Raw genomic sequence first — 54,656 nt, forward strand, 5'->3', positions numbered from 1 at the left:
GGCGGACGCGACCACGCCGCCACCGGCGCCCCCGCAATCTTCCGCCAAACCTCAGGAGTAGAACCGCATGATCCAGCCTTCCTCCATGATTGCCGCCGCCCTCGCGGCGCTGGCCCTGTACGGCGCGCCGGCCCTGGCGGCCGACCAGATCGTCGGCGCCAGCCTCAAGCCGCTGCCGCTCTATGCGCAGCCGGGCGGCGGGACGCCGGCCGCCAAATCCGATGGCCAGGGCATGCCGTGGCCCGTACTGGAAAGCCGCGAAGAGTTCTACCGGGTGAAAGTGGACGGCACCGACTACTGGGTGGACAGCATGCAGGTGCGCGTGTCGCGCAATTCGTCGGCGCAGTGCGGCCCGGTGGTCAAGCGCGTGCCCGGTCCCACCGGCTCCACCGCCGGCGCCGGCGAAAATGCCTGCCGCTGACATGGCGATGCCCTTCCATCACGCGCCCCGCCTCGCGGCCCTGACCCTGGCAATGGCCCTGGCCGGCTGCGCCAACATGCCCGGCGCCGGCCTGTCGTTCAAGACCGGGGAATTGCCACCCGCCCCCACCGACCGCAAGTGGCCCGACGCCGACCGCGACGCCCGCAATCAGCGCGCGCAGCACATGGGCCTGGTTGCCATGCCCGAGATGCAGGGCTACCTGAACGGCCTGCTCGGCCGTATCAAGGATGCCGCCGGCGTACCCGGCTGGCCTGGCGCCGTGTATGTCACCGCTTCCCCGGCGCTGGAGGCCTACAGCACCGGCGCGGGCAACATCTACCTGTCGATCGGCTGGCTGTCGTCCGCGGAGTCCGAGGACGAGATCGTCGCCATCCTGTCGCACGAATTCGGCCATATCTACCTGGACTATCACCAGCTGGAAGCGGCCAACACGACCAGCGACCAGGTCGCCACGCTGGCGGCGCTGGGCGTGGCCCTGGCGCAAAAGGCCGGCAGCGCGACGGGCTGGAGCCCGGTGGACAGCGTGATCGCTTCCTATGCCTTCGGCAAGGACGTGCTGGTTCCCGCCTGGAACCGGCAGCAGGAGGAAAACGCCGATCGCTTCGGCGCCACCGTCAGCCTGCGGCTGGGCTATTCCTACACGCAAGGGTTCAAGGCCTTCCTGGAGCGTCAGGCCACCTGGGAAACGGACAACGCCAGGATCCAGGAAGAAGACCGCAAGCGCATGGTCGAGCAGATCAAGCAGGCCGCCGCGCAGGATGCGCGCAAGCAGGCCGCGGCCTCGGGCAACAAGGTCGCGCCGCTGACCGAGATGCAGGCGTCGCTGAGTTCCGGCCTCGCTGGCGCCGGCGAAGACCTGCGCAATGGCCTGGACGACATCTGGAAGAAGCTGACCGTCAGCCATCCCGGCACCGAAGCGCGGCTGACCTCGCTGACCGGGCAGGTCACGCCGCTGATGGCCGGCAAGCCGCGCCCCGCGGCCACCATCGCGCCGTGGGACAAGGCGCGCGCGCAACGTCGCAGCGCCGCCGTGCTGAAGAACTACCAGAGCGCCAACGCCGCGCAACAGGCGCTGCAGGCGCAGGACTATGCCCAGGCGCGCAAGCTCGCGGCCCAGGCCGCCTCCGGCCCGACCGCGCAGCAGGCGTTGCCGCTGCTGGCGCTGAGCATGGCGCAAGGCGAACCCGGCAAGCCGTCCGCGCGCGCCGCCGCCCTGCTGGACCGCAACCTGCAATCCGAAGGCGACCGCGCCTGGCGCATCTATGTCCTGCGCGCCAACACCCTGCTGGGCTCGGGCCAACGCGCCCCCGCCACCGCGGTCATGAACCAGGGCTTCGAGTATTTCAAGGATGCCGGGCTGGCCTGGCCGGAAGCCATTGCCTTCTACGGGCAGACCGACAGCTGGGACAAGGCGCGCAAGCTGGCGCAGGAATGCGCGTCGCGCTTTCCGAGCTATGCCGGCGCCTGCAACAAGGCCGCGCAGACCCCCGCCGAGCAGGCCGAGGCCAAGCGCCGCGGCGAGCAGAAGGCGCAGTCGCTGGTCGACAGGCTGTTCAAGAAGTGAAGCACGCCACGCGGCGGGCCTTGCGGCCCGCCCGCGTCAATGATGGTGTTCGTCCAGCACCAGATGGGCCAGGCCCTTCTCGGTGGCGATGCCGACCTTCTGGCCGATCGGCAGCGTCGCCTTGGTGGCCACGTGGCCGTACGGCAGGCCGGTCACCACCGGCACCTTGACCGTCTTGCGCAGCCAGGCCACCACTTCGTGCAGGTCGTAGCCCTTGTCGTGCGGCGCCAGCTTGTAGTCGGAGAAGCGGCCCAGCACGATGGCCTTCTGCTTGCCCAGGATGCCCGCCTGCCACAGCTGGATCAGCATGCGTTCGATGCGGTAGGGATGCTCGGCCACGTCTTCCAGGAACAGGATGCCGCCGCGCACTTTCGGCATGTAGGGGGTGCCGATCAGCGAGGCCAGCATGGCCAGGTTGCCGCCCCACAGGATGCCGCGGCAATCGACCGGGTCGGCGTCCCGGGTCTCGAAGCTGAGGATTTCCAGCTCGCCACGCATCACTTCGCCGAACAGCGCCTCGGTCAGGTCGTCGACCTTCTTGCCGCCGAAGTCGTAGATGGCGGTGGCGCCGGTGTAGCTGACCCCGCCGGTCTGCGCCAGCAGCGCCAGGTTGAAAGCGGTGAAGTCACTCATGCCGACGAAGCGCTTGCCGCTGTCGGCCATGGCCTTCCAGTCGATCGCGTGCAAGAGGCGGCCCATGCCGTAGCCACCGCGCGTCACCATGACGATGGGCAGTTTCTGCTTGGCCGCGCGCGTCAGGCTGGCCAGGCGCTGGGCGTCGGTGCCGGCGAAGCGCTGGTGCTCGGCCAGCGCGGTGCGGTCCAGCGCGGTCTTGAAGCCCTGCGCGGCCAGGCGCTCGCGCGCCAGCTCGACGGTCTGCGGGTCGCGCACCGCCGACGACGGCGAGATCAGGTAGATGCCGCGCGCGTCCGGAAAGCTGTGGACGTGGCCCGCTTCATGGTCGTGGCTGTGGTCGTGGCCGCAGGCCTCGCCGCATTCGTGGTCGTGATCGTGCGGATGGCTGGCGTGTTCATGGGCCGGGGCGGCGGCCGCTTTGGCGCCGCGCGCCTTGGCGCCTCGGGTGTTGCTCATGCGATGGATTCCTTGGCGCGGCGTTCGCGGAAGAACCGGCGCAGCAGGTCGCCGCAGGGTTCCGCCAGCACACCGCCGGTGACTGAAGTGTGATGATTGAGTTTGGGCACCGAGCCCACGTCCAGCACGCTGCCGCAGGCGCCGGTCTTGGGGTCGTAGGCGCCGAACACCACCCGCGCCAGCCGCGCATGCAGCATGGCGCCGATGCACATGACGCAGGGTTCCAGCGTGACGTACACGGTGATGCCCGGCAGGCGGTAGTTTTCCAGCGCGCGGGCGGCGCCGCGCAGCGCGACGATCTCGGCGTGCGCGGTGGGGTCGTGGTCGATGATGGTGCGGTTGTAGCCGCGCCCCAGGATGTCGCCCCGGGACGAGACCACCAGCGCGCCCACCGGCACCTCGCCGATGTCATAGGCCGCCCGCGCCTCTTCCAGGGCCAGCGTCATGAACTCGGCATCCTGCGCGGTCCAGGGCGGCACGGCCGCCATGGCGAGCGGCTCAACCACGGTACACCCGCGACTTGAGCGCGATGCGGCCAGCCAGGCTGGTCACGGCCTCTTCGAGCCATTGGTAGAGTTCGGCGTCCTCGTCGTAGCGGGCCTGGTTCAGGTTCGACACCCGGCCTTCCTCGATGAAGCCCCAGGCGCGGCTGCGCTTGTCGCGGTGCTTCGGGTCCCACACGCCGAAGGCGTAGCCGCCGGCGCGCCGGATCAGCGAGAAGCACGGGATGTCGGTGTAGCCGTCGCCAACGAACACCATCTGGTCGAACGGCACCCGCAAGCGGTCCTCGGGCACCTTGCGGTTGACCTCGAACGGCTTGTTGCGGAAATCGCGGCCGATGATGCCCTTCTGGATGTGGAACAGGTAGCGCGTCTTGTCCGTGAAGCTGACGATGCGGCGCGGAAACTCGATGCCGCCGTCGGCCCCGTAGGTGAATTCGGAGGCCCAGATCTCGGTGAACTCGTGGGCAATGGGCGTGGAACGGACCACGTCGCCGATGCCGCTGGAGATCAGGTAGAACTCCAGTTGCACCTGCGGTTGCGCCGCCCGCACCGCGGCGCGCAGGCGCTGGAACAGCGTGACCACGCCATCGTGCAGTTCGAGGCGCGCGCCCCAGTCGCGCAGCCGTTGCTGCGTGACGAGGCCATGCCTGCCCTCGCGCGAGAGCTGGATCATCTGGTAGAGATAGGCCGGGACCGGGTCCCAGTCCTGGTGGGACAGCAGCGGGTCGACCTGGTCTTTCCAGAAGGACGCCGTGTCCACCCCGATGCTGTCCAGGAAACCGGACGTGCTGTCCGAGGCCAGCGTGTCGTCGAAGTCGAAAATCAGGGCGATGACGTCGGACATGGATATGCGTGAGTGAGGGCGACAGCCGCCATTTTGCCTGATTGTGGCGGCGGCCGCGCCCCGGCACACGGGGAAAGGGCACGCGACGCCCTCCCCTGGCCCGTCGAGCGCCGTTACTGGCGCATCGGCGCGGGCGGCGGCGGCGCCATGCCCGGGGCGGGCGCCATGCCGGGCGCGGCGCCCGGCGGCGGAGGCGGCGGCACCGTGCCGGCGGTGCCGGCCGGCACCTGGATCACGGTTTCACGCAGCACGCCGCCGCCCTGCACGCTGCCGCGCACCTGGGAGGGCGACGTCATCTGCGTCATGCAGTCCTGGCGCGAATCGGCCGGCAGGCGGTTGCAGCGGTCCAGCATGTTCTGCTGGTGCTGCTCGGTGGTGCCGTCGCTCAGGCGCTGGCGGTTGGCTTCCTGGCGGGCGGCGCCCGCCTCGCGCATGCAGGCGGTGCGCTCCTGGCCGGTGCTGCCGTTCTTGCAAGCCGCCACATCTTGTTCGTATTGCGCCTGGATGCCGGCGCGGCCGATCGGGTCGGCCGCCTGGGCCGCTCCCGCGGCCAGCATCAGGCCAGCCGCGCAAAGGGATGCCGCGAGGCGTTTGGTGTGCATGGGACGTACATTCATGGCCAGCTCCTTGGAGAAAGAGGATTGAACCCGAACGGCGCGGGCCTGGCTGGGCCGGCACCGTCTGCTTGATACAACTATCCCACGATGACACGACGGGGACATGTCGAGCAACGTGCAATCGTAAGCTGAAGTTTCCAATGCTGCGACGCAATCGTCATTGCGCCAGCGCAACCCGTCCCTGGAATGCCCGCTGTTCCGTCCCCTGCCCGCCGCCGCGCTTGCCTAGCGCGCGTCCAGGTCGGCGTCGGCCTTGGTCAAACGGTTACGGTAAACCGCCGCGCGCATCAGCAGCATCGCCGTCACCGGCGACGACACGATCAGCTGCAACGTGATGATCACTTCATGGAACACGGGCCGCGACGACAGCGCCGAGAACACCAGGATCGAGGCCGCCAGCACGCAGCCGCAGCCCATCGTGTTGCCCAGCGTGGGCGCGTGGATGCGGGCGTAGAAGGTGCGAAAGCGCAGCAGGCCGGCCGAGCCGGTCAGCGCCAGCAGGCCGCCCAGCACCAGCAGGACGCTGGCCGGGATGCTCGCCCACAGGGGAAGGGTCTCGATCATGGCTCGATCACCTCGCCGCGCAGCAGGAAGCGGGCCATCGCGGTCGAGCCCACGAAACCGAACAGCGCGATCAGCAACGCGATGTCGAAGTACACCGACGTGCCCGAGCGGATGCCGAACACCAGCATGATAAGCATGCCGTTGATGTAGAGCGTGTCCAGCGCCAGCACGCGGTCCTGCGCGGTGGGGCCGCGCAGCAGGCGGACGGCGGCGAACACCATGCCCAGCGCGAAACACACCAGGGCAAAGGACGCCGCCCAGTAAAGTATGGCGTTCATTCGAAGATCTCCATCAAGGGGCGCTCGTAGCGGTCTTGCACCAGGCGCACCCAGTCTTCCTCGTTCTGCAGGTCGAGCACGTGCAGCTTGAGGCGGTGGTCGTCGCCCAGTTCGACCCAGACGGTGCCGGGCGTGTAGGTGACGATGCAGGCCAGCATCGCCAGGCCATGCGGATCGCGCATGGTCAGCGGGATCTTGATGAACCCGGGCGAGAAATCATTGCGCCGCGGGTTCAGGATCAGCTTGCCCACGGCGATGTTGGACTTGATGATGTCCACGGTCACGTGCAGGAACAGCGGAATCGCCTTCCATAGCCGCCGCGGCCGCGCCTTCAACGGACGCAGGCGCGAGGCGGCCCAGGTGAACCACAGGGCCAGCGCCACGCCCAGCGCGATCTGGCCGGCCGACAGGCTTTCGTTCAGCACCAGCCACAGGACGAACAGGAATACCGGCAGGAAGAGGAAATACAGGCGGCGCATCAGCTTCCTCCTTGCACGCCGCGCACCGTCTGCGCGGACATCACGGCGTCGATGTAGCTCTTGGGCTGATCCAGCGAACGCGCGGCGTCATCCAGGTAGGCCGACACCGGGCCCGCGCCCGCCGCCAGCCCCACGCACAGCAGCAGCAGGACCGCCACCGGACCCGCCTCGATCACCCGCAGGCGCGGCGTGCTGCGATCGTCGCTGGCCCAGAACACGCGGATGCCGGTGCGGCCCAGGCCGATCAGCCCGGCCAGGCCGGACACCAGCACGGCCGCCACCAGGACCCAGGCGTCCATCGGCGGCGCCGATTCGTTGGCCGCCGAGACCGCCGCCGACAGCAGCGAGAACTTGGCGACGAAGCCAGACAGCGGCGGCAGCCCGGTCACCAGCAACGCGCAACAGATGAACGCCAGGCCGAGGAAGGCCATGGCCGCCGGAATCGCCACCCCGACCACGTCGTCCGAGCGGTTCACCGAGGCCGGATCGTCCAGGTCGAACGCGTCCAGCGTCACCGCCAGCACGTTGGCGCCGAAGCTGCGGGTGCGTTCGATGAGTTCGGCCAGCATGAAGAACGCGCCCGTGGTCAGCACCGAACTGATCAGGTAGAACAGCGCCGGGCCGGTCAGCGTCACGCCGGGCATGCCCAGCGCCGTCAACAGCGTGCCGGCCGAGACGATCACGCAATAACCCACCATCTTCTCGAGCTGCTGCGTGGCCAACAGGCCCAGGCCGCCGAACAGCAGCGTGGCCAGGCCGGCCGCGAACATCCAGTCCAGGCTGAACGCCGCCGGCGCGCCGGTCGGCAGCAGCAGCGAGCCGATGCGCAGCAGCGCGTAGATGCCGACCTTGGTCATGATCGAGAACATGGCCGCGACCGGCGCGCCGGCCGAGCCGTAGCCCTTGACCAGCCAGAAGTTCAGCGGCCAGGCGCCCGCCTTCACCAGGAAGGCCACGCCGAGAATGGCGGCGCCGGCCTCGAACAGCATGCGGTCGGAGCCGGTCAGGTTGCCGGCGCGCAGCGCCAGGTCGGCCATGTTGAGCGTGCCGCTCACGCCGTAGATCAGCGCGATGCTGATCAGCAGCAGGAACGAGGCCACCAGGTTGACCGCGATGTACTGCAGGCCGGCGCTGACGCGCGCCACGCCCGAGCCGTGCAGCAACAGGCCGTAGGAAGCGGCCAGCAGCACCTCGAAGAACACGAACAGGTTGAACAGGTCGCCCGTCAGGAAGGCGCCGTTCAGGCCCATCAGCAGGAACTGGAACAGGGAATGGAAATGCACCCCGGCCCGGTCCCAGCGCGCCAGCGCGTAGGTCAGCGAGGCCAGGCCCAGCACCGCGGTCAGGGTCAGCATGACCGCCGCCAGGCGGTCCACCACCAGCACGATGCCGAACGGCGCGGGCCAGTCGCCCACCAGGTAGACGCCGACGCCATGCGGCCAGACGTCCGGCACGGCGCCGCCGGCGACCGCCAGCAAGGCGATGGCCGCGGCCAGCTGGGCCAGCGTCGACAGCATGGCGATGGCGCCGCGGGTGTAGCGGCGGGTGTCGCCCAGCAGCAGCATCGCGGCGCCGGCCAGCAGCGGCGTGACGATGGGCAGGACGGGAAGATGTTGAAGCCAGAAACTCAAGATTGGGACTCCCGTCCATCGACGTGGTCGGTGCCCGTCAAGCCGCGCGAAGCCAGCAGCACCACCAGGAACAGCGCGGTGGTGGCGAAACCGATCACGATGGCCGTCAGCACCAGCGCCTGGGGCAACGGATCGGCGTACCAGGAAGGATCATGGGCCATGGCCGGGTCCACCACCGGCGGGCGGCCCGACGTCAGGCGGCCCATGCCGAAGATGAACAGGTTGACCGCATATGAGACCAGCGACAGGCCCATGATGAACTGGAACGTCCGCGGCCGCAGCAGCAGCCAGACGCCCGAGCCCGCCAGGACGCCGATCGCGACGGCGTAAATCAATTCCATCAGGCTTCCCCCGTTTGTGCGGCGGCCGCCTGGCTTTCGGCGGCAGCCTTGCGTTGTGCGCGCAGCGATTGGTGGGCCAGCGCCACCAGCACCAGCACGGTGGACCCGACCACCAGCATGTAGACGCCGAGGTCGAACAGCAGCACGCTGGACAGGTGCACGTGTCCCACCAGCGGCAAGGCGATGTCCCAGGCCAGCGCGGCCAGGAACGGCTTGTAGGCCAGCCAGGCCGTCACCGCCGCCGTGCCGGCGAACAGCAGGCCGATGCCGATCCAGTTCTGCGGGTTCAGGCGGCTGCGCGATTCGACCCAGTAGACCCCGCCCACCATGTACTGCAGGATCACGGCGGTGGCGAAGATCAGCCCGCCCACGAAACCGCCACCGGGCTGGTTGTGGCCGCGCAGCAGGAAATACACCGAGATCAGCGCCGCCGTCGGCAGCAACAGGCGCACCAGCACCGTCGGCACCATCATCGGGCCGGTCGGCACGACCGCCTTGATGTCCGGCGTGGGCGGCACCGGGCCGTCCTGGTCGATCTGCTGGCGCGGCAGGTCGGCGCTTTCGGCGGCCGGCCGGAAGCGGCGCAGCAGCGCGTACACCGTCAGCGCCACGATGCCCAGCACCGTGATTTCGCCGAAGGTATCGAAGCCGCGGAAGTCCACCAGGATCACGTTGACCACGTTAGTGCCGCCGCCATCGGGCAGCGCGCGGTCGACGAAGTATGAGGAAATCGTGTCGGTCCGCGGCCGCACCAGCACCGCGTAGGCCAGCGCCGCCATGCCGGTGCCGGCGGCGGTGGCCATCAGCAGGTCGCGCAGGCGGCGGCCGCGGGCGCGCAGGGTCGCCCCCAGGCCCTCGTCCTCGTCCTGGGCGATGCGGCGCGGCAGCCAGCGCAGGCCGAGCAGCAGCAGCACCAGCGTCACCACCTCCACCGACAGCTGCGTCAGCGCCAGGTCGGGCGCCGAAAACCAGACGAACGTGAGACAGGTCACCAGGCCCGCGCCGCCGGCCAGCGCCAGCGACGCCAGGCGGTGGTACTTGGCCTGGTAGGCCGCGGCCACCGCGCAGACGCAACCCACCAGCCACAGCAGGGCGAAGGCCGGATCGACCGCGGCCGGACGGCCGGCGCCTTCCAGCCAGCCGCCTGCCCGCAACGGCAGCCAGGCCACGAACAAGGTGCCCAGCACGATCAGCAGCATCTGCACCTGCAGGCGCGACGACGCCAGCCAGCGCAACAGCCAGGCGGCGGCGACGCTGGAACCGTCGAGCAGCGTCTCGAACGAGCGGCGGCCGTCCAGGCGGTAGATGAACGGCACCCGGCCGGGGTTGGCGCGCTGGTGCGCGCGCAGCGCCAGGTACAGGATCACGCCCGAGGTCATGGCCACGAAGCTCATCACCAGCGGCAGGTTGACGCCGTGCCACACGGCCAGACTGTATTCGGGCATGTTGGCGCCCAGGATGCTCTGCGCGGCGGTGGCCAGGAACGGGCCGAGCGTCAGGCCCGGCAGGATGCCCACCACCAGGCACATCAGCACCAGCAGGCCGCTGGGCAGCAGCATCCAGCCGGGCGGCTCGTGCGGCGCGCGCGGCAGGTCGGTGGCCGGCGGGCCGAAGAACACCTGCAGGATGAAGCGCAGCGAATAGGCCACGCTGAAGGCCCCTGCCACCGTGGCCGCCAGCGGCAGGCCCACCTTGGTGACCCAGTCGCCGCTGACGAAAGTGGTCTCGGCGAAGAACATTTCCTTGGAGATGAAGCCGTTGAGCAGCGGCACCCCGGCCATCGAGGCCGCCGCCACCATGGCCAGCGTGGCCGTGATCGGCATGGCCTTGTACAACCCTGACAGGCGGCTCAGGTCGCGCGTGCCGGTCTCGTGGTCGACGATGCCCGCGGCCATGAACAGCGAGGCCTTGAAGGTGGCGTGGTTGACCATGTGGAACACCGCCGCCACCAGCGCCAGCGAGCTGTTCAGCCCCAGCAGCAATGTGATCAGGCCCAAGTGGCTGATGGTCGAATACGCCAGCACCCCTTTCATGTCCTGCTGGAAGATGGCGGCGTAGCCGCCCAGCACCAGCGTGATCAGCCCGGCGCCGCCGATGATCCAGAACCATTCGTCGGTGCCGGCCAGCACCGGCCAGAAGCGCGCCAGCAGGAACACGCCAGCCTTCACCATGGTGGCCGAGTGCAGGTAGGCCGACACCGGCGTGGGCGCGGCCATGGCGTTGGGCAGCCAGAAATGGAACGGGAACTGCGCGCTCTTGGTCAGCGCGCCCAGCGCCACCAGCACCAGCACGGCCGGGTACCAGGGGTCGGCGCGCACCAGGTCGCCGGCGGCCAGCACGCGGTCCATGTCGTAGCTGCCGACGATGTGGCCCAGGATCAGCACCCCGGCCAGCAGGCACAGCCCGCCGGCGCCGGTCACGGTCAGCGCCATGCGCGCGCCGCGGCGGGCGTCCAGGCGGTGGTGCCAGTAGGCGATCAGCATGAACGAGGCCAGGCTGGTCATTTCCCAGAACATGACCAGCTGGATCAGGTTGCCCGACAGCACCACGCCGAGCATGGCGGCCATGAAGGCCTGGAAGAACGAGAAGAAGCGCGGCACCGGATCTTCCGGCGACATGTAGTAGCGCGCATACAGCACCACCAGCGCGCCCATGCCGGACACGATCAGGGCGAACAGCCAGGCGTAGCCGTCCATGCGCAGGGTGAACTGCAGGCCCAGGGCGGGCGCCCAGGGAATGTCGACGCGGACCACGCCGCCGCCGGCGACCTGCGGATAGAGACTGGCGACCAGAACCGCGCAGGCCAGGGCGATGATGCCCGCCAACCAGGCCTCGGCATTGCGGGCGTTGGAAGGCAGCAGCGCGGCGCACAGGCTGCCGGCGAACGGCAGAGCGAGGATCAGTATCAGCGACATGGCGTTCCGAGAATGTCCGGGCCCCCTCCCGCCAGCGCAGCAGCGAGAGACGAAACAGACCGGGGATTGAAAAACGGACGGAACCCTGGCCCGGTGCGTCGCTGCACTACACGTTGCCCCGCGGGGACATCAACCTACGCCATTGAACGGCGTGGACAGAAACAAACGCAATAGTTTTCTTGCAAGACCGGCCAAGAATCTCATCCGAAAAATATCAGATTCTTGTAAGTTATGCAGAGATTTATGCGCGTACCTGGGGGATGACGACATGATCGCTGCGCAATGATTACGCACCGATGACCGACCCCAATTTCGTTCAAGTTCTTGTCAGCATACGTTTTTTTTCCCGCATCGTCGCCCTTCAGGCGCGCTTCTTCCGGGGTAGAAATACCCACACGGGATGCAGGGGGAATACGGATTGACCGGTTCCATATAACTGTGTGGAATGGCGCCCACGAAGCGACGGCCAGGCCAGCATCCGAGCCCGGCGCGCTTCACCGACGCCGGCCAACGAAGCCGGCCGGCTCGGATTTCAATAATATGGAGAAGACTCTTGACCGTGCTGTCTCAAGCCAAGGCCGTCCTGGCCACCGCCCTCGCCGGCCTCTGCCTCGGCGGCGCCGCGCAGGCCGCTGATGCCTACCCCAACAAGCCCATCCGCCTGATCGTGCCGTTCGCGGCCGGCGGCACCACCGACATCGTCGCCCGCGTGGTGGCCGAAGGCCTGGGCCGTGAACTCGGCCAGGCCGTGGTGGTGGAAAACCGCGGCGGCGGCGGCGGCGCGATCGGCGCCGACGCGCTGGTCCGTTCCGCCCCGGACGGCTACACCCTGGGCGTGGCCACCGTCAGCACCATGGCCACCAACCCCGCCACCAACCCCAAGAACCCGTACAACCCGCTCAAGGACTTCGCGCCCATCACCAATATGGTGAACGTGCCCAACGTGCTGACGGTGAACCCGGCCGTTCCCGCCAAGACGACGGCCGAATTCATCGCCTTGCTCAAGGCCAACCCGGGCAAGTACAGCTACGCCTCGTCCGGCGCCGGCGGCATCGGCCACCTGGACGGCGAACTGTTCAAGTCGCTGACCAAGACCGACATGGTGCACGTGCCCTACCGCGGCTCGGGCCCGGCGCTCAACGACGTGATCGCCGGCCAGGTCAACGCCCAGTTCGACAACCTGCCCTCGTCCATGCCCCACATCCAGGCCGGCAAGCTGCGCGCCCTGGCCGTGGCCGCGCCCAAGCGCCTGCCCACCCTGCCCGACGTGCCCACGTTCGCCGAAGGCGGCCTGCCGGAAATGGACAACATGGCCTGGTACGGCCTGGTCGCCCCCGCCGGCACGCCGCAGGCGGTGATCGACCGCATCCACGACGCCACCGTCAAGACGCTGAAGGATCCGAAGATCGTCCAGCGCCTGGCCGACGGCGGCTCGCTGGTCGACGGCAACACCCCGGCCGAATACGCCGCGCAGATCAAGCGTGAACTGGAACTGCGCCAGCGCATCGCCAAGGAACGCAACATCCAGTCGACCAACTGAGGTTTGCCCGGCCCTTTGGGGCCGATGGCCGCCCCATGGCGGCCAGCATGCGAATCAGGGCCGCCTTCGGGTGGCCCTGATTCATTGCAGCCCCGCCCCTCGGCATCAGAAATCCATGTTCGCGGACACCAGGACCGTGCGCGGCGCCGCGGGCGACACGTAGCTGGACATGTAGACACCCTCCCAGTAGCGCCGGTCAGCCAGATTGTGAACGCTGGCGCGCAGCATCAAGGCCCTGCCCGCAACCCGCGTGGCGTAGCGCGCCCCCAGATCGAACCGGGTCCATGACGGCATGCGCAGGACATTGGCGTTGTCGACGTACTGCGCGCCGGTGTGGATGACACGGCCGGTCAGGGTCAGGCCCGCCACGCCGGGCACGTCCCATTCCAGGCCCAGGTTGGCGGCGAGTGGCGCCGTGCCGGGCGCGTCGTTGCCGTTGTCGGCGCCATCCTGGGTTCGGATCAGCCTGCCCCGGGGGTAGCTGATGCCGCCCAGAACCCGCACGCGCCGGGCCAGCGCGCCGAAGAACGCCCACTCGACGCCACGATTGCGCTGCTCGCCATCCAGGCGCAACGTGGGCAACGGCGAAGTACCGCGATCGGACACGGTGCTCGGCCGGGTGAGCTGGAACAGGCTCAGGGTGTTGGCGAAGCTGCCGCGATCCAGCTTGGCGCCGATCTCGAACTGCCTTGTCTTGTAGGGCGGCAAGACCTCGCCGGCGTTCTGGTAATTGCGACCCACCGTCGTGCCCGCTTCCAGGCCCTGGATGTGATTGGCGTACAGCGACAGAGGCGCGAGCGGCTTGATCACCAGGCCGATCATCGGCGTCCAGGCACGCTGATCGTAGGTCGAGGTCACGGGCGTGAAGCCCTGCAACGTGGCGCCGAAGTTGTCCACCTTGACGCGCTGGCGCCGCGCGCCCAGCGTCAGCAGGACCCGCTCATCGTCCAGCGACAGCGTATCCGCCAGCGCCACGCTGTCGAACCTCGACCGCGACGTCTTCGACGGATCCCCGGCGGCCGCGGCCGCGGGCCGTGCCGCTGGCGGGTGACGAATGTGGGTGACGCCGATGGGCGCATAGGCAAATCCCTGGCGGGTCTCGTCCTGCTGCCGCGTGCCGCTCAGCGCGAACGCATGCCTGATGGCGCCCGTGCGGAACGCGCCGCGCGCGCCCAGCTCCGCCGATCGCGCATGGTTGTCGGCCCGGGTGCCGAACGGAAACAGATAGGCGCTGCCATCGGCCTTGACGTTGGTCACCAGCTGCCCGCGCCCCGCAAAGTCATTGTGGCGCGCGCCAAACCGGGCAAAGGCGGTCCAGTCGCGGGTGACGTCAAACTCGCCGCCGACCAGCGCCGTCGTATTGTGGGCGTCATAGTCGTCGTCCGAGACCGTGATCGCGCCGTCGGGCGCCGCGGGCATCGTGACCAGAGACGCGTCCATGCCGGGAATGATGGGCGTGCCGCCGCGATTCCTGACGGTCGAGCGCCACACGTCCAGGGCCGCGCGCAAGCGCTCGCCACGATAGTCCAGCGCGAGCGCGCCGACGTCGTCCTTTCTCGACACGCCGGCCAGCGGCGTGCCGCCATCGCGCCGGCTGGCGTTGACGCGCAGCCCCCATTCGCCGCCAGCGCCGAAGCGCCGCCCCAGGTCCGCGTGTGCCTTCGCCAACGACGCCGACTCCCTGCCCACGGTGACACGGGCCAGCGGCTCGTCGACCGCACGCTTGGGAACGACATTGATGCTGCCGCCCACCGCGGCCATGCCGTTGAGCAGCGCGCTCGGCCCCAGCAGGACCTCGACGCGCTCCGCGATTTCCAGCGGCGGGGTACCGCCGTAGGTCGACACCAGGCCATACAGGCCATTGATGGCCGTCTGCGAATCCGACAGCGCGAAACCACGGATCTTGAACTGCTCGCCGATATTGTTGGGGGGCACCGAGCGCCGCACCGAAGGCATGTTGTCCAGCACGTCGCCCAACGTGGTGGCCTGCTGATCCTCGATCAGCGCCGAGGTATAGCTGGTCTGGCTGAAGGGCGCGTTGCGGAGGTCGACATTGCCCAGCAGCCCGAGGCCGCCGCCCGCGGCAACCTGCCCGCCCGCATGGACGGGCGCGAGTTCATTGACGCGGCGGCCTTCGACCACCACGGGTTCGAGCTGGCCGGCCTGCACCGCGCCGGACAGTCCACTCACGAGGAACAGCAATGGCAAGACCCGGTGAGCGTGGCCGGAGCCGGGAATGGCACGCGTACGAGGCAACGGCCGGCGTGCGATAAAAACACGGTGATTCACGAGATCGATCCCAGGAAAGTCGGAGGCAACAGGACGGGTGATCGATCGGGAAGGAAAGGCGCTCGTATGGCATGGCCTGGAAACGCGGAATACGGCGGGTCTTGATTGAAGCAATGATCGGCGATCCGTTGGATGGGCAATTTGCCTGCATTGCGCCAGGGAGCGCGGTGCCGGACAGATACCGGACCACTCCTACCCTCGGCCATGCGACTCACCAACAAGGAGGCGGCGCGGACGCCGCGCGCGAGTCCGCCCGCTCTGCTACCATTTCGCCCGTGCGAACCGATTTTTCCCGCCTCTCCGACGCCGCCTGCGTCCTTTGCGCCCTGCGCTCGACCCTGTTGAGCTCGCAGGAAGTCGCCGCGCGCCGCGCCTACGCGCGTTCCAAGCCCGGCTAAGCGCCCCGCGCGCCCTCCCCCCGTTTTGTTCCGACCGGCCCGCCGCCGGCCACCAGCACGTCCGTACGTCCCGATGGCGTACGCACGATCTGGCGCCAGGCCGGCCGGCATGACCGCCTCGCCTTGGGGCCAGGCGGTCTTCGCCCCATGTTTCGTCCGCCCGCCGGCCCTGTCCGGCGGGCGGCGCCACGCCTTGATTGCCACCGAACGCCATGCAACTCACCAAGAAATTCGTCAAAGCCAAGAACCCCTGCGCGGGAGGCTACAAATGGTTCCTGCGCGACCACAACGGACAGGGGGACTACCAGGCCGTCCTCGATGCCCTGGTGGCCGACGGGCGCGTGGGTGACGCCTGCTGGCTTCTGGACCAGTTCGGCCCGACCGACGCCGTGCTGAAGCTGGACACGCTCGACGCCCACGCCATCGTCTTCGCCGGCACGCTGGAAGTGCGCATGGGCATCAACGTCGACAGCGTGGTGCGCGCCGGACGCAGCATCGTCACCGGCGGCGGCATCCGCGCCGGCGAATCCATCGTGGCCGGCGAGAACATCACCGCCGGCGCCAACATCGCCAGCGCCGGCGACCTGCGCGCGGGCGGCGACGTGTCCGCCGAATGGGGCATCGAGGTCGCCGCCGCCTTCGACTGCCGCGGCAACCTGCGCGCCAAGTGGGACATCTGCGCCGGCCAGGACCTGGCCGTGACCGGCCACCTGCGGGCCGGCCAGGACGTGCAGGTGCAAGGCACCCTCAAATGCGGCCAGGGCATCAAGGCCGGCGGCGGCGTCCAGGCCGCCAAGGACATCGATGCCGCCTGCGGCATCCAGGCGGGCGCGGCCATCGCCTGCGGCGGCCACCTGGCCGCGGGCTGGGGCCTGATCGCCGGCGAGGACATCCGCGCCGACGGTTCGATCCGCGCCGGCGAAGGCGTGCAGGCCGACGGCCGGATCGAGGCCGGCGATGGCCACGGCGTCTATGCCGGCCTGAACGTGCGCCTGGACGCCTGGGCGGTCTGCGCCCGGGTCCAGGCGTGCGAACGGCCGGCGCAACTGGTCAGCGGCCATTGGGCCGGCCAGGAAGAAGCCGCGCACGCGTAGCGCGCAATCCCCGTCAGCCGCCCGAACGCGCCGCCGCCGGCGTGCGCAGCACCAGCATCAGGCCCAGCAGGATCCCCGCCATGCCGCCCAGGCTCAGCAGCGACAACCGGTTGCCCAGCACCAGGTAATCCAGCGCCGCGGTGCCGGCCGGCACCAGGTAGAACAGGCTGGTGACGTTGACCAGGTTGCCGGACTGGATCATGCGGTAGAACAGCAGCGTCGCGCCGACCGAGATCACCAGGCCCATCCACAGCAGCGGCAAGATGAAGCCCACGCTCCAATCCGCGTGCAGCGGCTGGAACGGCGCGAACAGCAGGCACAACGCCAGGCTCACCACGTACTGCAGCGGCATCACGTCCATCGGCGCCTGGCGCACCCGCTTTTGCAGGATGGCGCCGGCCGTCATGCTGAGCAGCGCCGCAAACGCGAAGGCCATGCCGGCCAGCGAGAAACGCGCCATGCCGATGCTCTGGAACATCACCATCGCCAACCCGCACAGGGCCAGCAGCAGGCCCGCCAGCCGCTGCGGCGGAAAGCGGCGCTCCAGCAGCGCCAGGGTCAGGATGGGTTGCGCCCCCAGCAGCGTGGCCAGCACGCCCGGCGTAATGCCGTGGTCCAGCGCCAGCAGGTAGCAGATGGAATAGCTGCCGATCAGCAGCAGCCCGGTCAGCGCCACGATGCCGCGCGTGCCCGGCGCCGGCAGCCAGCGCCGCCGCCCCGCGCAGATCAGCAGCAGCACGGCCAGGGCCAGGATGAAGCGCAGCAGCAGGAAGCCGAAGGCCGAGGCGTGCGCCAGGCCCCATTTGGCGAAGATCGCGCCGCCGCTCCACAGCAGCACGAACAAAGTGGTGGAGCCATGGGCGGCCCACGCATTGCGATTGAAAGACATGAGAGTTTCTACCTGTCGGGTATGGAACAGGCTCCCGCGGCGCCGCGCGGCTTGCGACGCGCGGACGGATCAGGCATGGACACGCGGCGGGCGGACGCGAACGTGTTGACGCGTCAGCGCATCAGCGCGGCGGATCCAGGCGATAAAGCGGGAGCGGGAAGTGAGCGGCGGTCAGCCGACGACGGCAGCCACGGGCGGATAGGCGCCCGCGACACCGACGACGACCTCGCACGGCGGCGGCGGCGCGGCCGGCGGCGATACGACCGTCGAGACGACAGGAGAAACCACGGGAGGCGACACGCCATGCCGCAGGCTCGCGCGCAGGCCGGCGCCGGCTGCGCGGGCAGCAAAGGCGGATTCGGCGGATGGCGTGAAGTCGGGCATGTGAGACGCGTCGGGTTCGGTGATGAACCCGTGTAGGCTACCGGCGCGGCGCAGTGGCGTCAAGTTGGCCGGCGCCTGCGCGCAGCCGGCGACGCGCTTGCCCGCACCGGTGCGCGCCTGCCGGCGCGGGTTGGGCTTGCCGACAAGGCATCAAGCGCCGATGCGGCGCTGCTCGACGCCCAGGTCGCGCCAGGCCTCGCCATGGCAGGTGAACATCAGGATCTGGTGGCGCGTGGCGGCATCGAACAGCGCGCGCTTCATCAGGTCGCGGCGGCCGTCGTCGGTGTGCACCAGGGCATCATCGAGCAGCAGCAACGTCGGCCGGCCGGCCTCGCGCAGCAGGTCGGCGTAGGCAAAGCGCGCCAGGATGCCCAGCTGTTCGCGCGTGCCGAAGCTGAGCGCGTCCAGTGGATCCTCGCCACCCGTGCGTTGCAGGGCCGCGGGCAGCAGCGCCTCGTCCAGGCGCAGCGCGGAATCGGGGAACAGCAGCGCCAGGTAGTGGCTCAGGCGGCGCGCCAGCGGCGCCTGCAGGCGCTGCGTGGCGGCGTCGCGCTTGCCGGCCAGCAAGGTGGACAGCAGTTCCAGCGCCTGGGCGCGGCGCTGGAATTCGTCTCGGCGGCGTTGCAGGCGTTCGCAGGCGGCCTCGGCTTCGGACAGGCGTTCGCCCAGGCCCTGCGCGCCGGCTTGTTCCAGCTTGCCCAGCAACTGCTGGATCTCGCTGTGGCGCTTGTGCTGGGCGTCGCGCTCGATGGCGGCGGATTTCTCGTAGCGCTGCGCGTCCTGTTCCAGCAGTTCCGGACGCAGCGCCTCCAGCGCGGCCTGCGCCTGATGCAGGCGCTGCTCGAGCAGGTCGTGGCCACTGCGGGCTTCGGCCAGCCGGCCGGCGCGCGCCTGGCGCTGCGCCGCGCGTTCGGGCGATTGCAGATCGGCGCCGCGCGTGGCGGCCTGGGTGTCGAGCAATTGGGCACGGGCGTTGTCGGTATCCAGCGCGCGCTGGGCCGCCGCCAGGGCCTGTTCGGCTTGCGCCGCGCTGGCTTCGGCAACGCGCAGCGCCTGGCGCGCGGCGGGCGCATCGACGTCGCCCGCCTCGGCCGCTGGCGGCAGCAATGCCAACCGTTCGGCCAGTTGCGCGCGCCGCGCCTGGGCTTCGTTGCGTTGCCCGCGCAACGCGTCCACGCCCTTGGGCGCGTGGATCGCCAGCGTCTTGCGCATGGCTTCCAGTTCGCGCTGCAAGTCGATGCCGCGCGCGTGGCGTTCCTCGGCCTCGGCCACGTGGGCCACGCCCAGGCGCGACAGCAAGGCGGCGCTGGCCGCCTGCATCTCGGCCAGTTCGCGCTTGAGCGCCGGCAGGTCCTGGCCGCCCGGCTCGATGCGCAGGCGGCCCAGGCCGGGCAATTCCAGTTCAGCCGCGGCGGTCAGCAGCAACTCGCCGCTGCCGGCCAGCGTCGCGCCGTCCAGCCGGGCCTCGCGGCCCGCGTCCAGCGCGTACGACAGGCGCGTCGCAATGGCCTGCTGACGCAGTTGCAGGTCACCCAGCGCGCGTTCGCTCTTGCGCAAGGCCTGGATGTCGGCATCGGCGATCTCGATGCGCACCGCCTCGGCCTTCAAGGTCGAGCCCTGCTCGATCAGGCGGGTGGCTTCTTCGAGCGCGCCGTCCAGGCGTTCGATGTCGCGCGCCAGCTGGTCGAGCTGGTGTTCGAGGTCGCGGCGGTCGGCCACCGCCTGCATCGCCGCGACCCGCTGGCGCGCCTGCTCGGCGGCGGCAACATGCGTGTCGCGCTGATTGCGGGCGCGGGCCAGCGGCGCCTGCGCCTCCTGGACCGCGGCGCGGGCGGCCTGCGCCTGCGCCACCAGGGCCTGCAATTCGGCTTCGTCCTGCTGGTCGCGGCGCACCTGTTCCTGCAGCACCGCGAGGGTCTGCGCCGCCTGGCGCTGCTCGCGTTGCAGTGCCTCGAAGGCCTCGCGTTCCTTGGCCACGGCCGCGAGCCGGGCACGCGCCTCGGCGGCGCGGGCCTCGAAATCCTTCCAGGGCTGGCCGGCTTCGGCGCGCGCGTGTTCGGCGCGCAGCGCCGCCAGCCGGTCGACGTCGGCGTCGAGCTGGGCCTTGGCCTGGGCGCATTGATCGCGTTCGGCCTGGGCGGCGGCGAGCGCGTCCTCGGCGTCCTTGTAGATGCCCTTGGGGCGGCCGTTGCGCGCGTCCAGCAAGGTGGCGCGCTCGGCGGCCACGCGCTCGTAGAGCCGGTCGCCGTCGCCGGAGGCCAGCTCGCCCGACAATTGCGTCAGGGCCTCGCGCAGGTGCCCGCCGGCGTGGCCGGCGGCGGTTTGCAGGTTCTGGCCGTCGCCCTGCTGGATCCACAGCAGGCCCGGCACGCCGGCCAGGTCGGGCTTGCTCTGGCCGCGCGCGGCCAGCTCGAAACCCAGCAGCGCGGCCAGCGCGTTCTCGGCTTCCTCGCCGTCGAGCCGCTGCGCGCCGTCGTCGATCAGCAGCTCGCAGCGGGCCCGCGACAGGAAGTGCTTTTTCAGTTGGTAATCATGGCCGGCATGGCTGAAGGCAAGCTCGACGCCAGGCCGGGCGCCGCTCTCGCCGCGCGGCGCCAGATCCGACACGGTGCGGGTGCTGTAGCGCTCCAGGAACGCGGCGCGGATGGCCGCGGCCACGGTGCTCTTGCCGGCTTCGTTGGGACCGACGAACAGGTTCAGGCCATCCTGCAGGCCATCCAGCACCAGAGGCTGGCGGAACTTGCGGAATTCTTCGAGGGCGATGCGCGTGAGCTTCATTGTGCGCCTCCCGCGGCCGCGCCTTCGCGCTGGAACCGCAGCAGCAGCCTCAGGGCCTCGCCGGCCACCGCCGCCTGATCGGGGTCGGCCTGCATGGCCTGCAATTGCGTGGCCACTTCGCCGACGTAGCCGCTGGCGCCCAGTTGCGCCAGGTCGGCCTCGTCGGGTTCGAGCAGCAGGCCGGAGAAGTCCGGCAGCACCGCCCTCGCCTGCGCCGCCGCCTGGTCCACGGCGCGTTGCAGCGCCTCCCAGGTCGGCACGTTGACGTGGCCCAGGAGTTCCAGCCGCAGCACGTCTTCGGCGCGCAGCGCCGCCAGGCGTTCGGCCAGCGCCTGGGCGTCGGTCGGCAGGCTCAGGGTTTCGGTCCAGGCCGACCAGCGGTACTTGCCGGTGGCCACGCGCTCTACCTGCGGCGTCGCGCCCGGCGCGGCGATGCGCACGTCCAGCGCGTAACCGGGTTCGTTGCCGCGAAAGCGGTCCTGCTCGGGCGTGCCGGCGTACCAGGTGCGTTCGTCGATCGACAGGCAGCCATGCCAGTCGCCCAGCGCCAGGTAGTCGAGCCGCGCGCGGGCGGCGCGGTCGGGCGCGATGGGGTTGGTGGCGTCGATGGTGTCGGGCAGGCGGCCGGCCACGCTGCCATGGGCCAGGCCCACGCGGATGCGGCCGGGCCCGGATTCCAGGGCGTCGAAGGCCTGGGTGACGTCGTCGTAGGTATGGCGCTGGGTCAGCGGCGCGGCCAGCACCGCGAGGTTCTGCGCCGCCAGGTCGACCACGCCGGTACGTAGCGGCACCTGCACGTTGGGCGGAATGCAGCCCAGTTGCGCCGCGCGGCTCCAGACGCTGTCGGCCAGCGCCGCGTCGTGGTTGCCGGCGATCATGACCCAGGGGCCGGCGTAGGCGGCCAGCGCGGCGAACAGGCGGCGGATGGTGCGGTCGGACACGGCCTGGGTGTCGAACACGTCGCCGGCCACCAGCACCGCGTCGACCTGGCGCTCGGCCGCCAGCGCCGCGATGCGCGCGACGACATCGAAGCGGGCCTCGGCCAGCAAGGCGGCGTCATCGGTTTCGAACTGGCCGTACTGACGGCCGATCTGCCAATCGGCGGTATGCAGGAAATGGGTCATGCCGGGATTGTAGAGGCCGGCGCTCATCGATACGACCCTCGGCATGCCGCAAGGTGTCGCAGGAATATCCCAGGCACGCCCCGGAGGAACAACGGCCCGGCCGGCATTGTGCGCCGGGCGGGCCGTCGGGACGCCGGCTTATGGCCGGCGCCGGGGGAAAGAGGCGCGGGGAACGGGCCGGAGAATCAGGCGCCCTTGCCGTCCAGCACCAGCGGCCGTTCGGCCGGGGCGTGGCGGTCGTAGCGCGACAGCGCCAGGCCGTCGGTGCGGATCTGCGGCCGCTGGCCCAGGACCTGGTCGGCCACCAGCTTGCCGGAGCCGCAGGCCATGGTCCAGCCCAGCGTGCCGTGGCCGGTGTTCAGGAACAGGTTGCCATAGCGGGTCGGGCCGACCACCGGCGTGCTGTCCGGCGTCATCGGGCGCAGGCCGGTCCAGAACTCGGCACGGGCCACGTCGCCGCTGCCGGGGAACAGGTCGTTGACCACCAGCTCCAGCGTCTTGCGGCGCGCGTCCTTCAGGCGCAGGTCGAAGCCCGACAGTTCGGCCATGCCGCCGACGCGGATGCGGTCGTCGAAGCGGGTGACGGCGATCTTGTAGGTTTCGTCCAGGATGGTCGAGACCGGCGCGGCGGCCTCGTCCTTCATCGGAATGGTCAGCGAGTAGCCCTTGACCGGGTACACCGGCAGGTCCAGGCCGAGCGGCTCCAGGAAGCCGCGGGTGTAGCTGCCGAAGGCGGCGACATAGCGGTCGGCGGTCAAAACCTCGTTGCCGACGCGCACGCCGGTCACCTGGCCACCGGCGGTGTTCAGCCCGGTCACCGGCTGGTTGTAGCGGAACTCCACGCCCAGCGCCGCGGCCATTTCGGCCAGGCGGGTGGTGAACAGGCGGCAATCGCCGGTCTCGTCGTTGGGCAGGCGCAGGCCGCCGGCCAGCTTGTGCAGCGAACGCGCCAGCGCCGGCTCGGCGCTCACCAGGCGGTTGCGGTCCAGCAGCTCGTAGGGCACGCCCACTTCTTCCAGCACCGCGATGTCGCGGCGCGCGGCGTCCATCTGGGCCTCGGTGCGGAACAGCTGCAGCGTGCCGCGGGCGCGCTCTTCATAATGGATGCCGGTGTCGGCGCGCAACTCGCGCAGGCAGTCGCGGCTATATTCAGCCAGGCGCAGCATGCGTTCCTTGTTGACCGCGTAGCGCTCGGCCGAACAGTTGGCCAGCATCGCCGCCATCCACTTCAACTGGTACAGGCTGCCGTCCAGGCGGATCGCCAGCGGCGCGTGCTTCTTGAACAGCCACTTGATGGCTTTCAGCGGGATGCCGGGCGCGGCCCAGGGCGTGGAATAGCCCGGCGACACCTGGCCGGCGTTGGCGTAGCTGGTCTCCTGGGCGGCGCCGGGCTGGCGGTCCAGCACCGTCACTTTCGCGCCCTGGCGGGCCAGGTAGTAGGCGGTGGTGGTACCGATGACGCCGCTGCCGAGGACGATCACATGCATGATTCTTTCCGAAGTTTGGATTTGGTCAGGAATTTCGGTAGTCTATGAGCCTCATCACAGTGAAAATCACTGAAGATTTTTATTCGGCAGTGGTTTTTCCCGGCAAGCCATTCTTTTTCAACCACCAGAAGTGAAATGCGCGACCTCGACCGTATCGACCTGAAAATCCTGGATATCCTGCAGCGGGAAGGCCGTATTTCCGTCACGGAACTGGCCGAGCGCATCAGCCTGTCGGCCACGCCCTGCTCCGACCGGATCAAGCGCATGGAACGCGAGGGCGTGATCTCCGGTTACCATGCGCGCGTCAATCCGGCGGCGCTCGGCAAGAACCTGCTGGTGTTCCTGGAGATCAAGCTCTCGGCCAAGTCGGGCGACGTGTTCGACAAGGTCAAGAAAGAGCTGCTGTACGTGCCCGAGGTGATGGAATGCCACCTGGTGTCGGGCGATTTCGATTACCTGGTCAAGGCCCGCCTGACCGAGATGAATGAATACCGCCGTCTTCTTGGCGAAATCCTCAAACGCCTGCCCGCGTCGGCCGAATCGCGCAGCTACGTCGTGATGGAGGAAATCAAGGAGACCCTGTACCTGCCCGTCGACCGGTAGCGATTCGCGGCACTTGTTACCGGACCCCGCGCCGCCTGCTGCTATGCTGGCGGCCCTTCCGGTCCGCGCGCCACGCCGGACCCGACCCTGATTTCCTGGCTTTACGACTATGACCCGTCTCTACAAGTACTTCTTCCGCGGCCTGATCACCGTCCTGCCGCTGGCGTTGACGATCTACCTGCTCTATATCTTCCTGGCCTGGACCGAGGCAGTGGCGCTGACCTTCCTGCGTCCCTTCATCGGCGGCTTCTACTTCCCCGGCCTGGGGCTGCTGCTCGGCATCCTGGGCATCCTGGCGATCGGCTACCTGGTGTCCAAGGAACGCGTCAAGCGCGTGATGGTGCTGCTGGAAATGCCGTTCACCAACCTGCCGGTGGTCAAGAGCATCTATTCGTCGCTCAAGAGCTTCGCCGACTACTTCTCGCCCAGCTCCAAGGCCACTGCACAGCAGGTCGTGATCCTGCGCATCCCGGGCCAGCAGCTGGAACTGGTCGGCCTGGTGACGCGCCGCAACCTGGAAGGCCTGCCGGAAGGCTTCACGCAGGGCGACCGGGTCGCCGTCTACCTGCCGATGGGCTATATGATCGGGGGCTATACCGTGTTCGTGCCGCAGGAATGGGTGCAGCCGATCCAGATGTCGGTCGAGGAAGCCATGCGCTCGTCGCTGATCGCCTGGATGGCGCGCGCCGAGTCCGGCAACGGCCGCCCCGTCGCGCCCGTGGACATCCCGCCCGCACCGCCCGCGCCGCCGGCCCCGCCCGCCGGCGGCAACGTCCCCGGCGGCCAGGCCTGAACCGCCCGATCCCTATTGCATACCCGTTCGCGCCATGCCCATCATCGAATTCACGCTTGCCGAAGGCAGCCCCTTTATTGAAGTCAACCAGCTGCTCAAGGCCACCGGCGTCTGCGACAGCGGCGGCGCCGGCAAGATGCTGGTGGCCGAAGGCCACGTGAGCGTGGGCGGCGTGGTCGAAAGCCGCAAGACCGCCAAGATCCGTCCCGGCCAGATCGTCACCTGTGGCGACGTGCGTATCGTGGTGCGCGCGTCATGAAGTTCAAGATGTCGCAGAACTCCATCTTCGCGGTGCTGCTGCGCTCGCCGTGGTGGATGAGCGCCGGCGTGGCGCTGCTGCTGTCGGTGGGCGGGTTCGCCGCGCTGCCGCTGGAGTACGCGGCCATGGGCGTGTTCGCCGCGGTGCCGTTCGCTGTGATCGCCATCATGGCGGCCTACAAGCAGTTGCGCGCGCCGTCGGGCGCCCGCGTCGACGCCGTGGCGCAGGCCGCCGCGGCCATGTCGTGGCAACAATTCGCCGCCACGGTCGAGGCCGGCTTTCGCCGCGATGGCTGCGAGGTCGAACGGCTGCCAGGCCCCGGCGCCGATTTCGCCCTGACCAAGGACGGCCACGTCGCCATGGTCAGCGCCAAGCGCTGGAAGGCCGCGCGGGTCGGCGTCGAGCCGCTGCGTGAACTGCAGGCGGCGCGCGAAAAGCGCGGCGCGCGCGAAGCCATCTACATCGCGCTGGGCGAGGTGTCCGACAACGCGCTGCAATATGCCCGCGCCGAGGGCGTGTCGCTGATGACGGCGCCGGAATTGGCCAAGCTGCTGCGCGACCTGAAGCCCTGACCGCTGGCGCCGGGGCCTGATACCCGGCGCCGCGCCATCCCGCCCCGGACGCGGCGCCCGAGCCGCGCCTTCCGCACCCGGAGAACTTGCCGCATGATCTACCGCCTGCTGGCCGATGCCGTCCTGATCCTGCACGGCCTGTTCGTCGCCTTCGTGGTGTTCGGCGGCCTGCTGGCGCTGTGGCGCTGGCGCCTGGCCTACCTGCACCTGCCGGCGCTGGCCTGGGGCGCGATGGTCATCGGCATGGGCTGGATCTGCCCGCTCACCCCGCTGGAAGTCTCGCTGCGCCAGCAGGCCGGGCAGCAGGGCTACGCCGGCGGCTTCATCGAACACTACGTGCTGGCGGTGATCTACCCCGACGGCCTGACGCGCGGCGTCCAGATCCTGCTGGCGGTCGCGCTGGTGACCGGCAACCTGCTGGTGTACGGCCTCTGGGCGCGGCGGCGCTTGCAGGCCCGGCAGGCTCGCGCCACCGTCGGATTATGAGATAATCAGTATCAATTCTCATTACAATCTCCTTGCAGCGATGTGCCCGGCCCACCCGGCCCACGGCCCGTCCGCCCCCTTTGCCCGTCTCGCCGTGCTCGAGCGCTACTACCGCGAACTGCTCAACTTCTGCAACCGGACCATCAGGAATTCGGATGCGGCGGCGGACGCCGTGCAGGAAACCTACGCCCGCGTGCTGTCCGCGCAGCAGGGCGAGCGCGAACTGACCGAACCGCGCGCCCTGCTCTACCGCACGGCGCGCAATCTGCTGACCGACCAGTACCGCCGCAACGTCGTGCGCGGCCAGGGCCAGCCGCGCGACGGCGACTCCGACGAGATTGCGCTGGAAGACATCGCCGCGCCGGCCGCCAGCCAGCCCGAGACGGCGGCGATGTCGGCGCAGGCGGTGGACGCCCTGCTCGCGGTGATCACCGCGCTACCGCCGCGCTGCCGCCAGGCGTTCGTGATGCATCGTTTCGACGGCCTGTCCCACGGCGACATTGCCGAACGGATGGGCATTTCGCGGAAAATGGTGGAACAGCACATCAAGGTGGCGATGCAGGCCTGCCGCCGCGCCAAGTCCGAATGGGACGTGCGCGCCGGCGTGGCCACCGCCTCGCCGCCCAGCCACGAACCCCTGCCGCCATGAACATGAACCCCGCGCCGCCCGCACCGGCCGATGCCGCGGCCGACGCCGCCGCACTGGACTGGCTGGTGCGCCGCAAGGACCGGCCCGACGCCGCCACCGAAACCGCGTTTCGCGCCTGGCTGGCGGCCTCGCCCTTGCACGCCGAGGCCTACGCCCGCTGGCAGGCCGACTGGTCGATGCTCGACGCCGTGCCCGACACCGCGCGCGCCGCGCTGCGCGCCCTGGACGCCGCCCCGGCGACGTCCGCGGCGCGGGCAGGACGGCGCGCGCCTGTCCCGCGCCCGGCCTGGTGGCGCCTGGCGCCGGTGGCGCTGGCTCTCTGTGCGGCGCTGTTGTGGCTGGCCATGACGCTGGCCCCGGCCACGCCCCAGTACCGCGCGCAATACGCCACCGCCCCCGGCGAACAGCAGGCCATCGTGCTGCCCGACGGCAGCCGCCTGACGCTCGATTCGGCCACCCGCGTCGAGATCGCGTTCTATCCCCAACGGCGCGAAGTCGTGATGGCCGAAGGCCAGGCCATGTTCGAGGTCCATCCCGATCGCGCGCGCCCCTTCGACGTGATCTCCGACCAGGTCCGCGTGCGCGTCGTCGGCACGCGCTTCAACGTCCGCCACACCCCGTCGGTGCCGGGGTACGCCGGGCTGCAGGTGGAGGTGGCCGCCGGCCACGTGCGCGTCGGCCCCGAACACCCGGCCGGCTGGTGGCAGTTCTGGCTGCCCGACAGCCGCCGCTACGCCGCCGACCTGACCGCCGGCCAGCGCCTGGCGGTCAACGCCGCCGGCATGCCCGGGCGCGTGACGCCGATCGACGCGGCCGCCGTGGCGCCCTGGCTCGAACACCGCCTGGCCTTCGACAACGCCCCGCTGGGCCAGGTGCTGGCCGAGTTCGGCCGCTACGGCCATCCGGTGCCCGCGCTGCCCGATCCGCGCGTGGCGGCCTTGCGGCTGACGGGCAGTTTCGACAGCCGCAATCCGGCCGGCTTCTACCGCATCCTGCCGCAGGCCCTGCCGGTGCGGGTGGACACCCGCGTCCAACCGCCCAGCATCGACAGCGCCCAATGAGCGGCGCCGACATAGGGTTTTTCGAGGCTGCCGCGTCTACATGAGAAATGTATCCATTCTCATGCTCAGACGAGGACTTGCATGCTACACCCCCGCTTCACTGTCGCGCCCCTGACCCTGGCGCTCTGGCTGGCGCTGGCCAGCCCGGCGCAGGCCCAGACGCCCGCGGCCGCCGTCCGCATCCAGGCCACCCTGCCGGCCCAGCCCCTGGGCCAGTCGCTCAACGCGCTGGCGCGCCAGGCCGGCCTGGACCTGATCGCCGGCGGCGCCATGGTGCAGGGCCTGACCGCGCCCGCCGTGTCCGGCAACCTGACGGTGCAGGAAGCCTTTGAACGGGTGCTGGCGGGCAGCGGCCTGACCGCGCGCATCGACGGCGGCGCCGTGGTGGTGTCGCGCGAGACCGCCCAACCGGTGCAGCAGCTGGAGCAGATCACCGTCACGGGCAGCGAGGAAACCGCCACCAGCCCGGTCTATGGCGCCGTCGCGCGCCGCACCTCCACCGGCATCAAGACCGACAGCGACCTGCTGGAGACGCCTCAGTCGGTATCCGTGGTGACGCGCGACCAGATCGAATTGCAGGGCGCCACCGGTATCGACGAATCGCTGCGCTATACCTCGGGCGTGGTGGCCGCCGCCTACGGCCAGGACCCGCGCGGGGACTGGATCCGGGTGCGCGGCTTCGCCCCCGCCAAATACCTCGACGGGCTGCCGCTGCCGGACGGTTCCTGGACCGCCAACACCCGCTACGAGCCCTACGCGCTCGAGCGCATCGAAGTCCTGAAGGGACCGTCCTCGGTGATGTATGGCGCCCTGCCGCCCAGCGGCTTCATCAATGCCGTGAGCAAGCGGCCGCAGGCCGAGGCCGCGCGCGAGCTGGGCCTGTCCTATGGCACCGACGACCGCAAGGAACTGACCGGCGACTTCACCGGCCCGCTGACCGAGGACGGCAAGCTGCTGTACCGCGTGGTCGGCCTGGCGCGCGACAGCGGCACGCCCAGCCACTACGGCTACGACCGGCGCTACCTGCTGGCGCCGTCGCTGACCTGGAACCCCAGCGCCGACACCAGCCTGACGGTGCTGGCCATGCTGCAGGGCGCGCGCTCGCGCGGCTGGGGCGGCTTCCTGCCGGCCCAGGGCACCCTGCTGCCCAACCCCAACGGCAAGATCCGCCCCAGCTTCTATGGCGGCGAGCCCGGCTTCGACCGCTACGAAAAGAACACCCAGTCGCTCGGCTACCTGTTCGCGCACCGCGTCAACGGTCAGCTCACCCTGCGCCAGAACGCGCGCATGAACTGGACCGACGTGGACCATCCGTCGGTGGGCCTGCTGGGCTTCGCGCCCGGCAGCCTGACCACCCTGAACCGCTACACCTACACGCCGCGCGAGAACTCGCGCATGTTCTCGATCGACAACCAGGCCGAGTACAAGCTCGACACCGGCCCGCTGTCGCACACCTTCCTGGCCGGCTTCGACTACAAGCGCTCGCGCAACGACTACGCGGTGGGCATGGGTTTTGACGCGCCCACGCTAGACGCCTTCAACCCGGTCTACGGCAGCGCGCCGATCAAGAAGCCCGACGACACCCAGCACACGCTGCAGGTGCAGCAGCAGATGGGCGTCTACCTGCAGGACCAGATCCGTTGGGGCGGTTGGGTCGGCACCCTGTCCGGGCGCCACGACTGGGTCGACACCAAGACCCGTGACCTGCTGGCCAACACCCGCACCGACCAGCAGGACCGCAAGTGGTCCGGCCGCGTGGGCCTGAACTACCTGTTCGAGTCGGGCGTGTCGCCGTACGTCTCGTACGCCACCTCGTTCGAACCGGCGATCGGCCGCACCTATTCGGGCACGCCGTTCGTGCCGGTGACCGGCTCGCAGGTGGAGGCCGGCATCAAGTACCGGCCGCCCAACAGCGAATCGCTGTACACGCTGGCGGTGTTCGACCTGCGCCAGAAGAACGTGCTGGTCACGGACGTCAACGCGCCCGTGTTCGGCTACGAGATCCAGCAGGGCGAGATCCGCTCGCGCGGCGTCGAGCTGGAAGCCCGCGCCCAGGTGACCAGCGGCGTCACCGTGATCGGCAGCTATACCTACACCGACGCCAAGGTCGAGCAGTCCACCGATCCCGCCACGCTCGGCAAGCAGGTGCAATCGCAGCCGCGCCACCAGGCGGCGCTGTGGGTGGATTACCGTTTCCCGCAGGACATCGCGCCGGGCTTCGGCCTGGGCGGCGGCGTGCGCTACACCGGCAGCAGCTACGGCGATTCGGCCAACCTGTGGAAGAGCGGCTCGAACACGCTGGTGGACGCGCAGGCGCACTACACGCGCGGCAACTGGCGCCTGCTGCTGACGGTGAACAACCTGTTCGACAAGGAATACATCACCGCCTGCAACAGCATCACCTGGTGCTACTACGGCTATGGTCGCTCGGTGAACCTGACCGCCCGCTACGCCTGGTAACGGTGGCGCAAGGCGCGGCCCTGCGCGCGGCGGTCCGCCGCGCCGGGCCGCGGGCGGCCGCCAGACGCCCGGTATAGTGACGGTCCAGACCTACCGGACACGCGCATGAGCTTCCTCGACAAACTGCTGGCCAGAAAGGCCGCGCCGACCCCCGGCGCCACCGATGCCCCCTCGCCCGCCACGGCCCCCGCCGCCCAGGCCGAGGCGCCGGCCACGGAAGCCCCGATCCGCGCCTACGACGCCTACGGCCGCGAAATCTTCGTGCCGCGCGACCAGTGGCGCGACAACGTGCTGGCCGGCGCCATCGAGCGCCACTGGGACGACGCCGACTCCCTGTCCGGCCTGATCGTCCAGTCGCTCGGCGACGGCTTCATCGATGAAATGGTCAGGCCCGTGGACCGCCTGGTCGAACTGCAACCCGGCGCCGAACGCGGCGTGGTGCTGCAGGCCATCGTCTACATGAAGACCGGCCGCCTGGACGAGGCCGAGCGCGCGCTGCGCGGCTTCATCGGCCAGCATGGCGAAACCGGCGTGGTGCTGACCAACCTGGCCAAGATCCAGGACGAGCGCGGCGACGAGCCCGCCGCCGTGGAAACGCTGTGGCGCGCGCTGGAACTGGACCCCAACCAGGAAAACGGCCTGGGCTGGTATGAAGCCATCCACCGCGAACACGGCGGCGATGCGGCCGGCGTGGCCGCCATGCGCAAGGTCGCCGCGCTGCCCGGCAGCTGGCGCGCGCAACTGTGGCTGGCGCACGGCGAACTGGGCTCGCACAACCTGTCGGGCGCGCTCGCGATGTACCTGGAAGCGCTGGCGCGCGCCGGCACGCCCACGCCCGCCGACCTGCTGGCGCAGATGAGCGGCGACCTGGGCAACGCCGGCGCGATCGAGCCGATCGTCGAACTGGCCGGGCCGCGCTTCGATGCGGCAAGCCACGGCATCCAGGTCGGCAACAACCTGATCCGCGCCTACGTCGAACTGGGCCGGCCCGGCGAGGCCCGCGCCATCCTCGACCAGCTCTACGCGCAACAGCGCCCCGACTGGAAGGACAACCTGGCCTATTGGGACACCGAACTGGCGCGCGCCGCCCTGGGCGACGGCGCGGCCGAGCCGGCGCAGATGCGGCTGGCCATGCTGCTGGGCCGCGGCCCGGTCTGGCTGACGCCCGATTCGCCCGCGGCGGCGCTGTTCACACCGGTGACGCCCGATCGTCCGCTGGTGTCGCTCCTGGGCGGCTCGGCCGAGATCGGCGCCGCGCCCGAGCGCGCCGAGCGGCAACTGGCCGACGCCACCGGCCGCCTGAGCCGCGCCCTGCCGCTGTACTTCAACGAGCAGTTGGCGCTGCGCTGCGGCCTGCGCACGCAGACGCTGGTGCCGTGGCTGACCGAACCGCATCCCGGCTTCCTGCTGAGCGGCGCGGCCTGGGACGACGCCGATGCCATCGGCTACGCGCAGCAGTGCGAGGCGCAAAGCGACTACGTGGTGATCTCGCACCTGGTCACCACCGCCGAGCCGTGGCGCGCCGAGGTGCGCGTGGTGCGCACCGAAGACGCCGAGTGCGTCGGCGCCCTGTCGGCCGAATTCCCGATGGCCGACCCGACCGCCGCGATCCAGCGCCTGACGGAAGAGTTGGTGGCGCTGGTGGGCCGCGCCACCGCCCAGCCGCCGCTGGCGACGCCGGCCAACTACACGGTGCCGGACGGCGCGGCCTTCCCGTATTACCTGCTGCGCCTGGAACAGCTGCTGGCGGTACGCTGCAACGGCGCCAACCCGGAGCAGCCGGGCCAGCTCAACGGCGAACGCGAGATCCTCGACGGCAACCTGCGCCAGTGCCTGGACTTCCCAAAGAGCGTCAACGCGCGCCTGCTGCTGGCGCAGACCGTGCGCGCCATGAAGAGGGTGCGGCCCGACGTGGTGGCCGAATTCGAGGAAAAGATCGCGCGGCTGCAACGCGAGCAGCCGCTGGCGGGACCGGCGCAAGCTGCGGTGCAGGCGTTGCTGGACTGAGGGCTCGCCGACGCCCGCGTGGGCGGCCACTGCCGGCGCCGGCTTACAGGGCGCGCGCGATCACCAGCCGCTGGATGTCGCTGGTGCCTTCGTAGATCTGGCACACGCGCACGTCGCGGTAGATGCGCCCCACCGGGAAGTCAGCCAGGTAGCCGTAGCCGCCCAGCGTCTGGATCGCGGCCGAGCAGACCTTCTCGGCCATCTCGGAGGCGAACAGCTTGGCCATCGAGGCCTCGGTCAGCGCCGGCCTGCCAGCCTCGCGCAACGCCGCCGCGTGCAGCACCATCTGCCGCGCCGCGTGGATCTGGGTGGCCATGTCGGCCAGCCGAAACGACACCGCCTGATGCTCCATGATGGGCTTGCCGAAGGCCTGGCGGTCGCGCGCATAGTCGCGCGCGCACTCGAACGCGGCGCGCGCCATGCCGACCGACTGCGAGGCGATGCCGATGCGGCCGCCCTCCAGGTTCGACAGCGCGATCTTGTAGCCCTCGCCCTCTTCGCCCAGCCGCCACGCGGCGGGAATGCGCATGTCCTCGAAGGCGATCTGGCAGGTGTCCGACAGATGCTGGCCGAGCTTGTCCTCGACCCGCACCACCTCGTAGCCCGGGGTGTCAGTCGGCACGATGAAGGCCGAGATGCCGCGCTTGCCGGCCTGCGGATCGGTCACCGCGAACACGATCACCAGCTGCCCGGTGCGGCCCGAGGTGATGAACTGCTTGGCGCCGTTGAGCACGTAGTGGTCGCCGTCGCGCACCGCGCGGGTGCGCAGGCTGCTGGCGTCGGAACCGGCCTGCGGTTCGGTCAGGGCGAAGCCGCCGATGTGCGCGCCGCTGGCCAGCGGCCGCAGGAACTGGTCCTTTTGCGCGTCGGTGCCGTACTTCAAAATCGGCATGCAGGCGACCGAGTTGTGCACGCTCATGATGGTCGAGCAGGCGCCGTTGCCGGCCGCGATTTCTTCCAGCGCCACGGCGTACGACAGGTAGCCGCTGGCGTTGCCGTCCCATTCCTCCGGCACCAGCATGCCGAAGAAACCGAGGTCGGCCATCTCGCGGATGGCGTCGGCCGGATAGTGGTGCTCGCGGTCCCAGCGTTCGGAATTCGGCGCCAGGCGTTCCTGCGCGAAACGGCGCGCCATGTCCTGCACGCTGAGCTGTTCTTCGGTCAATAGCATGTTCGATGTCTCCTGGTCGGGCAGTGCCGGACTGGCGCGGGTGGACGCCGTCCGTGTTCTCTTGCGCGGGCCGGCCGCCCGGGATGCGGGCGCGGCACGATTGCGAGGATACACCGGGGCAGCGCCCGCTAGCGCTCCGTGCAGTGCGGATGCAGCTTGAGCCGTCGGTGGAAGTCCTGCGCCAGCTGGTCCATGCGGATCGTGGCGAAGCGCTCCAGCAGCAGCCGGCGCGACTCGGCCATCGCGCCCTCGAGCCCGGCGTTGACGGCCTGCTCCACCAGGCACTTCGGTTCGCTCTGGTCCAGCCCCAAGGCGAAGATCGGCGGCTCGCCCAGCGCCTGGTAGACGTCCAGCAGGGTCAGCTCGGACAACGGGCGCGTCAGCACCCAGCCGCCGCCGTGGCCTTTTTCCGATTGCACGTAGCCGCGCTCGCGCAGGCCGGACATCATGCGCCGCACCACCACGGGATTGGTGTTGAGCATCTTGCCGATGGTCTCGGAGGTCAGCGGCGCATCCTGCTCCGCCATGTGCAGCAGCACGTGCAGCATGCGGGACAGGCGGTTATCGCTGCGCATGGAAAGACTCCTGGTTCATGGTTTGAAACATTATAAGTTGCATGAACGGACAGGATCGCCGTATCATGCAACTTCTAAAGTATCGAGAAATCCATGAAGCCCGAAAAACTGCTCTCCAGCTATGACGCCGTCATCATCGGCGGCAGCTTCGCCGGCCTCTCGGCCGCCATGCAACTGGCCCGCGCCCGCCGCCGCATCGCCCTGGTGGATGCCGGCCAGCCGCGCAACCGCTTCTCCACGCATTCCCACGGCTTCCTGGGCCAGGACGGCAAGACGCCGGCCGAGATCGTGGCCGTGGGCCGCGCCCAGCTGGCCGCCTACCGCACCGTGGATTTCATCGACGGCACCGCCGCCAGCGCCAGCGGCGAATCGGGACGCTTCAGCGTCGTCATGGAGGACGGCCGCGAACTGCGCGCCGCCCGCCTGATCCTGGCCATCGGCGTGCGCGACGAACTGCCCGCCCTGCCCGGCCTGCGCGAACGCTGGGGCCAGACGGTGCTGCATTGCCCGTACTGCCACGGCTATGAGGTGGCCGACCAGCCGCTGGGCGTGCTGGCCGCCCACCCCATGTCGTCGCATCAGGCCGCGCTGCTGCCCGATTGGGGCCCCACCACTTATTTCACGCAGGGCGAGTTCGAGCCGGATGCCGAACAGAGCGCGCTGCTGACCGCCCGCGGCGTGCGCATCGAGCGCACCCCGGTGACGCAATTGCTGGGCCCGGCGCCGCGCATCGACGCGGTGCAACTGGCCGACGGCCGCCGCCTGCTGGTCAATGCGCTGTTCGTCGCCAGCCGCGTGCACATGAGCAGCCCGCTGGCGATGCAGCTGGGCTGCGCCTTCGATGAGGGGCCGCTGGGGCCGTACCTGCGCGTCGATGATTTCAAGCAGACCACGGTGCCCGGCGTCTACGCGGCGGGCGACGCCAGCACGGCGATGGGCAACGCCACCCTGGCCAGCGCCGCGGGCGTCATGGCCGGCGTCGGCGTGCACCAGTCGCTGGTGCAGGATGATCCCGCCAAATGCCGGCGGGCGCAGGACGGCAGGCCCGTCTAGGCGAGCGCGCGGACCGCGCCGCGACGGCGGCCGCCGGCCGCGCGGCGTCCGGGCGCATGGCCGCCGTTCAGGTGCATTGCCACAGATGCGCGCTGACGCGGCAATGCCCGCACCAGAAGCTGTAGTTGCAGCCGCCGCTGCCCCACATCCAGTCGCCGCCGTCCGCCTGCGGCAGGTCGGAATCCAGCTGCATCGCGAACGACATGCGCCGCTCGCAGTCCGGGCAGGCGGGGTATTCGGCGGACTGCACCCAGCTGGGCGGCCCGCCGACGCGGCTCAGGTTCTGGCGGCCGTTGGACTCGCCCCAGTCCTGCCAGGCCCAGCGCGCCGGCGCCTGGAACAAGGCCACGTCGGCCTCGCGCAGCGGTTCGGCGGGAAACTCCGGCGTCACCGGCTCGGCCTGGCGCTGCGACGGATGCGCCTGCGGCGCGCCGTCGCCGTCGTGGCGGAAGAAGAGGATCGGGCCGTCCTGTTCCCACCCCTGGCAGGACAGGCAGGTGGCCAGCGTCAGCGGCGTTGGGCAATCGATGCCGGCCAGCACGGGCTGGGGCAGCGTCAAGAGGCGATGCAGCGGCCCGTGGCACAGGCCGCAGGTGGCCGCGAGCGTGCCGCCCATGTGGCCCTGCGCGACGGCAGGCGCGGCCTCGGCCCCCGGGAAACCCCAGCTGGGATGCAGGCGCTGGATCTCGCGCCGCCACTCGGGTTGCGAGGCGGCCATCTGCTTGCGCTGCGCCGCGTCGAAGCGGATGTGCAGGGGTCGCTCGCCGTGCAGCGCACGCGCCTGGCCGCCTTCGTCGGCATAGCCCACTTCCATCAGCCAATAGATGGCGTCGGGATCCACGCCTCCCGCGAAGGCCTGGCGCCAGACGCGCAGCACCGTCTCCGGCTGCCGCGAGTGCAACACGGCGCGGGCGCGCAATGAATCCGGCGAATCGCCTTCGATCCGTGGCGGCAATTGCGCCAGCCATGCTCGCGCCGTTTCGGCATCGAGCGCGCGCCAGGCGTGGTCGGCATTGAAGCGCGGCCCGCCCGCGCCGGCCTCAACGGCCGCCAGCAACGCCGGCCAGGCGCCGGCGAACAGCCCGGGCCACTGCACCGCCGCCGAATCCAGCACCTCGGCCAGCGCCTTGGCGGTCTCGCCGTCCCGCGCGCGCCGCCACACCCGCCGCAGGGTCTCGGCGTAGGTGACGTCGTCCATCAGGTCCAGCGCGGCGTCGATGAAGGTGGCGTGCTCCAGCCCGCGATCCAGGAACAGCGTGACCAGTTCTCCCAACGCCGCCGGATCGTCGCGGCGCAATCGCAGCACCTGGCCCATCGGATCATTGTTCTTCCAGCCCAGCCGCGCGTAGGCGTCGACGATCTGCGCGGGCGACAGCGCGGCCGGCGCGCCCGTATCGCGGGCTTGCGTCATGCCGGCTCCTTGCGGCCGGCGCTGGCGAATTTCTTCCAGTCCTCGTTGTCCACCAGAGTCGAGCGGAACACGCGCAGCTTCTCGCAGCCCTTGATCGACTTCAGCACCTTCTTGACCTGGTCGCAGACGGTGGCCGGCAGCCATGGGCTGAGCGTGACGCGCTTGATGGTCGCCGGCGCCACCGGGATGCGCAGCACCGGCGTGTCGCGCGTCCTGCGGCAGACGAACAGGCGAAACTCCTTTTCGTCGCGAAAGGCGTGGCGCTTGAGGAACGGCAGGTCGGCCTCGGCCGGCGGCTGCTCGCGCAGCGACTTGATGGTGCGGTACTGCACCGTCTCGGCCCGCAGGTCGGGCACGCCGCGCAGTTGCTCCACCAGCTTTTCCTTGTCGAACTCGATGCAGACCCCGCCGCTGCCGTTCGAGAACACGCGCCAGTGGTGATAGGTCTCGGAGGCCTCGGCCATGCACAGCGCGTAGATGCCGAGCAGGCGCTTGGCGCGCGCGTATTCCTCGATGTAGAACGAGTCGTTGCGGTCGTCCCACGCCTTCGGATTGAGCAGCGCCAGCTCGCCCGTCTGCAGGTAGTCGATCAGGTAGGGAAGCTCGGTGTATCTGCGCAACGAGGTGGCCAAGGCGGTGCTCCGGTGTGTGCCCAGCCGCCAGTCTACCCGCATCGCCGCCGGCACGACGTTACACTGGCCCGTTACCCAAAGGAGGCTCCATGCAGCAGAATAATGGCGAAGCAAGACAGGCTCCCCGGCGCCACGCGCCCACCAGCAAGCGGTTCTGGTACATCGTCCTGGCAGGCACGCTGGTCACCCTCAGCTATGACCTCCTGCCGCTGCTGCGCGGCCAGCTCTCGCCGCTGGTGAAGCTGATCCTGCCCGGGCTGCTGCTGGCCGGGCTGTACCGTGGCAGCGAATGGGCGCGCTGGCTGCTGATGGTATCGCTGCTGGGATTCGGCGTGCTGGTCATGTACCTGACAACCTCGCTGATGCCCTACTCGATCGACATCTGGCTGCACCGCTTTGTGTGCAGCGTCTCCATGGTGGCGACGGGGTTGTACCTGGCGCTGGCCAAGAAAGACTTCGCGCATTACTGCAATTACGTCGCGCTGCGCGACGGGCCGAAGGCGGCGGCCAGGCGGCGGGCCGAACAGGCTAGCCGCCAGAACTCCGCGCGCTAACGGGCGGCGGCCTTCAAGACGGCCGTCATCGAAGGCCGGCTTGCCCGGCGCCGCTCAGCGCAGCGTCGCCTTGAAGAACGCGACCACCGCCGCGTTGAATTCACGGTGCCACGCCGCCCGGTCGAAACCCGCCGCATCGCGGCAAATCGCCGGCGCGGCCTCGGTCAGCGCGGCCGAGCACGGCGCCAGGAAGGCGAAATGGCCGGCGCCGGCGACCTGGTGGAACTCGGGCGCCGGCAATCCCTGGCGCACCGCCTCGACGCTGGCCGGCGTGACACCGTCACCGCCCTGTTCCGAGGCCCATAGCTGCACCGGGATCGACACCGCCTTGAGCGCATCGGCGCTGAAGGCGTTGAGCGGGTCGGCGATGACCATGGCCTGGATGCGCGCATCCTTCACGTACGGCTGCGCCGGCGCCTTGCCGTCGCGGATGTCGCGGCACATCGGCAGCGTGGGCTCGTCGGCGCAGAGGCCCAGGCCCTGCTTGAAGTCCGGCGTCGCGCCCGCCAGCACCAGCCCCGTGTAGCCGCCGCGCGAAAACCCGAAGAAGCCGATCGCGCCGTCCAGCCGCGCCCGCTGCGGCCACGCGCCGGTCAGGTAGTCGATCAGCCGCCGGATCTCGCGCGGCCGGGTCGAGAAGATCGACAGATAGCCCTGCCGCGAGCGGTCCACCGCGTTGTCGCCGACGTGGTTGATCGCCGCCACCACGAAGCCCGCGTCCGCCAGCGCCGCGGCGGTGTCGTGATGCCCCAGGTACGAGCCGGCCGATCCGTGCGACATGACGATGAGCGGCCTGGGTCCGTCAGGCATCGGGCAGTCCGGCGTCGCCGCCAGGGTGACGCGGCCGATGACGACGTCCTGCGCGGGCGCGGCGCACGGATACCAGATGCCGCCCTGCAACGCCGGGCCGTTCATGTCCATGGGCAGATTGAGCCGCTGGAAGCCGGCCGCGTGCGCGGCGCCGGTGGCGAGCAATGACAGGGCGAAGCAGGCGCGCAGGAAAGGCTTGATCATGGAATCGAAGGACGGTGGTGCGGGCGGGGCCCAGGCAGGAAAAGATGACGGTATCGCGACGGCAACGCGATCGATATTGTCATTTTAATGTTCGCGAACTGTCGATCGCGGCCGCGCAGACTTCGAATCGCCCTGCAACCGAAGGCCCGCCCTTCGACCGCACGGCGCCATTCGAGTTTTCCAGCCTACGGAGTGTCATCCATGAAAAAACAATTCGCCGCCGCGGCCGCCATGGCGCTGTCCGGCGCGGCGTCCGCGCAAACCTCGGTCACGCTCTACGGCCTGATCGACACGGGCATCGGCTACGCCAACGTCGACGGCAGCTACACCGACCCGGCCACCGGCCGCCGCAGCAGCATCGACAACAGCCGCATCGGCACGACCACCGGCACCACGGCCGGCTCGCGCTGGGGCCTGCGCGGCAAGGAGGACCTGGGCGACGGCCTGTACGCCGTATTCCAGCTGGAGTCGGGTTTCGACAGCCGCAACGGCAGTTCGCTGCAGAGCGGCCGCCTGTTCGGCCGCGAAGCCACCGTCGGCCTCGGCAGCGCCGACTGGGGCGAGGTCCGCCTGGGTCGCCAGTACAACGTCGCCACGCGCTATTTCGGCGGCATGCTCGGGCCAACTTTCGGCGGCGGCTTCAACCAGCTGAACACCGGCGGCGGCCTGGGCTTCAGCTCGGCCTACTTCCCGCGCTACGACAACCTGGTGGTGTACGAGACGCCGTCGATGGGCGGTTTCAGGGCCGCGGTCGGCTACGCCTTCAACATCGACGACCAGAAGACGGCCCAGTCCGGCTTCGCCACCGCCGACAACACCCGCGCCATCACCGCCGGCCTGCGCTACGACAACGGCCCGCTGATGGGCTTTGCCACCTACGACCAGCTCAACGCCTCCAACAAGCTGGCCCAGGGCCAGGTCGACGCCACGCCGCGTTCGTACATCGTGGGCGGTTCGTATGACTTCGAGGTCGTCAAGGTGGCGCTGGCGTACAACCGCCTCACCGACGGCTGGTTCGCCGGCAAGAGCCTGCCCGGTGGCAGCGGCATCGGCGCCTTCACGGGCACGCCGTCCTACGCGTTCTCGAAGGGCTTCCGGTCCAACTCCTACATGCTGGCGCTGGCGGCGCCGGTCGGCAAATCGGGCGGCGCCTTCGCGTCTTGGCAGCGGGCGGACGCCAACAGCAAGCAGCTGACCGGCGGCGATGCGGCCAGCAACACCTATAGCCTGGGCTACAACTACAACCTGTCCAAGCGCACGGATCTATACGCGGTGGCGTCCTATACGACGAACTGGGCCTTCCTGGACAACGCCAAGGCGACCGAGGTGAACCTGGGAATCCGCCACCGCTTCTGACCGCCGGCGGCGCGATCCCCTTTGCGCAAGATCCCGTTGATGACGCCCGCCTCCGCGAAGGGATGGGTGGTATGTCGCCGCGCGCTGCCGGGCTTGCCCGAAGGCGCGCGTTTTTTTCCCGCCTCGATACGGGCCCGCGATGCCCGGCAGCCCTCGGGCAGCCGCCAGCAGGAGGCCGCTTCAGGCCGCCGCGTCAGGCCCCTGGATCATCTTCCAGCCATTGCCGGCGGGATCCCGGAACCCCGCATCGATGCTGCCGTACCGTTCGACCGGTTCCTGCGTGAACTCCACGCCCAGCGCCAGCAAGCGGGCATGGCTGGCGCGGCAGTCGGCCACCGCCAGCACCAGCGGCGGCATCGCGCCCTTGGCGACCATGGCGCGCAAGGTCTGCGCCGTGGCTTCGTCATGAACCGGCGGCCCGGGCCGGAACAGGCCCAGCTGGAACGACGGCTGCTCCGGGTGCTGGACGGTCAGCCAGCGGTACGGGCCGTTGCCCACGTCCGTTTGGACGCGAAAGCCGAGCTTGTCGACGTAGAACCGCAGCGCCTCGTCCTGGTCGTCCACATAGACGCCGACGACATTGATGCCTGCACTCATGACCACTCCTTGGATACGTTGTTTGGCGACCCAACGCGGGTCGATCAGCGCACTCTATCCTTGCCCTGGCGCCGGCGCTTCTCCAAAACTGCGATGGTCAGGTCGGGCCGCGACGCGGCCTTGACCACGCAGGCGGGCACCAGCCCCAGCCCGTCCATGCCGGCCCGCGCCGCCTCGCGCATGGCGCCGGGGCTGCGGCCCGTGATGTCGTGGAAAATGCGGCCGAAGGTGCCCAGGCTTTCCCAGCCGGTCGCGTAGGCGATCTCGGTGATGGCCAGGTCCGTGTCGCGCAGCAGCGCGACGGCCTGCTCGATGCGCCGCGTCAACAGGTAGCGGTGCGGCGGCAGGCCGAAGGCCCGCTTGAAGGAGCGCGCGAAATACGCGGCGGACACGCCGCTGACCTCGGCCAGCCGCGCCACCGGCCACGCCTCGTGCGAGGCAGCGTCCATGCGGTCCTTGGCGCGCAGCAGGCGGCGCAGCAAGGCCGGATCCTGCAAAGGTTCCTCGACGGCCCGCGCCGGCGGGAAGGCGCGCGGGCGCGGCATCCTAGACTTCCTCGATCACCGCTGTGGGCGCGAACGGCGTGCCCAGGCCCAGCGCGCGATAGATCCGTTCCAGGATGCGCTGGCGCCGCGTCGGCCGGCCCATGCGCCAACGCGTATCCAGGAACAGCAGCGGCAGCGCGACACACAGCCATGCCGCCAGCAGAAACGCGAACACCACGGCCGCCAGCTCCGGCGCCGTCTCGCGGCTGGACGGCGAGCTGGAAGTCGCCAGCACCGCCACCACCACCAGCCAGCACACCAGCAGCAACACGGCCAGCAGCGTCAACAGCGGCACGCGCTGCTTCAGGCCCACGCCCACCGGCGCGATGTCGGTGAAGGCGCTGCGGAAGTAGTGATGGCAGACATAGACGCGCTCGTCTTCCCGGTTGCGCAGGCCGTAGACCAGCTGGTCCGGCCCGGCGCCGCTGAGCTGGCCGGCGTAGGCGGCCAGCTCCACCTGGTCGCCCTCGGCCAGGAATGGCATTGCATCGCCGAAGTTCTCGGCGACATACATGACGAAACGGCGCGCGCCCACCTGGAAGCGGTAGATGCCATAGGCGGGCGCGGTGCGCATCGAGGGCCTGGCCTCGTGCGTCAGGCCAGCCAGGGCGCCGCGCACCAGCAGGATCTCGGGCGCCGCGTCGGTGATCAGCGTCTCGCCCTCGCCCCGCGCAGGGTCGGCCGGCGGCGAGGCCGGCGGGGCGGCCGCCGCGACGGGCGTCTTCAGGAGTTCGCGGTAAAGCGCCTCGCTGCGCAGGATCGCCGCCCGGTGCAGGCGGTTGTGCCACAAGCCGTACAACGAGAACCCCGCCAGCAGCACGGCGACCAGGGCCACCGTCAGCGCCAGCACCAGGCCCAGCACCTGCGCGAAGGACGACAGATCGAGCAGCCAGGCCAACGCCCCTGCCGCCGCCGCGACCGCCAGGCTGATGCCGATGCCGCGCCAGGCGCGGCGCCGCTGATCGACGTAGTAGCGCGGCGGCACGCCCCGCCCCTGCCCCGCATTCAGCCAGGAAAAATGGCGCAAGCCGCCCGCGCCGCCCTCGATCACGCCGACGCGCACCGGCGTGGCCTGCAACGCCAATCCCCGCAGCGTGCGGATATCGGCCGGGTCTTCGAAGGCGCCGTTGACCGGCACGCCGTTCACCCGCAGGAACACCTGGCCGCGCACCCGCGGCACCGCCTCCCGGAACTTGTCGATGCGGCCTTCGATCGTGGCGGCCACCGTGTTCGTGCTCTTGGACATGCGTGCTGGCGGGCCGCGACGAGCGCGGCCGGTACTGGAAAGCGCCCAGCATACCGCAGGCCCTGCCGCGCCCAGTAGGAGCCCGCGCTTTCATGGTTTTTTTGCATCAACCCGGCAATTAATTGCACTTCACAGCGCAACAGCCACGGCGGGAAAATGCCCTGGCGATCAGGCGTGGCCGCCAGCGCCTGCCGCGCTGCCCGCCTTCCCGCGGCGCCGCGCGTAACGACAAGGAGCCCGATCATGAACATCGCCCTGGAACGCCTGGCGCGCCAGCTCGACCTGGATGCGCCCGGCAACGAACGGTTGCGCCTGGCCTTCGGCCACGCCTGTACCCAGCGCGTCGAGCATCTGCTGGAGGAACCGCGGGCGCTGGACTGCCTGGCCGTGCTGGGCCGCTATCTCGATGGCGCCTGTGACGCCGAAGAACTGGCGCGGGCCGCCGCCCTCGCGGCGGCGCTGGCCAATCATCATCCCGGTTCGACCTCCATCGATGGCTGCGGCCATGCCGCGGTGTCGGCCACCTATGCCGTCGCCAGCGCCTTGGCCGGCAAGGCGCTGCGGGCGGCCGAGTACGCGGCCTACGCCGCCGTCTATGGCCAGGGCGGCTACGGCGCGGTGTCGGATCCGGCCTCGTTCGACATCGAGCACGCCTGGCAGGCGGACTGCCTGGCGCGGTGCGCGTTGCCGGCCTGAAGCGCCGCGCCATTGCGCCCCGGCGCGCTCACAGCGGCCCCGCGGCCAACATGAAGCTGCCGCCGCGGATCACGTGCAGCAAGCGCGGCCGGCGGCCGCCATCGACCTTCCTGCGCAGGCGACGCATGGCGATCGCGACGGCCTGGCACTTGACGTGCCCCGCGCCCAGGCCCGGCGCCCTGGCCTTCCAGACCGACTCGGCCAGTTGCCAGCTGGTGAACACCGCGCCCGGGCTGCCCATGAGCATGGCGAGCAGCCCGAACTCCTTCGGCGTCAACAGCAGCGGCTCGCCATCCCGGTACGCGCGACAGCGCAGCAGGTCCAGCTCCAGGTCCGCGAATTGCAGCCTGTCGCCGGACTCGGGCATGCACGTCAGCAGGACGTGACCCATTTCAGGGATGCCCCGATGCCGCGGGCGCGGCTATCGGCGGCTCTCGTTCTGGCGCTGCACTTCGGCCTGGTAGTCAGGGCCCGAGCGCAGCCGCACATACTCCGAGAACGCCGCCTTGTACTCGGGACTGTAGATGTCCGGCGTGGCCTCGCCGCGCCAGAACCGGTCCACGCCGGCGCGCTTCCACAGCGCCAGGTCGGCCAGCACCTCGGCGCGCGAGAGCGACGCGCCATAGGGGCTGGTCAGGGCCGAGGACGGCGCCTGCTGGGCCAGCGCCGTGCCGGAAACGCCCGCCGCCAGGGCCAGGATCAGTGCGGTTTTACGAAGAATCTGCATGCTTCACTCCTATGAATCGTGGGGGGGACTGCACGGGATTCATTCTAGGAAGGCGATGCAGACAGAAAGCGGATAAGGGGATTACGTTTTTGAAAGGTTGTGAGGTCACACTCAACCGACGAAAACACGGTGATTGCTGTTTACCCTTTATCCTTTTCTTCGTTCTACTGATATTCGACTGCGCGACTAAATTTCAACCTCTTTTTTCGACACGAAAATAACAGGCACTCCCAGAATGTCTGCAACCTGTTGAAGCCGTGGCGAAAATCTTTTGGATGTAATGAGAACAGCCTTCCCATTGGGAATCAAATTTTTGACTTTCAATTCGGCACGTAATAGTGCGCGGTATTTCACACACTGATAAATGCCTCTTTCCAAGTCAGCCTCATTGGAGATTTCGGACTTCACTTCAACGGCGATTGAACCTTTTTCATGCTGGAACATTACGTCAACCCGGTCAGCGGAGCCAAATAGCCACTCCGTCTTCCCTTTTGAGAACTTGATTTTCGAAAGCAACACCTCCGGATGAGCTGCGACCCACTCCTTCAGCTTTCGATGAGATTCGCTTTCGGGTTCGTTAGACCATCCCGACTTGACCGGCGCCCCCGGTTCGGTTACTTCGTCCATAAGTGCTGGGATACCGCCATGCAGCGGCTGCAAGCCATAGTCAGCCAATACCCTGCGCCATCCTTCAAACTGCCAAATCTCCTCAAAGGTATCCTCGGCCATCGACTTCCGATCGTCGTCGCTAAGGTCTCTCGTAGGTCTCCCCTGCAGATGATTGGTAATGTAGTAATCACAACCGCTACCAGGAATGCCGGACTTTGCGTTCACAATCAGTGCATTAATTGGCGGATGTTTCACTCCTGTCTCTTGTTCGGTTTCAATCATGGCGTCCCCGATTGCTCCTGCGGGGTGACCGTACACAACCACATTCACGTGGTGTCCCAGCCCCCTTCTCTGAAGTTCAGAATCTAGCTGCCCATAGGTGATTCTCTTCTCGTTTTCAGCACACCAGACTAGCAACGGCAACATCTTCCTGGCAATTTCTTCAGTCCAACGGTCCCCTTCAAGAGCCTTCGGCAATGGCATACAAAATCCTACTAATTATTTAAAAACAAAACAATACCATTCTAATAAACAAAAATCTTGCCACCATAAATAAAAACGCCGCATTTCTGCGGCGTTTTTCGATTGCGGTGAATTTACCTAACCTTCCCCGCCTTCCAGGCCTCCAGCAGCTGTTCATACGCCACCGTTTCGCCCTTGGGCTTTTCATTGCCCAGCTTCTTCCACGGCGCGTGCTGGTCCGACAGCCACTTGTTCGGATCGCCCTTGGCGTTCAGCTTGGGCGCGCATTGCGCCATGCCGGCCCGTTCAAGGCGCGCCATCACCTGGTCCATTTCGTTGGCCAGGTTGTCCATCGCGGCCTGCGGCGTCTTTTCGCCGGTGACGGCGGTGGCGACGTTCTTCCACCACAGCTGCGCCAGCTTGGGGTAGTCCGGCACGTTGTTGCCGGTCGGCGTCCAGGCCACGCGCGCGGGGCTGCGGTAGAACTCGATCAGGCCGCCATAGTTGGCCGCGTTCTTGCTGAAGTAGTCGCTGTGGATGTCGCTGTCGCGGATGAAAGTCAGGCCGGTGATCGACTTCTTCAGCGACACCGACTTGGCCGTGACGAACTGGGCGTACAGCCAGGCGGCCGCCATCTTGTCGGGATTGGTGGACTTGAAGAAGGTCCACGAACCGACGTCCTGGTAGCCGTTCTGCATGCCGTCCTTCCAGTACGGGCCGTACGGCGACGGCGCCATGCGCCACTTGGGCGTGCCGTCCTCGTTGACCACCGGCAGGCCCTTCTTGGTCATGTCAGCGGTGAAGGCCGTGTACCAGAAGATCTGCTGGGCGATCTGGCCCTGCGCGGGCACCGGACCGGATTCCGAGAAGGTCATGCCCATGGCCTGCTGCGGCGCGTACTTCTTCATCCAGTCGACGTACTTGGTCAAAGCGTAGACCGCGGCCGGGCTGTTGGTGGCGCCGCCGCGCGCCACCGAGGCGCCCACCGGCGTGCACTTGTCGTCGGCCACGCGGATGCCCCACTCGTCCACCGGCATGCCGTTGGGCAGGCCCTTGTCGGCGGCGCCGGCCATCGACAGCCACGCGTCGGTGAAGCGCCAGCCCAGCGACGGGTCCTTCTTGCCGTAGTCCATGTGGCCATAGACCTTCTTGCCGTCGATCTCCTTGACGTCGTTGGAGAAGAACTCGGCGATGTCCTCGTAGGCGGACCAGTTGGTCGGCACGCCCAGGTCGTAGCCGTACTTGGCCTTGAACTTGTCCTTCAGGTCCTGGCGCGCGAACCAGTCGGCGCGGAACCAGTAGACGTTGGCGAACTGCTGGTCGGGCAGCTGGTAGAGCTTGCCGTCCGGCGCCGTGGTGAACTTGGTGCCGATGAAGTCCTTCAGGTCCAGGCCCGGGTTGGTCCATTCCTTGCCGGCGCCGGCCATGTAGTCGGACAGCGGCAGGATGGCGCCGTAGCGGTAGTGGGTGCCGATCAGGTCGGAGTCGGAGATCCAGCCGTCGTAGATCGACTTGCCCGACTGCATCGAGGTCTGCAGCTTCTCGACCACGTCGCCTTCCTGGATCAGGTCATGGTTGACCTTGATGCCGGTGATCTCGGCGAAGGCCTTGGCCAGCACCTTGGACTCGTACTCGTGGGTGGTGATGGTCTCCGACACCACGTTGATTTCGTTGACGCCCTTGGCCTTGAGCTTGGCGGCGGCCTCGATGAACCACTTCATCTCGGCCATCTGCTGGTCTTTGGACAGGGTCGATGGCTGGAATTCCGAATCGACCCACTTCTTTGCTTCCGGCTCGCCGGCCCAGGCTCCTGACGTCCCGATCAGGGCGATGGCGGCCGCCATGGCGTGCATGCGCAATTTCATGACCTGTCTCCTCGATAAGTCTTCCCCTGTGGTGCTGCGGACTTCTGGCCGGGGAAGACATTGGCCGATCGTCCTTCCAAACCGCTGATATCGCGCGGGGTCTGCGCCCCGTCAGCCTTTCCTCATGATGAAGGCCAGCAGCAGCATGGACAGCACGAAGCTGATCCACACCGATGGCGGCTCGTCCAGCGAAAACCATTCCACCGCCTTCTGCCCGAACCCCAGGAATGCCAGGTTGAGCCAGGCCGCGGCCATCAGGCCGATGAAGAGGCGGTCGCCGCGGGTCGTGCGCAGCGGCAGGAAGCCCTTGCGCTCGACCGTGGGCGATTTCAGTTCCCAGACCGTCATGCCCACCAGCATCAGCACGATGCAGGTGAAGAACACGGCGACGGGGGTGGTCCATACCATCCAGCTGAACATGTGGCGCCCTCCCCCTCAGACCCGGCCCATCGCGAAGCCCTTCGCGATGTAGTGCCGCACGAACCAGATGACGATGCCGCCGGGCACGATGGTCAGCACCCCGGCCGCCGCCAGCACGCCCCAGTCCATGCCCGAGGCCGAGACCGTGCGCGTCATGGTGGCGACGATGGGCTTGGCGTTGACCGAGGTCAGCGTGCGCGCCAGCAGCAGCTCGACCCAGCTGAACATGAAGCAGAAGAACGCCGCCACGCCCACGCCCGATTTGATCAGCGGCAGGAAGATCGTCAGGAAAAAGCGCGGGAACGAATAGCCGTCCACGTAGGCGGTCTCGTCGATCTCGCGCGGCACGCCGGACATGAAGCCCTCCAGGATCCACACCGCCAGCGGCACGTTGAACACCAGGTGGGCCAGCGCCACCGCCAGGTGCGTGTCCATCAGCCCGAACGAGCTGTACAGCTGGAAGAACGGCAGCAGGAACACCGCCGGCGGCGTCATGCGGTTGGTCAGCAGCCAGAAGAACACGTGCTTGTCGCCGATGAAGCGGTAGCGCGAGAACGCGTAGGCCGCAGGCAGCGCCACGGCCAGCGAGATGACCGTGTTGATGACCACGTAGATCAGCGAGTTGATGTAGCCCGAATACCAGGCCGGATCGGTGAAGATGGTGCGGTAGTGCTCCAGCGTGAAATCGCGCGGCCACAGCGTCAGGGTGCTGACGATCTCGGTATTGGTCTTGAACGACATGTTCAGCATCCAGTACAGCGGCAGGATGGCGAACACCAGGTACAGCGCCAGGAAGGCGCCGCGCCACCAGGTCGATTGCTCACGCATTGGCGCGCTCCTCGTCGAAACCGCCGGTGGTGCCGGCGCGCTGCATCCAGTTGTACAGAATGAAGCAGAGCAGCAGGATGATCAGGAAGTAGATGATCGAGAACGCCGCCGCCGGGCCCAGGTCGAACTGGCCCACGGCCTTCTGCGTCAGGTACTGCGACAGGAAGGTGGTGGCGTTGCCCGGCCCGCCGCCGGTCAGCACGAACGGCTCGGTGTAGATCATGAAGCTGTCCATGAAGCGCAGCAGCACCGCGATCATCAGCACGCCGCGCATCTTGGGCAGCTGGATGTAGCGGAACACCGCCAGGCGCGAGGCGCCGTCGATGCGCGCGGCCTGGTAATAGGCGTCGGGAATGGCGCGCAGGCCGGCATAGCACAGCAACGCCACCAGCGGCGTCCAGTGCCAGACGTCCATCACCAGCACCGTGACCCAGGCGTCGAGGTCATTGCCGGTGTAGTTGTAGTCCACCCCCAGCCACGACAGCGTCGCGCCCAGCAAGCCGATGTCGGTGCGCCCGAACACCTGCCAGATGGTGCCCACCACGTTCCACGGAATCAGCAGCGACAGCGCGATGATGACCAGCACCGCCGAGGCGCGCCAGCCGCTGGCCGGCATCGACAGCGCCAGCAGGATGCCCAGCGGGATCTCGATGGCCAGCACCGCCAGCGAAAAGCCGATCTGGCGCAGCAGCGCGCCGTGCAGCTCCTCGTCCTGCAGCACCGCGGCGAACCATTCGGTGCCGACGAACACGCGGCGCTCGGGCGAGATGATGTCCTGCACCGAGTAATTGACGATGGTCATCAGCGGCAGGATGGCCGAGAACGCCACGCACAGCACCACGGGCAGGACCAGGAACCAGGCCCGGTGATCGATCGGTTTCATCGGATCAGCTCCTCGTCGCGGTAGAAGCAGGTATGCGGATTGAGCGCCGACAGCCACACCGTGGCGCCGGGCGCGATCGAGGCGGCGTCGGTGCCCAGGCGGGCGCGCAGCGGCGTGCCCTCGAAGTCGGCCAGCAGCAAGGTGTAGGTGCCCACGTCCTGCACCCGTTGGACCGTGGCCGGGATGGCGCCGGACGCACCGGCGTCGGCCAGTCGCAGGTACTCCGGCCGCACGCCCAGCTTGACCGGGCCGGCGTCGGCCAGCCTGGCGGCCATCGCATCGGGCACGCCGTCGACGCGGCGCTGCCCCACCGCCAGGCCGCCATCGCGCCATTGCGCCGGCAGGAAGTTCATGCCGGGCGAGCCGATGAAATGGCCGACGAAGGTGTGGGCGGGACGCTCGAACAGGTCATCGGCGCTGCCCACCTGCACCGCGCGGCCGCGCGCCATCACCATCACCTGGTCGGCGAAGGTCAACGCCTCGGTCTGGTCGTGCGTGACGTAGATCAGCGTCAGCTTGAACTCGTGGTGGATTTCCTTGAGCTTGCGGCGCAGTTCCCACTTCAGTTGCGGGTCGATCACGGTCAGCGGTTCGTCGAACAGCACCGCCGACACGTCGTTGCGCACCAGGCCGCGGCCCAGCGAGATCTTCTGCTTGGCGTCCGCCGTCAGGCCGCTGGCGCGGCGGTCCAGCACCTGCGACATCTCCAGCATCTCGGCGATGCGGCCGACGCGTTCGCGGATCTGTTTGGCCGGCACGCCGCGGTTGCGCAGCGGGAACGCCAGGTTCTCGGCCACGGTCATGGTGTCGTACACCACCGGGAACTGGAACACCTGGGCGATGTTGCGCGCCTGCGGCGTCCTGTTGGTGACGTCCTGGCCGTCGAACAGGATGCGGCCATGCGACGGCCGCAACAGGCCCGAGACGCAATTGAGCAAGGTGGTCTTGCCGCAGCCCGAGGGGCCCAGCAAGGCGTAGGCGCCGCCGTCGCGGAAGGTGAATTTCAGCGGCAGCAGCGCGTAGTCCTCGTCGGCCTGGGGATGGGCGACGTAGGAATGGGAGAGGTCCAGCTCGATCTGCGCCATCAGGCCATCCCTCCGCTGGCGTGCGGCCGGGCGGGGGCCGCCAGCAAGGCGCCGTCGGCGCCGAAGGCGTAGGTCTGGGCCGGGTCGAAGTACAGCGTCAGGCGCTGCTCCAGTGTGTAGCGATGCACGCCCGGCAGCTGCGCGACCACGTCGCCGGCGGCCGTCTCGGCGTGCACGAAGGTGTCGGACCCCGAGATCTCGGCCAGCTTGACCACGCCGTCCAGGCCGATGTGGCCGGGACGCGCCGCCACGTCCAGCGCGCCCGCCCGCAGGCCGGCGGTGAGCCCGCCGCCCGCGCCCGGCGGCAGTGGCCGCGCGACCGCGATGCCGCCCTGCAGCGTGAAGCCGTCGGCGCCGCGCTGCGCGGCGAACAGGTTCATGGGCGGATCGCTGAAGGCGCGCGCCACGCGGATCGAATTGGGCCGGTGGAAGACCTCGGCGGTCGGTCCGTACTGCAGCAGTTCGCCCGCGTCCAGCACGGCGGTGTGGCCGCCCAGCAGCAGCGCCTCGCCCGGCTCGGTGGTGGCGTAGACCACGGTCGAGCGGCCCTCGGCGAACAGCGCCGACAGCTCGTCGCGCAGTTCCTCGCGCAGCTTGTAGTCCAGGTTGACCAGCGGTTCGTCCAGCAGGATCAGCGGCGCGTCCTTGACCAGCGCCCGCGCCAGCGCCACCCGCTGCTGCTGGCCGCCCGACAGTTCCGACGGATGGCGGCCCAGCAGGTGGTCGATGTGCAGGCGCGCGGCCATGGCCCCGACCTTGTCGGCGATGCCCGACACGCCGCGCAGCTTGAGCGGCGAGGCGATGTTGTCGAACACCGTCATGGACGGATAGTTGATGAACTGCTGGTACACCATGGCGACATTGCGCTGGCGCACCGGCACGCCGGTCACGTCGGCGCCGTCGGCCAGCACCCGGCCCTCGGTGGGCCGGTCGAGCCCGGCCATGATGCGCATCAGCGATGTCTTGCCCGCCAGGGTCACCCCCAGCAAAACGGTCATGGCGCCCGGCACCGGGGCCAGGCTCATGGGATACAGGTGCGTCTGCGAGCCGGCTCGCAAACCTATCCTGTCCAGGGTCAGCTGCATCTGGTCTCCTCTACCTCTAATACGTCCCCGGTTTTCAGGCCGGACATCGGTACATCGGTACAGCGGCCCTTGCGGCGCGCGAGAACGCGCCGGTCCAGGTTCTTCTTTCAGATAGCTTTCGTTTTTTGTGCGTTTTACCGAAGAAGCGAAAAAAAAACAATCTTGCAGCGCGTCATTATTTTTCGCTTTTGTTGTTTTATGATGCGAACATGACACTGAATCCCCGACAAAGCGCCTTGATCGAAATGGTTCGAGCCCAAGGCTCGGCCACGATCGAAGAGCTGGCCAAACGCTTCGACGTCACGCTGCAGACCGTGCGTCGCGACGTCAACATCCTGTCCGAAGCCGGCCTGCTGTCGCGCTTCCATGGCGGCGTGCGCATCGAAGCGTCGACCATCGAGAACATCGCCTACCGCAAGCGCCAAGGGCTGCACGCGGCCGGCAAGCAGCGCATCGCCGAAGCCGTGGCCCGCGCCGTGCCCGACGGCTGCTCGCTGATCCTGAACATCGGCACCACCACCGAGGCCATCGCCCGCGCCCTGCTGCGCCACCGCGGCCTGCGCGTCATCACCAACAACCTGCACGTGGCCGACATCCTTTCCGACAACCCGGACTGCGAAGTCATCGTCGCCGGCGGCGTGGTGCGTTCGCGCGACCGCGGCATCGTCGGCGAGGCCACCATGGACTTCATCCGCCAGTTCCGGGTCGACATCGGCCTGATCGGCATTTCCGGCATCGAGGCCGACGGCACGCTGCGCGACTACGACTTCCGCGAAGTGCGCGTGTCCCGCACCATCATCGAACAGTCGCGCGAAGTGTGGCTGGCCGCCGACAGCAGCAAATTCAAGCGCCAGGCCATGGTGGAGCTGGCGCACATCTCGCAGATCGACCGCTTCTTCACCGACGCCCACCCGCAGGAACCGCTGGCGCAAGTGCTGCTGGACGCCGGCGTGCGCTGCGAAGTGGCCGCCGCGCCGAACGCGGCCAAGCTACCCGCCTGACCGGCTTGACCCGGCCGGCATGGCGCTTGCGCCCCACCCGGCCGGCACGAACAGAAACGAACACCGCACCGAACACAAGCGGCCCCGCCGCCCCACGCATATGAACCAACCGCTCGCCACCGTCACCCCGCCCGACCGCAACCGCCTGCTGGCGCAACTGGACAACACGCCCGCCTGGGATGTGATCGTCATCGGTGGCGGCGCGACCGGCCTGGGCACCGCCGTCGACGCCGCCAGCCGCGGCTACCGCACCCTGCTGATCGAGGGCGCCGACTTCGCCAAGGGCACCTCCAGCAAGGCCACCAAGCTGGTGCACGGCGGCGTGCGCTACCTGGCGCAGGGCAACATCAGCCTGGTGCGCGAGGCGCTGCACGAACGCGGCCTGCTCAACCGCAACGCGCCGCACCTGGTGTGGCCGCTGGGCTTCGTGGTGCCGGCCTACAACCTGCTGGACCAGCCCTTCTACGGCATCGGCCTGAAGATGTACGACATGCTGGCCGGCAAACTGAACCTGTCGCCCAGCCGCTGGCTGTCGCGCCGCGACACGCTGGCCAACGCGCCGACGCTGGCCGAGAACGTCAACGGCCGCGGCCTCAAGGGCGGCGTGCTGTACTACGACGGCCAGTTCGACGACGCGCGCCTGGCGCTGAGCCTGATGCGCACCCTGTTCGACCTGGGCGGCACGGCGGTCAACTACGTGCGCGCCACCGGCCTGACCACCACCGGCGGCAAGGTCGACGGCGTCACCGCGCAGGACGCGCTGGGCGGCGCCAGCTTCACGCTGCGGGCGCGCTGCGTCATCAACGCCACCGGCGTCTGGGTCGACAGCGTGCGCCGCATGGAAGACAAGAACGCGCCGACCATGGTGGCGCCCAGCCAGGGCGTGCACCTGACGCTGCCGCACGACTTCCTGCCCGGCAAGCGCGCCATCCTGATTCCCAAGACCGACGACGGCCGCGTGCTGTTCGTGGTGCCATGGAACGGCCACACCATCGTCGGCACCACCGATTCGCCGCGCGACGACCTGCCGCTGGATCCGCAAGCCGGCGCCCAGGACGTCGACTTCATCCTGGACACCGCCGCGCGCTACCTCAGCCGCAAGCCCACCCGCGACGACGTCACCAGCGTCTGGGCCGGCCTGCGGCCGCTGGTCAAGGCCACCGGCGACGCCTCCACCAAGTCGCTGTCGCGCGAGCACACCATCCTGGTGTCGCAGGCCGGGCTGGTGACGGTCACGGGCGGCAAGTGGACCACCTATCGCCGCATGGCGCAGGACGTGGTCGACACCGCGATCCAGCACCAGCTACTGACGCAGGCAAGCTGCCGCACCGAGTCGCTGGCGCTGCACGGCGCCCACGGCCTGGCGCCGTCGCAGGAACACGCCGGCACGCCGGACAGCTACTACGGCAGCGACCTGCCCACGCTCAAGGCCCTGCCCGGCGCCGAGCGCATGCTGGTCAAGAGCAGCGGCCTGTCCGAAGCCCACGTGCGCTTCGCCGCGCGCTTCGAGCTGGCGCGCAGCGCCGAGGACGTGCTGGCGCGCCGCAACCGCGCGCTGTTCCTGGACGCCGAGGCGGCGCTGCTGGCCGCGCCCGAAGTGGCGCGCATCCTGGCCGAGGAACTGGGCCACGACGCCGCCTGGCAGCAGCGCACGCTGCAGGAACTGGCCACGGTGGCGGCGCATTACCGCCTGAAGTGATCCCGCTGGCGCCACGGCTACCGTGGCGCCTTCCGGACGCGTCGGGCGCGAACCGCTATGGCACGCGCAGCGGGCTGGACTGGATCATCGTCTCGAAGGTGCGCAACAGATCAGGATCGCATTTCGAACCCGCCTCGCGGTTCAGGATGCGCATGATCTCGGCGTGCGTGCGCGCCGGATGGTACGGCCGGGCGTCGCCCAACGCGTCGTAGGAATCGGCCAGCGAGATGATGCGCGCCAGCAGCGGGATCTCGTGCCCGGCCAGTCCGGCGGGATAGCCCGACCCATCGAAATGTTCGTGGTGATGGCGCACCGCCAGCGCGATCCGCGCGCGTTGCGGCATGTCGCTCTGCAGGATGATGCCGGCGCCCACGGCGGCGTGGGACTTCATGATTTCCCAATCTTCTTTTTCAAGCCGCTTGGGCGAAAACAGCACGCGGTCGGGCGTCGCGATCTTGCCCACGTCGTGCAAGCGCGCGGCCACGGCCACGGCGCGCTGTTCGTCTTCGGGCAGGCCGCAGGCCTGCGCCAGCGCCACGCTCAGCGCGACCACGCGGTGGCAGTGGCGGCCGGTGGCGGCGTCCCGCGCCTGCATCGCGGCGAACAGCGCCGCCTCACAGGAGCGGGCGGGCGGCGCGGACAGGTCGCCGGAAATGCTTGGGGGAACGCTGGGAGGTACGTCTGGAGGCATCGGTAATGGCGCGCGGTTGCAACGGAACCGCGCGCTGTGTCAGAAAGTATCAATTCTGACACATACGCATGCAAGCCTCACGCCTTCAGCCGCTCCAGCAGCGCCTGCGCCACGCCCACCGACGAGGCCGGATTCTGGCCCGTGATCAGCAGGCCGTCGGACACAATGTGCGGCTGCCAATCCGGCCCCTTGCTGTAGAGCCCGCCGAGCAATGCCAGCTCGTCCTCGACCAGGAACGGCACCACCGCCGTCAACTGCACCGCGGCCTCTTCGGTGTTCGAGAAACCGGTGACCTGGCGGCCCTGCAC

55 protein-coding genes (2 of these 55 running past the window's edge) are annotated in these 54,656 nt (G+C 69.0%); 20 read left to right on the forward strand and 35 right to left on the reverse strand.

Features of this window, described 5'->3' with window-relative positions; genetic code table 11:
• The 3 genes in view from I6I07_RS25330 to I6I07_RS25340 are tightly spaced (at most 6 nt apart) and all read left to right on the forward strand, a layout consistent with a single transcriptional unit that may run on beyond the window.
• Positions 1 to 61 carry the 3' end of a CHASE2 domain-containing protein gene (locus I6I07_RS25330; RefSeq protein WP_198484197.1) on the forward strand. 1,547 nt of this gene lie to the left of the window's left edge, so only the last 61 of its 1,608 coding nucleotides appear in the window; its start codon lies beyond the left edge, outside the window; it ends in the stop codon at positions 59 to 61.
• Between the two features lie 6 nt (positions 62 to 67).
• Positions 68 to 421, forward strand: a complete 354-nt coding sequence (locus I6I07_RS25335) for a hypothetical protein (protein WP_198484198.1) — start codon at positions 68 to 70, stop codon at positions 419 to 421.
• The gene (locus I6I07_RS25340) at positions 408 to 2,006 is read left to right on the forward strand and encodes a M48 family metalloprotease (protein ID WP_232625740.1); all 1,599 of its coding nucleotides are present in this window, start codon (positions 408 to 410) and stop codon (positions 2,004 to 2,006) included. Before I6I07_RS25335 ends, I6I07_RS25340 begins: the two co-directional genes overlap by 14 nt.
• A 36-nt stretch (positions 2,007 to 2,042) precedes the next feature.
• Here the strand turns inward: I6I07_RS25340 and I6I07_RS25345 are convergent, their stop codons facing one another.
• From I6I07_RS25345 to I6I07_RS25390, 10 genes are all read right to left on the reverse strand, one after another.
• Positions 2,043 to 3,098, reverse strand: coding sequence for an LD-carboxypeptidase (locus I6I07_RS25345; protein WP_198484199.1), 1,056 nt, complete (start codon positions 3,096 to 3,098; stop codon positions 2,043 to 2,045).
• On the reverse strand, positions 3,095 to 3,586 hold the full coding sequence (gene tadA / locus I6I07_RS25350; protein WP_198487668.1) for a tRNA adenosine(34) deaminase TadA: 492 nt from the start codon (positions 3,584 to 3,586) through the stop codon (positions 3,095 to 3,097). The genes I6I07_RS25345 and tadA overlap by 4 nt, the downstream gene beginning before the upstream one ends.
• 10 nt (positions 3,587 to 3,596) lie before the next feature.
• Entirely contained in the window at positions 3,597 to 4,445 is an 849-nt protein-coding gene (locus I6I07_RS25355) for a haloacid dehalogenase-like hydrolase (protein ID WP_198484200.1), read from the reverse strand.
• 113 nt (positions 4,446 to 4,558) lie between these two features.
• On the reverse strand, positions 4,559 to 5,062 hold the full coding sequence (locus I6I07_RS25360) for a hypothetical protein (protein ID WP_232625742.1): 504 nt from the start codon (positions 5,060 to 5,062) through the stop codon (positions 4,559 to 4,561).
• A gap of 225 nt (positions 5,063 to 5,287) precedes the next feature.
• On the reverse strand, positions 5,288 to 5,626 hold the full coding sequence (gene mnhG / locus I6I07_RS25365; RefSeq protein ID WP_198484201.1) for a monovalent cation/H(+) antiporter subunit G: 339 nt from the start codon (positions 5,624 to 5,626) through the stop codon (positions 5,288 to 5,290).
• Positions 5,623 to 5,904, reverse strand: a complete 282-nt coding sequence (locus tag I6I07_RS25370; RefSeq protein ID WP_198484202.1) for a K+/H+ antiporter subunit F — start codon at positions 5,902 to 5,904, stop codon at positions 5,623 to 5,625. Before I6I07_RS25370 ends, mnhG begins: the two co-directional genes overlap by 4 nt.
• A complete protein-coding gene (locus tag I6I07_RS25375) occupies positions 5,901 to 6,383 on the reverse strand; it encodes a Na+/H+ antiporter subunit E (RefSeq protein ID WP_198484203.1) in 483 nt (160 codons plus the stop codon). Before I6I07_RS25375 ends, I6I07_RS25370 begins: the two co-directional genes overlap by 4 nt.
• A complete protein-coding gene (locus tag I6I07_RS25380; protein ID WP_198484204.1) occupies positions 6,383 to 8,014 on the reverse strand; it encodes a monovalent cation/H+ antiporter subunit D in 1,632 nt (543 codons plus the stop codon). The genes I6I07_RS25375 and I6I07_RS25380 overlap by 1 nt, the downstream gene beginning before the upstream one ends.
• A complete protein-coding gene (locus I6I07_RS25385; protein WP_006227452.1) occupies positions 8,011 to 8,355 on the reverse strand; it encodes a Na+/H+ antiporter subunit C in 345 nt (114 codons plus the stop codon). The genes I6I07_RS25380 and I6I07_RS25385 overlap by 4 nt, the downstream gene beginning before the upstream one ends.
• Entirely contained in the window at positions 8,355 to 11,270 is a 2,916-nt protein-coding gene (locus I6I07_RS25390; protein WP_198484205.1) for a monovalent cation/H+ antiporter subunit A, read from the reverse strand. The genes I6I07_RS25385 and I6I07_RS25390 overlap by 1 nt, the downstream gene beginning before the upstream one ends.
• Before the next feature lie 553 nt (positions 11,271 to 11,823).
• Here I6I07_RS25390 and I6I07_RS25395 point away from each other — a divergent pair.
• Positions 11,824 to 12,810, forward strand: coding sequence for a Bug family tripartite tricarboxylate transporter substrate binding protein (locus I6I07_RS25395; protein ID WP_198484206.1), 987 nt, complete (start codon positions 11,824 to 11,826; stop codon positions 12,808 to 12,810).
• Positions 12,811 to 12,915: 105 nt separating this feature from the next.
• Here I6I07_RS25395 and I6I07_RS25400 read toward each other — a convergent pair whose 3' ends face one another.
• Positions 12,916 to 15,000: a TonB-dependent receptor gene (locus I6I07_RS25400; protein WP_198484207.1), complete on the reverse strand. Its 2,085-nt coding sequence runs from the start codon at positions 14,998 to 15,000 to the stop codon at positions 12,916 to 12,918.
• Between the two features lie 709 nt (positions 15,001 to 15,709).
• On the opposite strand from I6I07_RS25400, the gene I6I07_RS25405 reads away from it, so the two are divergent.
• On the forward strand, positions 15,710 to 16,591 hold the full coding sequence (locus tag I6I07_RS25405; protein WP_198484208.1) for a hypothetical protein: 882 nt from the start codon (positions 15,710 to 15,712) through the stop codon (positions 16,589 to 16,591).
• 13 nt (positions 16,592 to 16,604) lie between these two features.
• Here the strand turns inward: I6I07_RS25405 and I6I07_RS25410 are convergent, their stop codons facing one another.
• From I6I07_RS25410 to I6I07_RS25430, 5 genes are all read right to left on the reverse strand, one after another.
• Positions 16,605 to 17,480, reverse strand: a complete 876-nt coding sequence (locus I6I07_RS25410; protein ID WP_198484209.1) for a DMT family transporter — start codon at positions 17,478 to 17,480, stop codon at positions 16,605 to 16,607.
• 171 nt (positions 17,481 to 17,651) lie between these two features.
• Complete coding sequence (locus I6I07_RS25415; RefSeq protein WP_198484210.1) at positions 17,652 to 17,864, reverse strand: hypothetical protein; 213 nt, start codon at positions 17,862 to 17,864, stop codon at positions 17,652 to 17,654.
• 150 nt (positions 17,865 to 18,014) lie between these two features.
• A complete protein-coding gene (locus I6I07_RS25420) occupies positions 18,015 to 20,642 on the reverse strand; it encodes an AAA family ATPase (protein WP_198484211.1) in 2,628 nt (875 codons plus the stop codon).
• Positions 20,639 to 21,766: a metallophosphoesterase family protein gene (locus tag I6I07_RS25425; RefSeq protein ID WP_198487670.1), complete on the reverse strand. Its 1,128-nt coding sequence runs from the start codon at positions 21,764 to 21,766 to the stop codon at positions 20,639 to 20,641. Before I6I07_RS25425 ends, I6I07_RS25420 begins: the two co-directional genes overlap by 4 nt.
• A 185-nt stretch (positions 21,767 to 21,951) precedes the next feature.
• Positions 21,952 to 23,253, reverse strand: coding sequence for a D-amino acid dehydrogenase (locus I6I07_RS25430; protein WP_198484212.1), 1,302 nt, complete (start codon positions 23,251 to 23,253; stop codon positions 21,952 to 21,954).
• A gap of 135 nt (positions 23,254 to 23,388) precedes the next feature.
• Between I6I07_RS25430 and I6I07_RS25435 the strand changes: the two genes are divergently transcribed.
• The 9 genes from I6I07_RS25435 to I6I07_RS25475 all read left to right on the forward strand — a co-directional run bounded on the left by I6I07_RS25435 (position 23,389) and on the right by I6I07_RS25475 (position 32,143).
• Positions 23,389 to 23,856, forward strand: a complete 468-nt coding sequence (locus I6I07_RS25435) for a winged helix-turn-helix transcriptional regulator (protein WP_198484213.1) — start codon at positions 23,389 to 23,391, stop codon at positions 23,854 to 23,856.
• Between the two features lie 109 nt (positions 23,857 to 23,965).
• The gene (locus I6I07_RS25440; protein WP_198484214.1) at positions 23,966 to 24,649 is read left to right on the forward strand and encodes a DUF502 domain-containing protein; all 684 of its coding nucleotides are present in this window, start codon (positions 23,966 to 23,968) and stop codon (positions 24,647 to 24,649) included.
• A gap of 34 nt (positions 24,650 to 24,683) precedes the next feature.
• On the forward strand, positions 24,684 to 24,908 hold the full coding sequence (locus I6I07_RS25445) for an RNA-binding S4 domain-containing protein (protein ID WP_006394670.1): 225 nt from the start codon (positions 24,684 to 24,686) through the stop codon (positions 24,906 to 24,908).
• A complete protein-coding gene (locus I6I07_RS25450) occupies positions 24,905 to 25,480 on the forward strand; it encodes a restriction endonuclease (RefSeq protein ID WP_198484215.1) in 576 nt (191 codons plus the stop codon). The genes I6I07_RS25445 and I6I07_RS25450 overlap by 4 nt, the downstream gene beginning before the upstream one ends.
• 93 nt (positions 25,481 to 25,573) lie before the next feature.
• Positions 25,574 to 25,966 (forward strand): DUF2784 domain-containing protein, encoded by a 393-nt coding sequence (locus I6I07_RS25455; RefSeq protein WP_198484216.1) that lies wholly within the window; start codon positions 25,574 to 25,576, stop codon positions 25,964 to 25,966.
• 40 nt (positions 25,967 to 26,006) lie between these two features.
• Positions 26,007 to 26,615 carry a sigma-70 family RNA polymerase sigma factor gene (locus I6I07_RS25460; protein WP_198484217.1) on the forward strand — a complete coding sequence of 203 codons (609 nt, stop codon included), beginning with the start codon at positions 26,007 to 26,009 and terminating at the stop codon, positions 26,613 to 26,615.
• Positions 26,612 to 27,676: a FecR family protein gene (locus I6I07_RS25465; protein WP_198484218.1), complete on the forward strand. Its 1,065-nt coding sequence runs from the start codon at positions 26,612 to 26,614 to the stop codon at positions 27,674 to 27,676. Before I6I07_RS25460 ends, I6I07_RS25465 begins: the two co-directional genes overlap by 4 nt.
• A gap of 81 nt (positions 27,677 to 27,757) precedes the next feature.
• The gene (locus I6I07_RS25470) at positions 27,758 to 30,136 is read left to right on the forward strand and encodes a TonB-dependent siderophore receptor (protein WP_198484219.1); all 2,379 of its coding nucleotides are present in this window, start codon (positions 27,758 to 27,760) and stop codon (positions 30,134 to 30,136) included.
• A gap of 105 nt (positions 30,137 to 30,241) precedes the next feature.
• Entirely contained in the window at positions 30,242 to 32,143 is a 1,902-nt protein-coding gene (locus I6I07_RS25475) for a tetratricopeptide repeat protein (RefSeq protein WP_198484220.1), read from the forward strand.
• Positions 32,144 to 32,186: 43 nt separating this feature from the next.
• On the opposite strand, the gene I6I07_RS25480 is transcribed toward I6I07_RS25475, so the two are convergent.
• Positions 32,187 to 33,314 carry an acyl-CoA dehydrogenase family protein gene (locus tag I6I07_RS25480; RefSeq protein WP_198484221.1) on the reverse strand — a complete coding sequence of 376 codons (1,128 nt, stop codon included), beginning with the start codon at positions 33,312 to 33,314 and terminating at the stop codon, positions 32,187 to 32,189.
• A 128-nt stretch (positions 33,315 to 33,442) separates the two neighbouring features.
• Complete coding sequence (locus I6I07_RS25485) at positions 33,443 to 33,889, reverse strand: Rrf2 family transcriptional regulator (protein ID WP_006394665.1); 447 nt, start codon at positions 33,887 to 33,889, stop codon at positions 33,443 to 33,445.
• Between the two features lie 93 nt (positions 33,890 to 33,982).
• On the opposite strand from I6I07_RS25485, the gene I6I07_RS25490 reads away from it, so the two are divergent.
• The gene (locus I6I07_RS25490) at positions 33,983 to 34,942 is read left to right on the forward strand and encodes an NAD(P)/FAD-dependent oxidoreductase (RefSeq protein WP_198484222.1); all 960 of its coding nucleotides are present in this window, start codon (positions 33,983 to 33,985) and stop codon (positions 34,940 to 34,942) included.
• Positions 34,943 to 35,009: 67 nt separating this feature from the next.
• Here the strand turns inward: I6I07_RS25490 and I6I07_RS25495 are convergent, their stop codons facing one another.
• Positions 35,010 to 36,353, reverse strand: coding sequence for a hypothetical protein (locus I6I07_RS25495; protein WP_198484223.1), 1,344 nt, complete (start codon positions 36,351 to 36,353; stop codon positions 35,010 to 35,012).
• The gene (locus I6I07_RS25500; protein ID WP_198484224.1) at positions 36,350 to 36,985 is read right to left on the reverse strand and encodes a DUF2971 domain-containing protein; all 636 of its coding nucleotides are present in this window, start codon (positions 36,983 to 36,985) and stop codon (positions 36,350 to 36,352) included. Before I6I07_RS25500 ends, I6I07_RS25495 begins: the two co-directional genes overlap by 4 nt.
• An 89-nt stretch (positions 36,986 to 37,074) precedes the next feature.
• On the opposite strand from I6I07_RS25500, the gene I6I07_RS25505 reads away from it, so the two are divergent.
• On the forward strand, positions 37,075 to 37,539 hold the full coding sequence (locus I6I07_RS25505; RefSeq protein WP_198484225.1) for a hypothetical protein: 465 nt from the start codon (positions 37,075 to 37,077) through the stop codon (positions 37,537 to 37,539).
• 54 nt (positions 37,540 to 37,593) lie between these two features.
• On the opposite strand, the gene I6I07_RS25510 is transcribed toward I6I07_RS25505, so the two are convergent.
• Positions 37,594 to 38,553, reverse strand: a complete 960-nt coding sequence (locus I6I07_RS25510) for an alpha/beta hydrolase family protein (protein ID WP_198484226.1) — start codon at positions 38,551 to 38,553, stop codon at positions 37,594 to 37,596.
• A gap of 201 nt (positions 38,554 to 38,754) precedes the next feature.
• Here I6I07_RS25510 and I6I07_RS25515 point away from each other — a divergent pair, with 201 nt between their 5' ends.
• Positions 38,755 to 39,909: a porin gene (locus I6I07_RS25515; protein WP_198484227.1), complete on the forward strand. Its 1,155-nt coding sequence runs from the start codon at positions 38,755 to 38,757 to the stop codon at positions 39,907 to 39,909.
• 180 nt (positions 39,910 to 40,089) lie between these two features.
• On the opposite strand, the gene I6I07_RS25520 is transcribed toward I6I07_RS25515, so the two are convergent.
• The 3 genes from I6I07_RS25520 to I6I07_RS25530 are packed head-to-tail and all read right to left on the reverse strand — an operon-like array spanning position 40,090 to position 42,297.
• Positions 40,090 to 40,506: a VOC family protein gene (locus I6I07_RS25520; RefSeq protein WP_198484228.1), complete on the reverse strand. Its 417-nt coding sequence runs from the start codon at positions 40,504 to 40,506 to the stop codon at positions 40,090 to 40,092.
• A 44-nt stretch (positions 40,507 to 40,550) separates the two neighbouring features.
• A complete protein-coding gene (locus I6I07_RS25525) occupies positions 40,551 to 41,051 on the reverse strand; it encodes a helix-turn-helix domain-containing protein (RefSeq protein ID WP_198484229.1) in 501 nt (166 codons plus the stop codon).
• Between the two features lies 1 nt (position 41,052).
• Positions 41,053 to 42,297, reverse strand: coding sequence for a hypothetical protein (locus I6I07_RS25530; RefSeq protein WP_198484230.1), 1,245 nt, complete (start codon positions 42,295 to 42,297; stop codon positions 41,053 to 41,055).
• A 243-nt stretch (positions 42,298 to 42,540) separates the two neighbouring features.
• On the opposite strand from I6I07_RS25530, the gene I6I07_RS25535 reads away from it, so the two are divergent.
• Positions 42,541 to 42,993 carry a hypothetical protein gene (locus tag I6I07_RS25535; protein WP_198484231.1) on the forward strand — a complete coding sequence of 151 codons (453 nt, stop codon included), beginning with the start codon at positions 42,541 to 42,543 and terminating at the stop codon, positions 42,991 to 42,993.
• Between the two features lie 28 nt (positions 42,994 to 43,021).
• Here I6I07_RS25535 and I6I07_RS25540 read toward each other — a convergent pair whose 3' ends face one another.
• The 9 genes from I6I07_RS25540 to I6I07_RS25580 all read right to left on the reverse strand — a co-directional run bounded on the left by I6I07_RS25540 (position 43,022) and on the right by I6I07_RS25580 (position 50,957).
• Complete coding sequence (locus I6I07_RS25540) at positions 43,022 to 43,384, reverse strand: winged helix-turn-helix domain-containing protein (protein ID WP_054487506.1); 363 nt, start codon at positions 43,382 to 43,384, stop codon at positions 43,022 to 43,024.
• A gap of 30 nt (positions 43,385 to 43,414) precedes the next feature.
• Positions 43,415 to 43,720, reverse strand: coding sequence for a DUF4148 domain-containing protein (locus tag I6I07_RS25545; protein WP_198484232.1), 306 nt, complete (start codon positions 43,718 to 43,720; stop codon positions 43,415 to 43,417).
• A 186-nt stretch (positions 43,721 to 43,906) separates the two neighbouring features.
• Positions 43,907 to 44,812, reverse strand: a complete 906-nt coding sequence (locus I6I07_RS25550; RefSeq protein ID WP_198484233.1) for a hypothetical protein — start codon at positions 44,810 to 44,812, stop codon at positions 43,907 to 43,909.
• Positions 44,813 to 44,925: 113 nt separating this feature from the next.
• Positions 44,926 to 46,656: an ABC transporter substrate-binding protein gene (locus I6I07_RS25555; RefSeq protein WP_198484234.1), complete on the reverse strand. Its 1,731-nt coding sequence runs from the start codon at positions 46,654 to 46,656 to the stop codon at positions 44,926 to 44,928.
• 111 nt (positions 46,657 to 46,767) lie between these two features.
• Complete coding sequence (locus I6I07_RS25560; RefSeq protein WP_105556852.1) at positions 46,768 to 47,076, reverse strand: DUF2160 domain-containing protein; 309 nt, start codon at positions 47,074 to 47,076, stop codon at positions 46,768 to 46,770.
• 15 nt (positions 47,077 to 47,091) lie between these two features.
• Positions 47,092 to 47,904, reverse strand: a complete 813-nt coding sequence (locus tag I6I07_RS25565; protein WP_006385279.1) for a carbohydrate ABC transporter permease — start codon at positions 47,902 to 47,904, stop codon at positions 47,092 to 47,094.
• Positions 47,897 to 48,787 carry a carbohydrate ABC transporter permease gene (locus I6I07_RS25570; RefSeq protein ID WP_006385278.1) on the reverse strand — a complete coding sequence of 297 codons (891 nt, stop codon included), beginning with the start codon at positions 48,785 to 48,787 and terminating at the stop codon, positions 47,897 to 47,899. Before I6I07_RS25570 ends, I6I07_RS25565 begins: the two co-directional genes overlap by 8 nt.
• Complete coding sequence (locus tag I6I07_RS25575) at positions 48,784 to 49,872, reverse strand: ABC transporter ATP-binding protein (RefSeq protein WP_198484235.1); 1,089 nt, start codon at positions 49,870 to 49,872, stop codon at positions 48,784 to 48,786. Before I6I07_RS25575 ends, I6I07_RS25570 begins: the two co-directional genes overlap by 4 nt.
• On the reverse strand, positions 49,872 to 50,957 hold the full coding sequence (locus I6I07_RS25580; protein ID WP_198484236.1) for an ABC transporter ATP-binding protein: 1,086 nt from the start codon (positions 50,955 to 50,957) through the stop codon (positions 49,872 to 49,874). Before I6I07_RS25580 ends, I6I07_RS25575 begins: the two co-directional genes overlap by 1 nt.
• A 188-nt stretch (positions 50,958 to 51,145) precedes the next feature.
• Between I6I07_RS25580 and I6I07_RS25585 the strand changes: the two genes are divergently transcribed.
• Both I6I07_RS25585 and I6I07_RS25590 read left to right on the forward strand, forming a co-directional pair.
• Entirely contained in the window at positions 51,146 to 51,958 is an 813-nt protein-coding gene (locus I6I07_RS25585) for a DeoR/GlpR family DNA-binding transcription regulator (protein WP_198484237.1), read from the forward strand.
• 100 nt (positions 51,959 to 52,058) lie between these two features.
• On the forward strand, positions 52,059 to 53,657 hold the full coding sequence (locus I6I07_RS25590) for a glycerol-3-phosphate dehydrogenase/oxidase (protein ID WP_198484238.1): 1,599 nt from the start codon (positions 52,059 to 52,061) through the stop codon (positions 53,655 to 53,657).
• 55 nt (positions 53,658 to 53,712) lie between these two features.
• Here the strand turns inward: I6I07_RS25590 and I6I07_RS25595 are convergent, their stop codons facing one another.
• Positions 53,713 to 54,348, reverse strand: a complete 636-nt coding sequence (locus I6I07_RS25595; protein WP_420094523.1) for an HD-GYP domain-containing protein — start codon at positions 54,346 to 54,348, stop codon at positions 53,713 to 53,715.
• A 77-nt stretch (positions 54,349 to 54,425) separates the two neighbouring features.
• A protein-coding gene (locus I6I07_RS25600) for a type 1 glutamine amidotransferase domain-containing protein (RefSeq protein WP_061071428.1) crosses the window boundary here: on the reverse strand, positions 54,426 to 54,656 show its 3' portion. Its footprint extends 450 nt past the window's final position; only the last 231 of its 681 coding nucleotides appear in the window; the start codon falls outside the window, past its right edge; it ends in the stop codon at positions 54,426 to 54,428.

The sequence above is a fragment of the Achromobacter deleyi genome, from assembly GCF_016127315.1.
GTDB lineage: Bacteria > Pseudomonadota > Gammaproteobacteria > Burkholderiales > Burkholderiaceae_B > Achromobacter > Achromobacter insuavis_A.

Excerpts from the sequence above, each read along its gene's own strand:
- I6I07_RS25345 (WP_198484199.1), bottom strand. The coding sequence starts at position 3,098 with ATGAGCAACACCCGAGGCGCCAAGGCGCGCGGCGCCAAAGCGGCCGCC.
- I6I07_RS25495 (WP_198484223.1), bottom strand. The coding sequence starts at position 36,353 with ATGACGCAAGCCCGCGATACGGGCGCGCCGGCCGCGCTGTCGCCCGCG.
- I6I07_RS25455 (WP_198484216.1), top strand. The coding sequence starts at position 25,574 with ATGATCTACCGCCTGCTGGCCGATGCCGTCCTGATCCTGCACGGCCTG.
- I6I07_RS25485 (WP_006394665.1), bottom strand. The coding sequence starts at position 33,889 with ATGCGCAGCGATAACCGCCTGTCCCGCATGCTGCACGTGCTGCTGCAC.
- I6I07_RS25375 (WP_198484203.1), bottom strand. The coding sequence starts at position 6,383 with ATGCGCCGCCTGTATTTCCTCTTCCTGCCGGTATTCCTGTTCGTCCTG.
- I6I07_RS25465 (WP_198484218.1), top strand. The coding sequence starts at position 26,612 with ATGAACATGAACCCCGCGCCGCCCGCACCGGCCGATGCCGCGGCCGAC.
- I6I07_RS25370 (WP_198484202.1), bottom strand. The coding sequence starts at position 5,904 with ATGAACGCCATACTTTACTGGGCGGCGTCCTTTGCCCTGGTGTGTTTC.
- I6I07_RS25590 (WP_198484238.1), top strand. The coding sequence starts at position 52,059 with ATGAACCAACCGCTCGCCACCGTCACCCCGCCCGACCGCAACCGCCTG.
- I6I07_RS25385 (WP_006227452.1), bottom strand. The coding sequence starts at position 8,355 with ATGGAATTGATTTACGCCGTCGCGATCGGCGTCCTGGCGGGCTCGGGC.
- I6I07_RS25445 (WP_006394670.1), top strand. The coding sequence starts at position 24,684 with ATGCCCATCATCGAATTCACGCTTGCCGAAGGCAGCCCCTTTATTGAA.
- I6I07_RS25595 (WP_420094523.1), bottom strand. The coding sequence starts at position 54,348 with ATGCCTCCAGACGTACCTCCCAGCGTTCCCCCAAGCATTTCCGGCGAC.
- I6I07_RS25420 (WP_198484211.1), bottom strand. The coding sequence starts at position 20,642 with ATGAAGCTCACGCGCATCGCCCTCGAAGAATTCCGCAAGTTCCGCCAG.
- I6I07_RS25560 (WP_105556852.1), bottom strand. The coding sequence starts at position 47,076 with ATGTTCAGCTGGATGGTATGGACCACCCCCGTCGCCGTGTTCTTCACC.
- I6I07_RS25505 (WP_198484225.1), top strand. The coding sequence starts at position 37,075 with ATGCAGCAGAATAATGGCGAAGCAAGACAGGCTCCCCGGCGCCACGCG.
- I6I07_RS25340 (WP_232625740.1), top strand. The coding sequence starts at position 408 with ATGCCTGCCGCTGACATGGCGATGCCCTTCCATCACGCGCCCCGCCTC.
- I6I07_RS25460 (WP_198484217.1), top strand. The coding sequence starts at position 26,007 with ATGTGCCCGGCCCACCCGGCCCACGGCCCGTCCGCCCCCTTTGCCCGT.
- I6I07_RS25540 (WP_054487506.1), bottom strand. The coding sequence starts at position 43,384 with ATGGGTCACGTCCTGCTGACGTGCATGCCCGAGTCCGGCGACAGGCTG.
- I6I07_RS25575 (WP_198484235.1), bottom strand. The coding sequence starts at position 49,872 with ATGGCGCAGATCGAGCTGGACCTCTCCCATTCCTACGTCGCCCATCCC.
- I6I07_RS25555 (WP_198484234.1), bottom strand. The coding sequence starts at position 46,656 with ATGAAATTGCGCATGCACGCCATGGCGGCCGCCATCGCCCTGATCGGG.
- I6I07_RS25580 (WP_198484236.1), bottom strand. The coding sequence starts at position 50,957 with ATGCAGCTGACCCTGGACAGGATAGGTTTGCGAGCCGGCTCGCAGACG.
- I6I07_RS25415 (WP_198484210.1), bottom strand. The coding sequence starts at position 17,864 with ATGCCCGACTTCACGCCATCCGCCGAATCCGCCTTTGCTGCCCGCGCA.
- I6I07_RS25450 (WP_198484215.1), top strand. The coding sequence starts at position 24,905 with ATGAAGTTCAAGATGTCGCAGAACTCCATCTTCGCGGTGCTGCTGCGC.
- tadA (WP_198487668.1), bottom strand. The coding sequence starts at position 3,586 with ATGGCGGCCGTGCCGCCCTGGACCGCGCAGGATGCCGAGTTCATGACG.
- I6I07_RS25480 (WP_198484221.1), bottom strand. The coding sequence starts at position 33,314 with ATGCTATTGACCGAAGAACAGCTCAGCGTGCAGGACATGGCGCGCCGT.
- I6I07_RS25435 (WP_198484213.1), top strand. The coding sequence starts at position 23,389 with ATGCGCGACCTCGACCGTATCGACCTGAAAATCCTGGATATCCTGCAG.
- mnhG (WP_198484201.1), bottom strand. The coding sequence starts at position 5,626 with ATGATCGAGACCCTTCCCCTGTGGGCGAGCATCCCGGCCAGCGTCCTG.
- I6I07_RS25570 (WP_006385278.1), bottom strand. The coding sequence starts at position 48,787 with ATGAAACCGATCGATCACCGGGCCTGGTTCCTGGTCCTGCCCGTGGTG.
- I6I07_RS25425 (WP_198487670.1), bottom strand. The coding sequence starts at position 21,766 with ATGACCCATTTCCTGCATACCGCCGATTGGCAGATCGGCCGTCAGTAC.
- I6I07_RS25335 (WP_198484198.1), top strand. The coding sequence starts at position 68 with ATGATCCAGCCTTCCTCCATGATTGCCGCCGCCCTCGCGGCGCTGGCC.
- I6I07_RS25530 (WP_198484230.1), bottom strand. The coding sequence starts at position 42,297 with ATGTCCAAGAGCACGAACACGGTGGCCGCCACGATCGAAGGCCGCATC.
- I6I07_RS25360 (WP_232625742.1), bottom strand. The coding sequence starts at position 5,062 with ATGAATGTACGTCCCATGCACACCAAACGCCTCGCGGCATCCCTTTGC.
- I6I07_RS25565 (WP_006385279.1), bottom strand. The coding sequence starts at position 47,904 with ATGCGTGAGCAATCGACCTGGTGGCGCGGCGCCTTCCTGGCGCTGTAC.
- I6I07_RS25355 (WP_198484200.1), bottom strand. The coding sequence starts at position 4,445 with ATGTCCGACGTCATCGCCCTGATTTTCGACTTCGACGACACGCTGGCC.
- I6I07_RS25490 (WP_198484222.1), top strand. The coding sequence starts at position 33,983 with ATGAAGCCCGAAAAACTGCTCTCCAGCTATGACGCCGTCATCATCGGC.
- I6I07_RS25550 (WP_198484233.1), bottom strand. The coding sequence starts at position 44,812 with ATGCCATTGCCGAAGGCTCTTGAAGGGGACCGTTGGACTGAAGAAATT.
- I6I07_RS25535 (WP_198484231.1), top strand. The coding sequence starts at position 42,541 with ATGAACATCGCCCTGGAACGCCTGGCGCGCCAGCTCGACCTGGATGCG.
- I6I07_RS25430 (WP_198484212.1), bottom strand. The coding sequence starts at position 23,253 with ATGCATGTGATCGTCCTCGGCAGCGGCGTCATCGGTACCACCACCGCC.
- I6I07_RS25405 (WP_198484208.1), top strand. The coding sequence starts at position 15,710 with ATGCAACTCACCAAGAAATTCGTCAAAGCCAAGAACCCCTGCGCGGGA.
- I6I07_RS25525 (WP_198484229.1), bottom strand. The coding sequence starts at position 41,051 with ATGCCGCGCCCGCGCGCCTTCCCGCCGGCGCGGGCCGTCGAGGAACCT.
- I6I07_RS25410 (WP_198484209.1), bottom strand. The coding sequence starts at position 17,480 with ATGTCTTTCAATCGCAATGCGTGGGCCGCCCATGGCTCCACCACTTTG.
- I6I07_RS25520 (WP_198484228.1), bottom strand. The coding sequence starts at position 40,506 with ATGAGTGCAGGCATCAATGTCGTCGGCGTCTATGTGGACGACCAGGAC.
- I6I07_RS25470 (WP_198484219.1), top strand. The coding sequence starts at position 27,758 with ATGCTACACCCCCGCTTCACTGTCGCGCCCCTGACCCTGGCGCTCTGG.
- I6I07_RS25440 (WP_198484214.1), top strand. The coding sequence starts at position 23,966 with ATGACCCGTCTCTACAAGTACTTCTTCCGCGGCCTGATCACCGTCCTG.
- I6I07_RS25545 (WP_198484232.1), bottom strand. The coding sequence starts at position 43,720 with ATGCAGATTCTTCGTAAAACCGCACTGATCCTGGCCCTGGCGGCGGGC.
- I6I07_RS25510 (WP_198484226.1), bottom strand. The coding sequence starts at position 38,553 with ATGATCAAGCCTTTCCTGCGCGCCTGCTTCGCCCTGTCATTGCTCGCC.
- I6I07_RS25515 (WP_198484227.1), top strand. The coding sequence starts at position 38,755 with ATGAAAAAACAATTCGCCGCCGCGGCCGCCATGGCGCTGTCCGGCGCG.
- I6I07_RS25390 (WP_198484205.1), bottom strand. The coding sequence starts at position 11,270 with ATGTCGCTGATACTGATCCTCGCTCTGCCGTTCGCCGGCAGCCTGTGC.
- I6I07_RS25475 (WP_198484220.1), top strand. The coding sequence starts at position 30,242 with ATGAGCTTCCTCGACAAACTGCTGGCCAGAAAGGCCGCGCCGACCCCC.